This window comes from Clostridium sartagoforme, assembly GCF_004794105.1.
Taxonomy (GTDB): Bacteria; Bacillota; Clostridia; order Clostridiales; family Clostridiaceae; genus Clostridium; species Clostridium sartagoforme_B.
In genome coordinates this window covers 230,685-288,355 of record NZ_SRYR01000002.1, presented here as the reverse complement: position 1 = coordinate 288,355, position 57,671 = coordinate 230,685, and the positions used below count along the sequence as shown (strand labels likewise).

Annotated in this window: 52 protein-coding genes, 1 pseudogene and 1 other annotated feature (2 of these 54 cut by a window edge); of the genes and pseudogenes, 9 read left to right on the top strand and 44 right to left on the bottom strand. The window is 28.3% G+C overall.

What is annotated here, in order from left to right; genetic code table 11:
* Together E5347_RS08305 and E5347_RS08300 are read right to left on the bottom strand one after the other, a co-directional pair.
* Nucleotides 1–634 carry the start of a HAMP domain-containing sensor histidine kinase gene (locus E5347_RS08305; RefSeq protein ID WP_136006307.1) on the bottom strand. It extends 923 nt beyond the left edge of the window, so the window shows 634 of its 1,557 coding nt (coding positions 1–634); its start codon is at nt 632–634; the stop codon falls past the left edge of the window.
* A complete protein-coding gene (locus tag E5347_RS08300) occupies nt 634–1,302 on the bottom strand; it encodes a response regulator transcription factor (protein ID WP_136006306.1) in 669 nt (222 codons plus the stop codon). The genes E5347_RS08305 and E5347_RS08300 overlap by 1 nt, the downstream gene beginning before the upstream one ends.
* 400 nt (nt 1,303–1,702) lie before the next feature.
* On the opposite strand from E5347_RS08300, the gene E5347_RS16860 reads away from it, so the two are divergent.
* On the top strand, nt 1,703–1,858 hold the full coding sequence (locus tag E5347_RS16860; RefSeq protein WP_168354933.1) for a hypothetical protein: 156 nt from the start codon (nt 1,703–1,705) through the stop codon (nt 1,856–1,858).
* A gap of 205 nt (nt 1,859–2,063) precedes the next feature.
* Here E5347_RS16860 and E5347_RS08295 read toward each other — a convergent pair whose 3' ends face one another.
* From E5347_RS08295 to E5347_RS08205, 21 genes are all read right to left on the bottom strand, one after another.
* Complete coding sequence (locus E5347_RS08295; RefSeq protein ID WP_136006304.1) at nt 2,064–2,696, bottom strand: DUF4230 domain-containing protein; 633 nt, start codon at nt 2,694–2,696, stop codon at nt 2,064–2,066.
* Between the two features lie 308 nt (nt 2,697–3,004).
* Nucleotides 3,005–4,345, bottom strand: a complete 1,341-nt coding sequence (locus E5347_RS08290; RefSeq protein ID WP_136006303.1) for an MATE family efflux transporter — start codon at nt 4,343–4,345, stop codon at nt 3,005–3,007.
* 323 nt (nt 4,346–4,668) lie between these two features.
* Entirely contained in the window at nt 4,669–5,412 is a 744-nt protein-coding gene (locus tag E5347_RS08285) for a hypothetical protein (RefSeq protein ID WP_136006302.1), read from the bottom strand.
* 77 nt (nt 5,413–5,489) lie between these two features.
* Nucleotides 5,490–7,166: an FUSC family protein gene (locus tag E5347_RS08280; RefSeq protein ID WP_168354932.1), complete on the bottom strand. Its 1,677-nt coding sequence runs from the start codon at nt 7,164–7,166 to the stop codon at nt 5,490–5,492.
* Between the two features lie 184 nt (nt 7,167–7,350).
* The gene (locus E5347_RS08275) at nt 7,351–7,701 is read right to left on the bottom strand and encodes an arsenate reductase family protein (RefSeq protein ID WP_136006298.1); all 351 of its coding nucleotides are present in this window, start codon (nt 7,699–7,701) and stop codon (nt 7,351–7,353) included.
* Nucleotides 7,702–7,884: 183 nt separating this feature from the next.
* On the bottom strand, nt 7,885–10,746 hold the full coding sequence (locus tag E5347_RS08270) for a VWA domain-containing protein (protein ID WP_136006296.1): 2,862 nt from the start codon (nt 10,744–10,746) through the stop codon (nt 7,885–7,887).
* Nucleotides 10,747–10,760: 14 nt separating this feature from the next.
* The gene (locus tag E5347_RS08265; protein ID WP_136006294.1) at nt 10,761–12,548 is read right to left on the bottom strand and encodes a vWA domain-containing protein; all 1,788 of its coding nucleotides are present in this window, start codon (nt 12,546–12,548) and stop codon (nt 10,761–10,763) included.
* A gap of 12 nt (nt 12,549–12,560) precedes the next feature.
* Nucleotides 12,561–13,445 (bottom strand): DUF58 domain-containing protein, encoded by an 885-nt coding sequence (locus tag E5347_RS08260; RefSeq protein ID WP_136006292.1) that lies wholly within the window; start codon nt 13,443–13,445, stop codon nt 12,561–12,563.
* A 3-nt stretch (nt 13,446–13,448) separates the two neighbouring features.
* Complete coding sequence (locus tag E5347_RS08255) at nt 13,449–14,432, bottom strand: AAA family ATPase (RefSeq protein WP_136006289.1); 984 nt, start codon at nt 14,430–14,432, stop codon at nt 13,449–13,451.
* Nucleotides 14,433–14,444: 12 nt separating this feature from the next.
* The gene (locus E5347_RS16855) at nt 14,445–16,013 is read right to left on the bottom strand and encodes a pectinesterase (protein ID WP_168354931.1); all 1,569 of its coding nucleotides are present in this window, start codon (nt 16,011–16,013) and stop codon (nt 14,445–14,447) included.
* A gap of 4 nt (nt 16,014–16,017) precedes the next feature.
* Nucleotides 16,018–16,905 (bottom strand): ABC transporter permease, encoded by an 888-nt coding sequence (locus E5347_RS08250; protein ID WP_136006287.1) that lies wholly within the window; start codon nt 16,903–16,905, stop codon nt 16,018–16,020.
* 16 nt (nt 16,906–16,921) lie between these two features.
* Entirely contained in the window at nt 16,922–17,845 is a 924-nt protein-coding gene (locus E5347_RS08245) for an ABC transporter ATP-binding protein (RefSeq protein WP_136006285.1), read from the bottom strand.
* The gene (locus E5347_RS08240) at nt 17,845–20,241 is read right to left on the bottom strand and encodes a hypothetical protein (protein WP_136006283.1); all 2,397 of its coding nucleotides are present in this window, start codon (nt 20,239–20,241) and stop codon (nt 17,845–17,847) included. Before E5347_RS08240 ends, E5347_RS08245 begins: the two co-directional genes overlap by 1 nt.
* Nucleotides 20,242–20,647: 406 nt before the next feature.
* Nucleotides 20,648–20,842, bottom strand: a complete 195-nt coding sequence (locus tag E5347_RS08235; protein WP_136006281.1) for a hypothetical protein — start codon at nt 20,840–20,842, stop codon at nt 20,648–20,650.
* Nucleotides 20,843–21,078: 236 nt separating this feature from the next.
* Nucleotides 21,079–21,168: a cysteine peptidase family C39 domain-containing protein gene (locus tag E5347_RS17210; protein ID WP_341472509.1), complete on the bottom strand. Its 90-nt coding sequence runs from the start codon at nt 21,166–21,168 to the stop codon at nt 21,079–21,081.
* Between the two features lie 100 nt (nt 21,169–21,268).
* Nucleotides 21,269–22,186: a DUF2935 domain-containing protein gene (locus E5347_RS08230; RefSeq protein WP_136006279.1), complete on the bottom strand. Its 918-nt coding sequence runs from the start codon at nt 22,184–22,186 to the stop codon at nt 21,269–21,271.
* 201 nt (nt 22,187–22,387) lie between these two features.
* On the bottom strand, nt 22,388–23,113 hold the full coding sequence (locus E5347_RS08225) for a glycerophosphodiester phosphodiesterase (RefSeq protein ID WP_136006277.1): 726 nt from the start codon (nt 23,111–23,113) through the stop codon (nt 22,388–22,390).
* Nucleotides 23,114–23,317: 204 nt separating this feature from the next.
* Complete coding sequence (locus tag E5347_RS08220) at nt 23,318–23,935, bottom strand: superoxide dismutase (RefSeq protein ID WP_136006276.1); 618 nt, start codon at nt 23,933–23,935, stop codon at nt 23,318–23,320.
* Between the two features lie 130 nt (nt 23,936–24,065).
* The gene (locus tag E5347_RS08215) at nt 24,066–24,683 is read right to left on the bottom strand and encodes a superoxide dismutase (protein ID WP_136006274.1); all 618 of its coding nucleotides are present in this window, start codon (nt 24,681–24,683) and stop codon (nt 24,066–24,068) included.
* A 289-nt stretch (nt 24,684–24,972) separates the two neighbouring features.
* On the bottom strand, nt 24,973–25,146 hold the full coding sequence (locus E5347_RS08210; protein WP_136006273.1) for a (2Fe-2S)-binding protein: 174 nt from the start codon (nt 25,144–25,146) through the stop codon (nt 24,973–24,975).
* Nucleotides 25,147–25,254: 108 nt separating this feature from the next.
* Nucleotides 25,255–26,163, bottom strand: coding sequence for an AEC family transporter (locus E5347_RS08205; RefSeq protein WP_136006271.1), 909 nt, complete (start codon nt 26,161–26,163; stop codon nt 25,255–25,257).
* Between the two features lie 416 nt (nt 26,164–26,579).
* On the opposite strand from E5347_RS08205, the gene E5347_RS08200 reads away from it, so the two are divergent.
* The gene (locus E5347_RS08200) at nt 26,580–27,170 is read left to right on the top strand and encodes a manganese efflux pump MntP family protein (RefSeq protein ID WP_136006270.1); all 591 of its coding nucleotides are present in this window, start codon (nt 26,580–26,582) and stop codon (nt 27,168–27,170) included.
* 181 nt (nt 27,171–27,351) lie between these two features.
* On the opposite strand, the pseudogene E5347_RS08195 reads toward E5347_RS08200, so the two are convergent.
* Nucleotides 27,352–27,468 (bottom strand): annotated as a pseudogene (locus tag E5347_RS08195) (DUF2087 domain-containing protein); the annotation flags it as partial.
* An 89-nt stretch (nt 27,469–27,557) separates the two neighbouring features.
* On the opposite strand from E5347_RS08195, the gene E5347_RS08190 reads away from it, so the two are divergent.
* Nucleotides 27,558–28,907, top strand: a complete 1,350-nt coding sequence (locus E5347_RS08190) for a [Fe-Fe] hydrogenase large subunit C-terminal domain-containing protein (protein WP_136006268.1) — start codon at nt 27,558–27,560, stop codon at nt 28,905–28,907.
* A 240-nt stretch (nt 28,908–29,147) separates the two neighbouring features.
* Here E5347_RS08190 and E5347_RS08185 read toward each other — a convergent pair whose 3' ends face one another.
* Nucleotides 29,148–31,067 (bottom strand): glycosyltransferase family 2 protein, encoded by a 1,920-nt coding sequence (locus E5347_RS08185; RefSeq protein ID WP_243109758.1) that lies wholly within the window; start codon nt 31,065–31,067, stop codon nt 29,148–29,150.
* 177 nt (nt 31,068–31,244) lie between these two features.
* Here E5347_RS08185 and E5347_RS08180 point away from each other — a divergent pair, with 177 nt between their 5' ends.
* Nucleotides 31,245–32,249 carry a tetratricopeptide repeat-containing glycosyltransferase gene (locus E5347_RS08180; RefSeq protein ID WP_136006267.1) on the top strand — a complete coding sequence of 335 codons (1,005 nt, stop codon included), beginning with the start codon at nt 31,245–31,247 and terminating at the stop codon, nt 32,247–32,249.
* 144 nt (nt 32,250–32,393) lie between these two features.
* On the opposite strand, the gene E5347_RS08175 is transcribed toward E5347_RS08180, so the two are convergent.
* A complete protein-coding gene (locus E5347_RS08175; protein WP_136006266.1) occupies nt 32,394–32,642 on the bottom strand; it encodes a TIGR04540 family protein in 249 nt (82 codons plus the stop codon).
* Between the two features lie 269 nt (nt 32,643–32,911).
* On the opposite strand from E5347_RS08175, the gene ahpC reads away from it, so the two are divergent.
* A complete protein-coding gene (gene ahpC / locus E5347_RS08170; RefSeq protein WP_136006264.1) occupies nt 32,912–33,475 on the top strand; it encodes an alkyl hydroperoxide reductase subunit C in 564 nt (187 codons plus the stop codon).
* Between the two features lie 271 nt (nt 33,476–33,746).
* A complete protein-coding gene (locus tag E5347_RS08165; RefSeq protein WP_136006263.1) occupies nt 33,747–35,405 on the top strand; it encodes an FAD-dependent oxidoreductase in 1,659 nt (552 codons plus the stop codon).
* 672 nt (nt 35,406–36,077) lie between these two features.
* Here the strand turns inward: E5347_RS08165 and E5347_RS08160 are convergent.
* From E5347_RS08160 to E5347_RS08125, 9 genes are all read right to left on the bottom strand, one after another.
* Nucleotides 36,078–37,382 (bottom strand): dicarboxylate/amino acid:cation symporter, encoded by a 1,305-nt coding sequence (locus tag E5347_RS08160; protein WP_136006261.1) that lies wholly within the window; start codon nt 37,380–37,382, stop codon nt 36,078–36,080.
* Between the two features lie 278 nt (nt 37,383–37,660).
* Nucleotides 37,661–37,890, bottom strand: a binding site (T-box leader).
* Nucleotides 37,891–38,078: 188 nt separating this feature from the next.
* Nucleotides 38,079–39,119, bottom strand: a complete 1,041-nt coding sequence (locus tag E5347_RS08155; protein WP_136006260.1) for a galactose ABC transporter substrate-binding protein — start codon at nt 39,117–39,119, stop codon at nt 38,079–38,081.
* Nucleotides 39,120–39,141: 22 nt separating this feature from the next.
* Entirely contained in the window at nt 39,142–40,116 is a 975-nt protein-coding gene (locus E5347_RS08150) for a substrate-binding domain-containing protein (protein ID WP_136006258.1), read from the bottom strand.
* Complete coding sequence (locus E5347_RS08145) at nt 40,116–41,909, bottom strand: sensor histidine kinase (protein ID WP_136006257.1); 1,794 nt, start codon at nt 41,907–41,909, stop codon at nt 40,116–40,118. Before E5347_RS08145 ends, E5347_RS08150 begins: the two co-directional genes overlap by 1 nt.
* Nucleotides 41,910–41,917: 8 nt before the next feature.
* Nucleotides 41,918–43,504: a response regulator gene (locus E5347_RS08140; protein WP_136006255.1), complete on the bottom strand. Its 1,587-nt coding sequence runs from the start codon at nt 43,502–43,504 to the stop codon at nt 41,918–41,920.
* Between the two features lie 185 nt (nt 43,505–43,689).
* Nucleotides 43,690–43,854 (bottom strand): hypothetical protein, encoded by a 165-nt coding sequence (locus tag E5347_RS16850; protein WP_168354930.1) that lies wholly within the window; start codon nt 43,852–43,854, stop codon nt 43,690–43,692.
* A gap of 17 nt (nt 43,855–43,871) precedes the next feature.
* Entirely contained in the window at nt 43,872–44,897 is a 1,026-nt protein-coding gene (mglC, locus tag E5347_RS08135) for a galactose/methyl galactoside ABC transporter permease MglC (protein ID WP_136006254.1), read from the bottom strand.
* A gap of 16 nt (nt 44,898–44,913) precedes the next feature.
* On the bottom strand, nt 44,914–46,413 hold the full coding sequence (gene mglA, locus E5347_RS08130) for a galactose/methyl galactoside ABC transporter ATP-binding protein MglA (RefSeq protein ID WP_136006252.1): 1,500 nt from the start codon (nt 46,411–46,413) through the stop codon (nt 44,914–44,916).
* A 194-nt stretch (nt 46,414–46,607) separates the two neighbouring features.
* Nucleotides 46,608–47,627 carry a galactose ABC transporter substrate-binding protein gene (locus E5347_RS08125; RefSeq protein WP_136006251.1) on the bottom strand — a complete coding sequence of 340 codons (1,020 nt, stop codon included), beginning with the start codon at nt 47,625–47,627 and terminating at the stop codon, nt 46,608–46,610.
* 223 nt (nt 47,628–47,850) lie between these two features.
* Here E5347_RS08125 and E5347_RS08120 point away from each other — a divergent pair, with 223 nt between their 5' ends.
* From E5347_RS08120 to E5347_RS08110, 3 genes are all read left to right on the top strand, one after another.
* Complete coding sequence (locus E5347_RS08120; RefSeq protein ID WP_136006250.1) at nt 47,851–48,753, top strand: prenyltransferase; 903 nt, start codon at nt 47,851–47,853, stop codon at nt 48,751–48,753.
* A 61-nt stretch (nt 48,754–48,814) separates the two neighbouring features.
* Nucleotides 48,815–49,384 (top strand): LemA family protein, encoded by a 570-nt coding sequence (locus tag E5347_RS08115; protein ID WP_136006248.1) that lies wholly within the window; start codon nt 48,815–48,817, stop codon nt 49,382–49,384.
* 2 nt (nt 49,385–49,386) lie between these two features.
* On the top strand, nt 49,387–50,196 hold the full coding sequence (locus E5347_RS08110) for a TPM domain-containing protein (RefSeq protein WP_136006247.1): 810 nt from the start codon (nt 49,387–49,389) through the stop codon (nt 50,194–50,196).
* 114 nt (nt 50,197–50,310) lie between these two features.
* Here the strand turns inward: E5347_RS08110 and E5347_RS08105 are convergent, their stop codons facing one another.
* From E5347_RS08105 to E5347_RS08065, 9 genes are all read right to left on the bottom strand, one after another.
* Nucleotides 50,311–51,477, bottom strand: coding sequence for an AI-2E family transporter (locus E5347_RS08105; RefSeq protein ID WP_136006246.1), 1,167 nt, complete (start codon nt 51,475–51,477; stop codon nt 50,311–50,313).
* 133 nt (nt 51,478–51,610) lie between these two features.
* Nucleotides 51,611–52,408 (bottom strand): zinc transporter ZupT, encoded by a 798-nt coding sequence (gene zupT / locus E5347_RS08100; protein ID WP_136006244.1) that lies wholly within the window; start codon nt 52,406–52,408, stop codon nt 51,611–51,613.
* A gap of 174 nt (nt 52,409–52,582) precedes the next feature.
* Nucleotides 52,583–53,320 carry a hypothetical protein gene (locus E5347_RS08095; protein ID WP_136006241.1) on the bottom strand — a complete coding sequence of 246 codons (738 nt, stop codon included), beginning with the start codon at nt 53,318–53,320 and terminating at the stop codon, nt 52,583–52,585.
* A gap of 74 nt (nt 53,321–53,394) precedes the next feature.
* A complete protein-coding gene (locus tag E5347_RS08090) occupies nt 53,395–53,625 on the bottom strand; it encodes a hypothetical protein (protein WP_136006239.1) in 231 nt (76 codons plus the stop codon).
* A gap of 256 nt (nt 53,626–53,881) precedes the next feature.
* Nucleotides 53,882–54,118 carry a DUF1292 domain-containing protein gene (locus E5347_RS08085; RefSeq protein ID WP_136006237.1) on the bottom strand — a complete coding sequence of 79 codons (237 nt, stop codon included), beginning with the start codon at nt 54,116–54,118 and terminating at the stop codon, nt 53,882–53,884.
* 38 nt (nt 54,119–54,156) lie between these two features.
* Nucleotides 54,157–54,600 (bottom strand): DUF2383 domain-containing protein, encoded by a 444-nt coding sequence (locus E5347_RS08080; RefSeq protein WP_136006235.1) that lies wholly within the window; start codon nt 54,598–54,600, stop codon nt 54,157–54,159.
* A gap of 66 nt (nt 54,601–54,666) precedes the next feature.
* The gene (locus E5347_RS08075; RefSeq protein ID WP_136006234.1) at nt 54,667–55,998 is read right to left on the bottom strand and encodes a hemolysin family protein; all 1,332 of its coding nucleotides are present in this window, start codon (nt 55,996–55,998) and stop codon (nt 54,667–54,669) included.
* Nucleotides 55,999–56,341: 343 nt separating this feature from the next.
* A complete protein-coding gene (sufU, locus tag E5347_RS08070) occupies nt 56,342–56,767 on the bottom strand; it encodes a Fe-S cluster assembly sulfur transfer protein SufU (RefSeq protein WP_136006232.1) in 426 nt (141 codons plus the stop codon).
* Between the two features lie 4 nt (nt 56,768–56,771).
* Nucleotides 56,772–57,671, bottom strand: partial view of a cysteine desulfurase gene (locus tag E5347_RS08065; protein WP_136006231.1) — the 3' portion only. It continues 327 nt past the right edge of the window; only the last 900 of its 1,227 coding nucleotides appear in the window; the start codon falls outside the window, past its right edge; its stop codon occupies nt 56,772–56,774.

Genomic DNA, 57,671 nt, shown 5'->3' with positions numbered 1-57,671 from the left:
TTTTAGGTGTCATTACAGATAATAAAGATACAATTATCTCGCCCTTATCAATTGTAGTAGCAAAGTATGCTGTAAAATAATTTATTCCATCAAAACTATTAAACTCATAAATTACAGTATCATCTGAAACAATATTCATCTTACTTGTGCCTTCATTAAATACATTCTTATTATCACTCTCAATAAACTCAAAATTCACTGGTAAATCCTTAAGAAATACTTCCTGATTAAAACTTTTCTTTAAAGTATCAAAAAGTCTTTCAAAGTAATCATCATTATCTTTTAATTCCTCTATATTCTCTGAGTAATATCTAAGGTCATCTAATAAACTATTTAACTCATTATCTTTAATAGTAATTTTAGCTGTACCAAAAATATTAGATGCATATATATCACTTCCACTGGAGGGTACTCTAACACTAAGGGTTCCCGTTGGATTAGGAGAATGTATAGTATCATAATTTTTATTCCTTATATATTCTTCATGAATTCCCTTTATAGCTTGATAATTACTTTTTCCTTGATAATCAATATATAAGGAAGGTAACATTATAATAAAATAAACTAGTATAAGGGAAAGAATAATTCCTGAAAGTATTGAACTATAGATAAATGTCTTTTTAGACAAGTTCATCAAATTCCCTCCTTATTAAACTGATATCCAACTCCAATAACTGTTTTTATATAATTATGAGGTAATTTTTTTCTTAAATTTTTAACATGAGCATCAATAATTCTATCACTAGAAATATAGTCCTCATTAAATATCTTCATTATTAATTGCTCTCTATTAAATACTCTATTAGGTTCCTTCATTAGAGTTTGTAATAATAAAAATTCACTTAAGGTTAAGTTTAAGCTTCGTCCCATATAATAACCTTGATATGTTTTATCATCTATATAGAACTCATTATTATCATTATCAATGTTTTTCTCAGTGAGACTTCTTCTTAAAACAGCTTCTATCCTCTTTAATAGCAATAAGGGGGAAAAAGGTTTGATTACATAATCATCAGTTTTTAAATTAAAAGCCTTAAGCTGAGTTTGCTCATCTCCAAGAGCTGTAAGCATAATAGTTGCCATATCTTTTTTATTTTCATTTATATATTCTAAAACCTCTAATCCAGTAACTTTAGGAACCATTATATCTAAAATGGCTAAATTAAAATTATCCTTTTTTAACATCTCAATAGCATCTTCTCCATTAGATACACAAGTCACATCATATCCTTGCATCTTCATATACTCATTTGTAACTTCAAGAATATTTGGTTCATCCTCTAAAAATAAAATCTTAATCATAATTTCCCAATCCCCTTATATTAATTTATAAAATAATTATACATTAATTGGAATATTTCTCATAATTTAATATTGTCCACTTTATAGCTTTGTAATCATAACTTAATTATAATTTTTCTCTATGAATTTAGTATGAAGATAGTATGTAAGTTTTAAATGCAAAGCATTTAAAATGAAAAAATTAAGGAATGAAAGAATGAAGGAATGAGGTTTTGCTATGCAAAACCTACTTTATTTTAAAGGTACTCTTATAAAAAAATCTGCAAGAATTTTTTAATTTTTTCATTCTTTAATTCATAAAATGTTGTGCATTTTATGACAACTTATATAATAATTCCTTATAATATTATTCTTAATTCTTCTAATACTATATATGAGTATATTTTAGGAGGTACTAATTATGAAAAGTCAAAATAAAAAAGTCCATTCTAAAGATAATTATCTAAAGAATGGATCTAAATCTCAAAATCAATATGCTAAAAATCATTATAATTTTACTACTGAAGAACCTGCACTTAATGAAAGTGGAATTGAAGCTAAGAAAAAAGGATTTTAGAAAAAGCTGCGTCTAAGCAGCTTTTTCTAGTTAATTATTCTAACTTTATAATTATATGTTTTAACTAAATATCATTAAATTATTGAATTGCTTATTTGATATATTCTTATGCTGTAAGAAATAATACAAAGTAAAACAAGAATATAATAGTCCCTACACCAATGCCTAAGAAGATTAAACGCTTTTTCATAATTATTCCTCCTAATTATTTATCTTTAAAAACTATTTCATACTTGTCCAAATCATATTCCTTAGCAAAAAATTCTATTAAGACTGTTTCAGCATTACTTCGAGCATTTTTTAATAACCCATTTGCAATAGCATCTTCTTCTGCTTTTTCTTTTAAACCTCTCAATGATTCATTATTTTCTGACATAGTAATTTTATTAAAGACACTTTCTTTCTCATGATAAACTTTAAAAGAATCTAAATCTATTTCACTACTCAATACTTTTCCCTCTGGTAACTTAACTTCAATGATGTTATCATTCTTATTCCATTCAATTTCACCAAAATCAAAACCGGCTTTAATAATTACATCATAACTATATATATACTTACTTTGTGTGAAGGGTATTGAAACTCCAAACAAATCTCTTGAATTATCTATAATACTTAGTTCTGTGCAATAGGCATCTTGTGTAGCAAACTCTCCAATATCTTCAAACCCAATTTTTGTAGTCTTATTATCAAAATAAATAACTGTTCTTACTCCAATTAATGCAGCTAAAATAACTACTAAAATTAGAACACCCCATTTCCCTTTTTTAATAATATACTTCTTGAAAAGATTTGATTTCTTAGTTTCCTTTTCTACTATTTCACTTTGTAAACTCATAAAAGCTTTCTCCCCTTAAATTTAAATTTTTATTTCACAATATACCATGTAATTTTTGCGAAATATCATAACTATCTAATTTAAAATTCATTTAATAAGTATCTATAAATTATACTTTTTATTAATCAAAATATTCCAGTTACTAATTTGCTTATATTATCTCTAACTCTAAAATAAAAAATAGATGATTATAAAGTATTAACTATTCTACCTTTATAATCATCTACTATTAAAATATTTAATTTTCTATAATACTAAAAATTAATTTATAATAACTATTTTCTTTGCTCTACAATCCTTGTACACTATTAACTTGCTATATTTTTCATTTTTTTATGATAATAAAGTCCTAATGGAATTGCTGCTGCAAGCCAAGCTATAGGATCAGATAAGCATATTCCTGTATAACCTATAAAGCTAGGTAATGTAAAAGCAACTATTGCCCTTGCTATAAGTTCGAAAGCTCCTGCCATCATAGGAACAAAAGATTCTCCCATTCCTTGAAGGGCATTTCTATATATAAATATTAATCCTAAAGGAATAAAGAATATCGCTGCATAGTTTAAACATTCTTGTGCATAAGCTAATATAGTTGAATCTGGATTATTTATAAATAGCCCTACAAAGAACTTTGCACCGAAAACTAGTATAAGTCCTGCAATAATACTAGTTACTATAGATATTTGAGTACATTTCTTTACTCCTTCTTTTATACGTTCATAGTTTCTTGCACCTAAATTTTGTCCACAATAAGTTGCCATTGTAACTCCAAAAGTAATAGCTGGTTGCATTACTATTTGTAATACTTTAGAAGCTGCTGTATATGCTGCAATTACAGTAGATCCAAATATATTTAAGGCACTTTGTACTGTCATTATACCAAGAGCAGTTATAGAAAATTGTAGTGCCATTGGAATACCTATTTTTAAATGCTTTATATAAACTCTCTTCTTAACTTTGAAATCTTCTTTTTTAAGTCTTAATATCTTATACTTTTTATATGTATATATTAAACATAAAATACTCGAAACTGCCTGAGATATAATAGTTGCATATGCTGCTCCTGCTACTCCCATATTAAAGTTAACTATAAATACTATATCTAAAATTATATTTAAAATAGATGCTATTATTAAAAAGTATAATGGAGTTTTACTATCTCCTAAAGCCCTTAATATACTTGCTAAAATGTTATAGGCAACAGTTGCAATAGTACCTGCATAAATAATTATAATATATGTATAAGCATCATTTATTATATTATCTGGAGTATTCATTAAATTAAGCAATGGTCTAGCTGAAACCACGCTTATTATTGTAACTATAATAGCTGCCATTAAAGATAATACTAGAGCACTTGATGTAGCTTTTTTAAGCCCTTCTTCATCCTTAGCTCCAAATCTTTGAGATACTAAAACACAAAATCCACTAGATAGCCCAACAACAAAGCCATTTATTAAAAATCCCATAGAGCCAGTAGAACCAACAGCCGCTAAGGCATCTACACCTACAAATCTACCTACTATTATTGTATCTACCATACTATAAAACTGCTGAAAGATATTCCCTATAAGTAATGGTATTGAAAATAATAATATAAGTTTCACAGGATTCCCAGTTGTCATATCTTTTGTTAAATTTTTATCCATACTCTGCATTCTCCTCTATATATTTTATAAATATATTTTATCTTTTGTTTTTAGACTTTTATCCTCGATTATATAGAATACCATTTCTTAAGAAAATAATAAAGTATTTTTATTTATGATTTTTTAAATATAATTTCAATTTATATACTTTACTTTTTAAAGAGATTTTCACTTAAAATATTATAAAGTCTTAAAGTATAAATTATTTATTAAACTATTATGTTAAGTAAATATGTTATGTTAAGTAAAATATAGCTGCCCAAAGGCAGCCACATTAATGTAAATAATAATTTTTAATTCTTAATCGTGCGCTAGCACACCTTTTATCTTCTTCTATGATGTCTTGAAGATCTTCTTCCATCATTATTGCCTTGATTACTATTCATTTGACTATTATTATTTCCCATTCCACCATTCATGGAATTTAGTAACATTGAAAGTGGATCCATTTGTTGACCAGCATTACCATCATTGCTATTCATATTACCATTATTACTATTATTGTTATTCATATTACTTGGCATACCTTGATTTCCACCCATAAGCATACCTATTAGCTGGTTCATATCCATACTGTTATTTCTGTTAGTCCCTTGCTGGCCTTGAGATCCCATATTACCTTGAGGACCTTGCTGAGGATTAAGACCGTTCATAAGCATTGACAATGGATTGTTCATATTACTATTCATACCACCATTCATATTACCATTCATGTTACTATTCATATTTCCATTCATATTATTTTGCCCTGGCATTCCGCCACCCATAAGCATACTTAATAATTGATTCATTCCATTGCCTTGATTGCCTGCATTGCCTTGGCCTGCTCCATTTCCCATTCCACCCATTCCGCCCATACCATTCATAAGCATGGATAATGGATTATTTCCTTGGTTTTGTCCTGGCCTTTGTCCTCCCATTCCGCCCATCATTGAACCTAAAAGCATATTCATAAGAGGATTTCCACCTGAGCCGCCCATTGGATTTTGCATGCCACCCATATTAGGCATTCCACCACCCATTTGACCTCCCATAAGTCCTCTAAAAAGCATATCCATCATTTGCATATGGTTTTTCTCCCTATTTTATCGCTATTACTATATAAATATTTATATTCATGTACTTTTGCTACAAAATAGTAATTTTAATTTTTAATCTCAACTAAGGATTTATAAATATCATTCACTCTTATTCTATTGTTTTTTATAAAGTTGTTTTTTTCTTCCTCAGCTGACTCCATTGATAATTTCATCTTATCATCTATAAATCCAGTAATTAGATAAAGATTTCTTACACTATAATCATTATGATCTTCTTTAATATCATACTTCATTTGTTTTATTAAAGAATTATATGTTTCAATAAGATACTTCTTCATATCATCAATCTTATATGGGAAAATAAACTTGTTAGCAAGTAATGTTAAACTTGCACCTATTAGTACAAATAATATTCTTTTACCTACTAACTCAATAGTTCCACCAGCCATTGCTGCTGAGGCCACTGCTGATACTGTTACACATATCATCTTTTCTCTATAATTTCTTGAATATGAATCTGAATATCCTGCCAATAAAATAATAGCAGATCTTGCAGCTTGATTTCTAATAACTGAAAATGATAGTAAAACTATTATTCCACCAATTATAGTTGCAATAACTCTATCCTTTACCCTATTATTTGATACTTCAGAATATGGCTGAATTAAAGAGAAAATTGTAAAGCACATCCATCTTCCTTCAGATAAATTGAATAACTTTGCTATAAATACAGTGAATGATCCTACTATTGCTAATCTTATAGCATATCTTACTTTTGCTGAATCAATTTTCAAATTTCTTTTATGAACAAATATCTTGTTAAAATGGTGTGGAATTTCACATTCTTTTCTTATATTATTTCTTTCCTTATTATCAATAATATCTATACTTTCAACTTTATTATAAAGAATGGTCATTATGTCAACAAACTCATTAACATATTCATCCCTTACTTTTTCATTATTTATATGAGACCTTATTTTATCTATATCTTCTAAACTTAAATTTCTATCTTTTATTATTTCAACTTCACTATATACATCATTTAATAAGTCACTATAGTCATCTCTATTTTCTAATTCACTAATGTTATCCAAAAGTAAATTTATCCTCTCAAGTGCCCATAAAATATCCGTTGTTAATATTCCATCCTTTGTTAGATAATAGTTGTCCACTCTTTTATCATAAATAACTCTCTTTAAGTAATTTATTGATTCTGTAATTGCAAAATTTTCTTTCCCAAAGCTTTCATTTTTCTGTATTGCTATTATCTTATTTAATATATTGTTACTTATATTGTTTATTACCTTGGCTCCAGTTTTTATTACTTTATCTTTATTTACAATAAATTGAGTTATCATTATGAATATAGTTCCAGCTATTAATGCTAAAAACCTATTTATTAAGTCCCTTCCCTCAACAGGATAAAAAATCATAAAGAAATACTGTAAACCAAAGGGTATTACCATAGATTTTTTTAAGTTTCCACTAAGAAAATATCCTATTATAAATAGTCCAATAAAGTTTAATATAATTCCAATCCATACATTTTGAATTGATAAAACAGAAAAAACTAAACTAAATAAATTTAAAAATAATATCTTTAAAAAATTATCAACTGGCATTATAGTTAAATCTACTTCCATAAGAACTAATGCCATAGTAATTATAGTTACACCTATTAGAACATTTCCTGGTCCAAAAATTGTTTTAAATAAATTCACAAATAAAATTATAAAAATGAATATTAGTGTGTTTGTTATTATTTTATTTTTCACCATTACCGCTCCCTTTCTACATCCAAGGAGAAATACTATCATATTAATTTTTATAATTCAATAACGCTATAATTGTTAACTTTCTTTTAAGTTTTAGTCAGTATTCTAAAAAGGCTATATAAAAATACATCTCCTAACCATATGAAAATTATCGTATTTAAATATTATTTTAATTTTATATACAGGTCTATTTACCTTCATTAATCCATTCTTCCCAAACTTCCACCTTAAAACCTACAGTTGCTTTTCTTCCATTTCTAACAAGTGGTGTATTAATTAAAGTTTGATCCTTTAATAATATCTCTTCTTTAATCTCAGCACTTCTTACATTTCCTAAATTAGATCTTATATAATTCTTTGCCTTAGTATTTATAAGTTCATTTATACCAACAGCAGTTTTAACTGATGATAACTCCCCCTTACTCATACCCTTTTCCTTCATATCTATAAATTGATACTTTATTCTTCTTTCTTTGAAAAATCTTTCAGCCTTTTTCGTATCAAAACACTTTTTAGTTCCAAATATCTGTATATTCATAATTGTGTCTGTCGCACAAACAGCCAAATAAAAAATTTTTCATTTTTCATTCTACATTGTGCGTCAGCACTACACCTCACTTTCACCTTTAAATTATATAGTAAAATAATACTTTAATTATATAAAAAATAAAGTAGGCTGTACACCTAAGTGATTAAAAATCACTTAGGAGACAGCCGCCAATTATATTTTCTTTCTATCACTTTTCTTTTTAAGTAAAGCACTAGTATCTATTGAAGAAGATTTTTTCTCTTCATTCTTAGAAGTTTTATTTGATTTCTTATTACTCTTTTCTTTTTTAGCTTCCTTCTTTATCTCTTCACTTAATTCAGCTTTAGCCTTATCTCTTATTGCTTGTTTTTCTTCTAAAATAACATTAGACGTTGGAACTTCATTGGATTTTGAAGTTTTTTCAGTAATGCTATTCTTACTATCCTTTAGTACTTCCTTTTCCTTTATCTTTTTATCCTTCTTAATCTTAAGCTTTTTCTTATTTAAGAAAGATACTAAGTTAAAGTTTAATCTTCTATATGCAATATCTAACATAAGTAATAAAATTGCTATTAATAGAAGTGGTGTAGTTAAGTTAATCTTCTTATAATCTCTTTCAAGCTTACCTTCAAAGACCTCTTCTGGCTTATTTATAAAGCTACCCTTAGTTTCCTTTACTATTACATCTAACTTTTCTGCATTAGTGTTAAACTTATATTCATCAGAATATTGAAGGGCAAAGGCTCCCTTATAGGTATTCTTTACTTCTCCACTTTCTTCTTCTCTTACACTAAAGTTATAGAATCCTAATGATGATAATGGAACTTTTGCTTCAAATTTTCCAGGTTCAACTTGTGATAATTCAAAACTTCCTTCTTCTCCATTTTCTCCATTAAATACTCCATTAACTGTTGCATCCTTAGATATCTTATCATTATAAAACTCTATTTTAGCTTCATTTCCTTCTTGAATAATATTTAAATATCCATCTTCTCCATACTTAGGAATAGTAAAGTAAACCATATTTTTAATAAGCTGAGGTCCATATTCCCAAGTTAAATAATTCTTACTCCACTGTCCATTTATATCTGAAGTGAAACTAACTGTTCTACCTATTCCATATTGCATAGCAGCTAATATTGGTTCATCATGACTAGAACTTAATATTTCAACTGCATTTTCCTTAATAGAAGTTCCTATATATCCTAAAAGACTTGGAATACCATCTGAAGTCTTAACACCTGATAATATTTCATGGTTACTTAATATTTTAGGTGTAAATTCTTCATTAATTATATAGGTTCCAGCTGATAATAATACTTCCTTTGCAAATATTCTTGGAATATCAGTATATATATCAGTATAATAACTTCTTCCTCTTCCTATTGATGCTAATTGTGCTAAAAGATCACTATTAGCACCTTCCCCTACAGCTACTGTAGATAAAGTAACATTATTATCATTAAATCCTTGAAGTAAGCTTGCATAATTATCAAAACTATATCCATCTTGCCCATCAGTTAATAATATAGTGTGCTTTATCTTTGCAGAACTTTCTACCTGCATTTCATATCCCTTTTGTAGAGCTGGGAATATTGAAGTTCCGCCTCTTATTTCTATTCCAGAAATAAGTTCTTTGATTTCATCCTTATTTCCAACCTTTTGAAGTGGTACAACTACATCATAAGTATCATCAAAGGCAATTACTGAAATTTCATCTACTTCTCTTAAGTTTTCTAATGCCTTCATAGCAGCTTCTTTTGCTAAGGTAAGTTTACTTACTCCTCCACCTTCGGCACTCATACTTCCTGATTTATCTATAATTAAATTTATACTTATAGCAGGAACTTCATTTTTACCTCTCTTATCCATATATACAGGTAATACTTTTTCTAGTGAAGTATCTTTATATCCTCCAAGAGCATAAGAATCTTCACCACCAAAGGTAATAAGTCCACCGCCATAATCCTTAACATAGGCCTCTATATTATTCATAAATCCATTAGTTAAATCATCTCTATGAACATCATTTAATACTATTGTCTTATATTCTAATAATTCATTTAATGTACTTGGAGAAGAACTCGCAGTTATCTTCTTTATATTAGCCCCAGAATTTGATAATATTCCTTCAAGAGCTGTTGAGTCTCCCTTAATACCGTTAATTATTAAAATATTCGGTTTATCCATTACATTAGTAAAGGTGCTATATTCATTATTTGCCTTATTGGTATCATCTGCTGCTTCTATTAATACTCTATATCCTTTAAATCCCCCTGAAGCTTGCTTATCTTTAAATACAAAGGTGTTTTTACCCTTTTGTATCTTTACTTCTTGCTCTCCTACCTTATTTCTACCAGAAAATAGAGTAAGTTTTGCATCTGTAGCATAGTTAGATCTTATATCTATTGAAACTGAAAATTCTTCACCAACAGCTATATTATCTGGAACTTTAACACTATCTACATAAACTTCATTTCCCTTTTCACCACTTACCTTATAAACCTTAAAATCTATTTTTTGCTCATTTATTAAAGGTATAGATTTTAATATATCGCCTTGATTTTCTTCACCATCAGTAATTAAAACTATCCTTTTTGAGCCACCTCTTTCAAATAGACTTAATGCACTTTCTACAGCTTCTTGAATATTAGTTGCTGTAGTTACAGGATTTTCATTTAATGTCTTATAAGTCTTCTTCTTATTTAGTACCTTATCTATTTTTGAATTATCACCAAATAAAACTACTGCTGCCTTATTCCCTGAAGGTATATTTTCAATAGCAGTATTAATAAAATCCTTACCTGACTCTTCAAAATCTCCAATACTATCAGAGACATCTAAAAGAAATACAGTTGATATATTTCTACCCTTTAAATTAATAGTTATATTTCCAAAGGCTAATATTAATAAAGTAAAAATAACTATCCTACTTATAAAGATAAATATTTCATTTCTACTCCATGGCTTATATTTCTTATAGCTATAGTACATAAAGGCAAAAATTACTGGGATTAATATTAAAAAATATAGGTTTCCTATTTCAATCTTCATATTCCTTGCCTCCTCTAGTTTCCTCTCTTATACATTATCCATTCAAAAGCTACTATTCCCATTGCAAGTAGTATTAAAAGTGGTGAAATATTTAAGCCTCTCTTTAAATCAGCTTTAGCTTTTACTATATTTTCACTTTCACTTATATTACTTATAGAAGTATTGCTTTCCTTTTCTGATGGGAAGTTTACTGAAAATGATTCCTTCTCTTCTAGTACATTTAGCTTATATACTCCAAGCTGATTATCTTCTTTAACTTCATCCCCAGATTTTAACTCTAAGGTCTCACCATTTGGATATGTTAATAAAATATTATTTTCTGAAGACAGACCTCTAGCTATAATCTTATCTCCAGCCTTAAAGTTACTCTTATACACCATTCCACTAGAAATCATATTTTCTCCAAGGTCATATACTAATATAGGGAATTCCTTCTTTAATGGGAAATCACTATCATGAAGATCAAAGGATAATGCTGCAATCTTTCTTCCATCTACTTCACCTTTAAATCCTATATAATCCTCATCTATATTTAAAAAACCTCTTCCATAGTAAGGTATTTCTATAGAATTATACTTAGCTGCAGTAAAGGTTGTATCTTCTAAATATTTAGATACTTCTCCTATAACTGCTTTAGCTTCTCCACCTTCTCCACCAGAAATAACATTAAAGTATTCATTTGAAGATGGATTTATAAATAGTAAACTTCCTTCACTAGGTATAACATCTGGAGTTACATTATCAAAAACGTATAAATCATACTTATCTGCACTAGTTAAATTTGAAGTGCTATTAGTTTTATATACCTCTGTATTTTCTATGCTACTAAAGGCTTTTTCTAAGAATAAGTTTTGCTCAGTAACTATTAAAACCTTGTTCACTTTTTTCTTTCCAACTACATGATTATAAGTATTATCTTCTAGAATCATATCTTTTCTAGAAAGCTCTCCCTTTAGAACTTCTGATTTAATAGTAGGTAAATCAAACGTTAAGGTTCTACTTTCACTTTCTTTAAGTTCTAAAGAAGTTACTGAAAGCAATTCCTCACCATCATAAAGGGAGAAGTCTCCTGCATAATCTCCTGAACCTCTATTAGTAACAGTAGCTATTACCCTTACCTTATCTTCTAAAAACTTATGTGAAACATTATCTATAGAAGCATTAACTCCAGAGTTTGCTAAAGAAACTATTTTTCCATTAACATCGCCTAAAGAAAAGTCTTTATCTGTAAATGCTATAACTTCATATTCTTCTTCTATTCCTTCTCCTATAGCCTTAATAAAGGATAAGCTTTCACTTATATCACCAGTATTATAGCTTTGGGAAATATCTGAAATTATCTCATTTGAAATCTCTTTATTAAACTCTCCATTTTGAAGTAATTTGCTATCACCATCATAAGAAATAATATAGGTATTAGTATCATCCTTAGTTGAAGCTAAAAACTCCTTAGCAAGTTTTTTACCTTCTTCAAGTCTTGTACCATCTCCATATTCTGCACTCATACTAGCTGTATTATCTATTAATAAAATAATATTTTTATAGCTTTTACCTCCAAAATTTAAAAATGGTTTCATTAAACTAAAAATAAGTAATAATAGTATTATTATTTGAAGTAATAACATTATATTTTTTCTAAGCTTTTCCCAAGGTGTATTAGCTCTAGTATTTTTATATACTTCATTCCATAAAAGGGTTGAAGATATAACCTCTTCTCTATACTTTCTCTTCAATATATAAAGTAGTACTAAAAGAGGAATAGTTATTAATAAAAATAATGGCCATAAATTAGTAAATCCCATAACATCATCCCCCTAGTACAATACTCTTTTCTTACTAAACTCACCTAAAATAATATCTTCTATTTCCATTGATGAGCTTACACTAATAAATTTCCCACCATACTTTCTAGCTAAAGATTCAATAGATTTGTTATATGACTTTAACATAGACTTATACTCTTTAATAATATTAGGTGTAATACTCATCTTTACATTTTCACCAGTTTCAGAATCTATAAAAGTGATTTCATTATTAAAATCCGGGTTAATTTCTTCTTCAGATAATATTTGAAGTAAAATAATATCTTGCTTCTTAAAAGCTAAGTATTTTAAAGCATCTTCAAGATTAGATGTACCTTGATTATTTAGGAAATCTGATATTACTATAGATACACCTCTTGGAGATAACGGTCTTCTTTTTATACTCTTTGTTAAATCAGTACTTCCATTAAACTCAATATCTTCAAGTTCCTTTAATATTCTTCTAAAGGCTTTATTACCTGCTGCTGATTTCATACTATCTATTTCTCCACTATCCATAGTTGAAATATTTACTCTATCTAAGTTATTTAAAGCAATATAACTTAAAGCTGCAGCTGCTTTTAAGGCAGTATCTTTCTTACTTGATTCACCATAATCCATAGATTTACTCTTATCTATAAAGAAATTAAATACACCTTCTCTTTCTTCCATAAAAACTTTAATAAAAAACTTATCAAATCTTCCATAAGCATTCCAATCTATTCTTCTAAAGTCATCTCCTGGGGCATATTCTCTATAATCAGAAAACTCAACAGATACTCCCTTAGCCTTAGACTTTCTTCCCCCCTGAGTTCCAGAGGAAAGCTTTAAATTAATATGCATATTGATCTTATTTAGCTTTTTAAAGAAGTCCTCATTAAATAATCTTTCCCCCATTATCTACACAACCTTTAAATCTTCTAGTATCTTATCTATAATACTTTCCTCTGTTAAACCTTCTGTAATAGCATCAAAGTTAAGAATTATTCTATGTCTTAAAATAGGGTAAGCTAAAGCTTTAATATCTTCAAAGGAAACATTTAATCTACCTTCCATAACAGCTCTAACCTTAGCTCCACTTATAATACCTTGAGCTGCTCTTGGACTTGCACCAGCTTCAACATATCTTTTAGTAATTTCTGCACCCTCTTCTATTTCTGGATGAGTTGCAAGTATAAGCTTTAATGCATATTCCTTAACTGCATCAGCAAGCTTTATTTCCTTAATAATATCTCTTATTCTTATTATTTCATCACCTTCAAGAACTGAAGTTAAATTAACCTTATCGTTAGTTAATGTTAAATCCATAATTTCCTTTAACTCTTGAAGATTTGGAAAATCTACATTAAGTTTAAATAAAAATCTATCTAATTGAGCTTCTGGTAATGGATAAGTTCCTTCTTGCTCAATAGGGTTTTGTGTTGCAAGAACCATAAAAGGCTTTGACATCTCATATGTTGTTTTACCAACAGTAACTGTCTTTTCTCCCATGGCTTCAAGTAAAGCAGATTGAGTCTTTGGTGTTGCTCTATTTATTTCATCTGCTAATAGAAGGTTTGTAAATACTGGACCTTTTTCAAACTTAAATAATGTATTATCCCCTTCCTTAACTACTATATTAGTACCTACTACATCAGCAGGCATTAAGTCTGGTGTAAATTGTATTCTTGAGAATTTTAAATTTAAAACCTTCCCAATTGTCTTAACAAGCTGAGTTTTCCCCATACCTGGCATACCTTCAAGTAGTACATTACCATCAGCAAAGATTGCTATTAACACATTTCTTATTATATCTTTTTGGCCTATTATCCCTTTTGAAATTTCTTCTTCACATCTTTTAATTTTCTCAGAAACTTCTAATATATCTTTTTCATTTACTTCCATTTTCTTCACCCCTTAGTTTAATCCTTGGAAATATTCTTTTATAAGATCTTTTAAGCTTTCAGGAAGATTACTATTATTTGCACCTTCTAATGCACTATTAGTATAATCTCCAATTACCTTATCATAATCTATTTTACTTCCATCTAAGTTAAATCCATTTTGCGAATCTATACTTTGAGAGTCACCATCTTCATTTTTATTTCCAGTTAAATTTCCATCATTACCAGTATCTCTTCCTGGAATATAAACTTGCTCTCCCCTTTTATTATCTATATCATTTTCTTCGCCTTCACTACTTCCTGTGTTCCAGCCTTGGCCTGTTCCATTTCCTTGACCTTGACCATTCCCTTGGCCCTGACCTTGACCATTTCCTTCTCCTTGGCCTTCGCCCTCTCCAGATCCGTCTCCTTCTCCAGAACCTTCTCCTTCGCCAGAACCTTCTCCTTTATTAGTTCCTTCGCCTTTTTTACCTTCACCATTCTTTTGAGCATTTTCTAGTGCTTCCTTCAAGGCTTCGGCATCAAGCTTACCATCTAAAACTGAATCTGAAGCTGATTCTAAAGCTTCTTTTAAGCCTTCATCATCCATACCTTCAGCTGCACTTGCTAAGGCTTTAGATAAATTATTTAATTCACTTGAACTCATATTCCCTAAGGATTTCTTTAAGTTTCCTAAAGCTTTTTCTAGCTCCTTACTATCCTTTGATAATATAGCTTCAGCTAAATCTTTAGATTCCTTCTTCTTCAATAATTCATTAGTTAATTTATTTAAATCCTTCTTAGCATTTTCTTCTTTATCTTTATTAAACTTATCTAGTAAATTCTTCTGCATATTTTCCATAGCTTCTTTACTTTTCTCGTCTTTTGCTTGATTCTTAGCTTCTTCAAGCTTCTTTTCCATTCTTTCTAATGTCTTATTAACATCAAGCTTTTTATCCGCTTCTTTTAATTCCTTCTTTGCATCTTCAAGTATCTTTTTGATAGCTTCCTTTTCTTCTTCTGATAAATCTTCTAATTTATCTACTTTTTTCTTTTCTTCTTCAACTTTTTTAATATATTCTTGTTGATATTTATTAAATTCTCTTATATTATTAGCTTCTTTTTTAGCTGAAGTATCAATAAAAGCTGTTAATATACACATTGCTAATAAAGCTATCACTACAAGAACTTGCTTTTTTTCTGCCTTTATCCTTAAATTTTCTTTTAAATTATAGTTTTTAATATAATTTACTGTATCTTTTTTCTGAGCTATCGTTATTTCATCATTATGATTTATAAGCTCTAATGAAGTAGTAACTCTTTCTTTTAATCCCTTTGAATCTACTATTAAAGCAACCTCTTTATCCTTAGGTGCTTTAAAGGCTCCATAAATAATTATTGCTATTATACCTACTAATAATATTCCTATAGTAACTTCCTCTACATATGGAATAGTAATAAATAATGATATCAATAAAATTAAGAAATTTAAGCATAGTAGGTACTTAATACCTACTACACTTAAATTAAGTATAAAGTTTGCTTTAATTCTTTTTGATGCCTTTTTAATAAAGGTAATTATTTCATTGTTTAAAGAATTCATAGCTCTACTCCTTTACTTTCTTGTTAGCCTTTACCTTTTTCTTTCTAGACATTTTCTTTTCATTTAATGGATTAAGCTTTCTAGCTGCTAAAAGTATAAATACTGTACTTAGGACTAATTGAATTACTACTGATATATATTCAGAATGATGATATATTCCTGATTGACTTGACATATACATCATATCTCCAAAGCCAACTTGATTTGATAGTAATGTAAAGAAACCAACTGCTGGGCTTAAATATATTATTGGTGAAAACTGTATAGTATTCCCCATATATCCCCCTCTAAAGGTTTTTAAAAATAGTAATACATAAGCAATAATTAATGTACCAATAAATATAAATAAAACTAATCCATAAGTTAATGCTGTAGCTGCCTTAGATGTTTTAGAATAACTAGATACTAACACACCTAAAGATCCAACAAAAATAGTACAAACTATAAAATATCCTACTAAGGCTAAAATATTACTAAGCTTAACTCCTCCAATTAAACCACAAATAGCATATAGAGGTATTGTGCAAACTACTAACATTATTACCTTTAAGGAAGATGCTGATAGCTTCCCTAAAATAATTTGAAGGGGACTTAATCTAGTAGATAAAAGTATATCTAAAGTTTGCTTTTCCCTTTCAGAACAAATTGAAGTTGCTGTTAATGATGGAACTATAAACATTAATAATACTGCTTGAATAACAGCCATAATTATATATAGCGTAATCGATCCTTGCATATTTATTCCTGAAGCATATATTTCACTACTATAAGAGTTATAGAATATTAGTGCTCCAACAGATAAAACAGCTACATATATTAATAGCATTACTGTAAATCTAGGTGTTCTTACAGTAAGCTTACTTTCATTTCTTAAAACTGGATTTATTTTCATATTACTTCCCCCCTCTTTATTTATTTTCCTCAGTAATTTGAATAAATACTTCTTCTAAATTACCTGCTGCTCTACTAAAGCTTATAACAGGAATATCCTTAGAAACTAAAGTCTTTAATAAGTCTCTAGCTTCCTTATCTCCTCCAACTATAGATGCAGTAATCTTATTTTCATCTACAGACATTTCCTTTACTTCTGGTATCTCCCTTAAGATTGAAATAGCCTTATCTGCATCTTCCATTACAGTTATATTAATAGGGGCAGTACCTGATGCCATCAGTGTTACTTCTTCTACAGTTCCTTCACAAACTATAGAACCATTTTTTATTATTCCTATTCTAGTACAGATTTCACCAAGCTCAGATAATATATGAGAAGATACTATTATAGTCTTCCCCATTTCCCTTAAATTCTTTAATATACCCTTCATTTCATATCTAGCTCTTGGATCCATACCTGAAGCAGGTTCATCTAATATTAAAAGCTCTGGATTATGAACTAAACATCTAGCAAGACAAAGTCTTTGCTTCATCCCTCTTGATAATCCATCTACATTTGCATCCCATTTGTCCTTAAGATTTACTAATTCTAATAAATCCATAGCTAATTCTCTAGCTTCATCTCCAAGTATTCCATATATTGAAGCATAAAACTCTAAGTATTCAATAGCCTTTAAGTTATCATAAACTCCAAAGAAGTCTGGCATATAACCTATTTTATCTTTTAAAGCTTTATTATCTTTAATTGCATCTATTCCATCTACATAAACTTCTCCACTATCAGCTGAAAGAAGTCCAGAAATTATCTTCATAGTAGTACTTTTACCAGCACCATTTGGTCCTATAAATCCAAAAATCTCACCTTTTTTTATTTCTAGATTTACTCCATTTAATGCTTTGAAGTTACCATAAGATTTCTCAAGGTTCTTTATAACTAGCATTATTTTTCCCTCCCCTTAACAGAAATTCTTGGTAAAGTTTCTTGACCTTTTAAATCATCTACAACGTACTTAATTTTAATTGAGTTATTTTCAACATAGTCAGAAACATTCTTCAATTTTTCATAACCTTGGCCCAAGTATATTCTTTCATAACTGTCAGTACTATAATTGTAAATATATTTTTCAGATGTATTTGAAGATCCAATACCATTCCTATCTACACCTTGTTTTATTTTTAAATCTACTATTTCAATATTAGTAGGTATATCAAATCTAAAAACTATTTCCCCACTACCATAAATATATCCATTGTATTCATCTACACCAACATTAGTTGAAGTACCATCTAATTCTGGATTAAAATATCCCTCTGGGAAGTTATAATTACCATCCTTATCTTTAAAGTCAATTTCAGCATCTTGAATTATTACTGTAGTGTCAAACTTACTAATTGATTTACCTTCAAAGTCAACATTATAATCCATTGGCATATTAGTAATTGCAATTAACTTAACATCCTTATCTGAAGATAATTCTTCTGCAGCAACTCCTATCATAGTTGCATTTCTTAAAATATTCTTATACTCTTTACTCTTTAAGCTATCTTTGTTATTCCATCTAGCATTATAGTAATTTTGACTTAAGGTATCTGAATAAGGTTGTAGTCCATAAGAGCTTGCTATAGCTTTGCTACTTATATCTTTTTCTTCATCTTTTTCTATATTTCCAAGATCCCAGACACTAGTACCTGTAACAAGTAATAGCTTTTCTATATCATATCCTATGGTGTTTTTTACTTTACCCACTAAATTACCTTCATTAATATTAAAAGAAGATTCTATAGTCGGAAGTACTTGTTCCTTTCCTATAATCTCAAAACTCTTCATATCTAAAGCATCACTGTCTTCAAAAGTAAAATATGAATTATTACCATTATAAGTTGTCTTAACTCTTAATTTGTTACTTATCTTTTCCTCTTGACCACCATAATAATAATTATCATTAATTAAATAATTCATAGTTAAATCTTCAGGTTTTTCTATTTTTACATCATCTTTATATTTTGTTCCAATACCTAGATATCCCTTTGCAGTCCCCTTACCATTCTTATCAACTTTAATAATACTATTTTGATTTAAGATAATATCATTAACTCTTGTTGAAGAACCCATAAAGTAAATAACTATTGCAAATATTATTGATATTGCAGGTACCATAATCCAAGTTAAGTCTCTTTTATTTAACTTTTTCAATATAATATATAAAGCTATTCCAATTACTATTGCATATATGGCAAGTACTACTATTAATGGAGTTGTTCCTACTATATTATTTATTGGAATATTACTAGAAATCTCTTGAATTCTATATGTGTTTTGATAAAAGCCACCAAAATAATTTTTATTATAAAGCTCACTAATTTTACTTACTAATAGAGTACTTAAAAACTTACTTGCATCTTTAGATGATATTAATGGTTCTATACCTAAATCAAAAGCTGATACTATTATTTCACCTTTACCTCTACTAAAAGAATAAGCTAATGGATTTTCCTTTGATCCAAATTTAACTTTTCCTTCACTAGCTGATAATGATGATGTAATTAAATTTAAGTTATCATCTACTACTTTAATATTTTGCTCTTTAACTCCTGATGATTTTATATTTAGGAAGTCCTTATTAATATTATTTATAGTCTTACCTTCATTTGCTCCAGCACCTATAATTAATAATCCACCTCTATTAATCCAGGAATTTAAGGTAGTGTAATGTTCATCCTTTAAATTAGCCATATTGTAATTATTTATAATTATTACATCTAAGCCATCTATATTAAGGTTATTTTCTCCAATTATGTTTTCATCTAACTTAACCTTTTCAATTCCACCCTTTTGGTCAGGATTTAGTTCAAAACTAGTGCTACCAATATAAGATAAACCTGTTTGGTCATCTGTTAATACTCCTAATAGCAAATTAGCTTCACTAACTCTTCCGCTAGAAACTAAGCCCTTCTTTTCATATAATACTTTGCCATTTTCCACAAAGTTAACTGATATCTTACTGCTTCCTTCTGACATTTTAATAGGTATAACTACCTTGTTAGCTTCTCCTTGAGTAGCTGAAACTTCTTTACTGTAAGCATCATAGCTTCCATTAGCATTTCCAGTAACTCTTATTTCTACTTCTCCTTTAAAATCCTTTTCATTACTTGTAAATTCAACAGTTATAGGAATATATTTTAAAGCTCTAAACTTCCCTTCTATCCCTGAACTGATCCTTACATCAAAACTTTCTTTCTTGTCTTCTGCTCTAGCCTTCACATCCATTAACGGCAATGTCATAAAAAATAATACTGCCATAAAAGATACGAAAAACTTCTTTAAAAATGACTTCATGATTTACCCCCTTAATTTGCAGTTCTTTATATTTTAATTCTAGACGAAACAATATAACTTTATCTTAACAAAATCTTAAAATTTCCTTATTTTATTAAAGTCCGCTAAATTGATTTTATTAAAATGTTATTTTATAAAAAACTCTTCTCTTTTCTCATTTTAATATATAATGGTAATATTTTCTATATAAGTGTGATTTTTTAATATTTCCTTAATATAATAGTATTTTGCAAAGCAAAATACTGAAAGAATTAACAAATGATGAAATCAAAGAATGAAAAAAATTGTTATATTTTAAAAAAGGTTTTGCACTGCAAAACCTCCTTCATTCTTTCATTTTTTCATTCCTTAATTTTTAATAATCTATATCTTCTCAAGCCTATTCATTAATATAATTTTATAATTTCTAATTGTTTTTAAGTTTGTTTTCAATATATCTTTTTCTTTGTACAACAATAGCTGATATTATACATACTGCCATTGCTCCTGTAAGTATGCTAAAGATTAAATCTGATACGGGTTTTCCTAACGCTGCTAATAATAGAATAATTATTAGCACAGCAAATCCTAAAAATAAACTTCCCCACATTACCCTTTTCATTTTCGTCCTCCTAATTTAAAATACACTATATTTTAATATAAAAAAATACTATTATTTTATTTTATTTTATTTAAATTTACCTTATATATATTTATTTTAAAATAACTTTACCTATTTGTAAATATTTAACAATAAATTAGCTGATACTCCTACTTTTTATCGAAGCCTAACTTTTATCTCTCTTCTAATCCCAATAATGTTATCCCCTTAATATAAGTTCCAAAATTATCCCTTAATTATGTTATAGTAATATCTTTTTTATAATACCTACATAATTTTGTTAAACAAGCTGTTGCGCAATCTGTAATATCATGTTGTTTAACTATTTAATAAAACTTAAATACTAAAATGCATATTAAAGGCAAATTATAAAAGGCTATTACATCGTTATTCTGTAATAGCCTTTTATAATTTAAAATTTGAAATCTATTTACCCTCTTTATGTTCCTTTAATATTCTAACATAATGGTTAGCTTCTCTTAATACATGGTCAGCTAGAAGTGGTAGAATTATAGATTTTATTTTACATTCTTCTATTCCTATTGTACCTGCCTTCTTAAAATCTCTTAACTTTATAGTTTCAGTTAATGTATCACTAGTAACGTTTGAAAATGTAGCATCAGTCATAGTCTTTGCTTTTTCAATTAACTCTTTATATTCTTTTGCAAACTTATCTGAAGTATCTATTAATTGCTCTTCACTAGGATCTAATAATCCTCTAATAAATAAAGCATGCTCCATCATAATTTGGTTCCAAAACAGTTCCTGTTCTTTAATATTTTTTTCATCAATATCCTCGTTATTTTCAATATCATATACATATGAACGGTATAGTTTAGCTTCACGTATAATATGTTCAATAAGTAATGGATAATTCCCAGTAAATAGCTTACAAGATAATACTTCATTTAAAATTCTAGTTTTTAAATCTATAAGTCCATCTAGCAATTTTATAGCTTTATTATTAAGTTTCTTTATAGAGCTCATCATCTTAGAATCGAACTCAATCTCATTCTTACAATCTAACATAGATTCCAAAACAGTAATTTTTGAGTTTATTTCTATACCTGTATAATACTCAGTCTTCCTTTCAGTACTTAAAGTATAGTCCGTAACTATTTCACCTGATTCTAATACTCGCCTTCTAATATTACCTTCACTTAATTTAACAGCTTCTAATAATATCTTTTCAAATTGTACCTTATAATTATCTGCTTCCTTAGAAAGTTTAGTATTTTTAGGTGTAAATCCTGCTTCCAAGAACAAAGAATGTTCTTTCATTATTCGTGCAAAAAATAAGTGTAGTTCTAGAGATAAGGAAATGTATCTTTTACGGCTTATCATAGCTTTCCTCCATAAAATTTCTATTATATTATATTAAAAATTTTTCTTTATATTCATAATTGAAACTTATTTAATTAAAAGATTACACCTTACTGTAATCTTTATATATTTTTACTATACTTACTCCCTTACTTATAATTAGAATAATTTATTGAATACAATATCAAATTCTATGATAAAAGCATAGTTATAATAGAAAATTTATAATAAACTCTCCACTAAAACTTCTTTCAATAATTCCGGATAATCTGTAAAAGCACCATCCACCTTATTTGCTATAAGCATTCTCATAAAAAAAGGATTATTTACTGTAAAAATATTTACCTTTATATTGTTTTTATGAGCTTCTTTTATTAACTCCTCAGAAACTAATCTTAAATCTGGATGAATAGCATAAGCGCCTAAATTTTTAGCATAGCCAACTATATTCTCTATAGGGTTTTCATATAAAACTCCAATTCTTATATTGCTTATTTTCTTAACCTTCTTTAAGGAATCATGATTAAAGCTAGATAATATAATTTTATCTCCTATTCCATATTTATTAATTAAATTTACAACATCTTCTTCAATATTTTCATAATGAATAACATCTGTTTTTAACTCTATATTAAGTACTATATCCTTATCTTTAACTAATTCTAATACTTCTTCTAAAGTTGGAATATGACATTCTTCATTATCTCTAAATAACTTTTTTCTATTTCTAAAGGATTTTAATTCTTCTAAAGTATAGTCCTTTACTAATCCTTTACCTAAAAAAGTTCTCTCTATATCCTCATCATGAATTACTACTAATTTATTATCCTTACTTTTGTGTACATCTATTTCTAACCCTTTTGCTCCTGCATTTATTCCTTCTTTTAATGAAAGGATTGTATTTTCTGGATAATCTGAACTTGCTCCCCTATGTGCAAAATTAATCATTTATTTATTCTCCTTATTAAATAAGTCTTTTATCTAATTATACTATAATCATGAAAATGCAACACAAAGAATCCATATAAAATTAATATGGATATTCTTAAAGTATCCTTTTTGTAGCATTAAATCAGAACTTAATCTAACATGGCCAAATTAATAAAAAAACAGCAAAGACTTTCCTAAGAAAGAATTCACTGTATATATTTATTAAATGTTATGGCAATCTTCATATAGACCTTGTACCTTGCCCCAGTCTATAACATTCCAAATATTTTTGACATAATCTGCTCTTAAGTTCTTATACTTTAAATAGTATGCATGCTCCCATACATCTATAGTTAAAATCGGTATTAAATCATCCATTACAGGTGAATTTTGATTGACCCTTTTTACTATTGATAATTTGCTATCTTTATCCTTAACTAAAAAAGCATATCCTGAACCAAACTGACTAATAGCAGCATTAGTTAATTCTTCTTTTAAATTCTCTAAACTTCCAAAGGTTTTATTAATTTCTTCTAAAAATTTACCTTCTGGAGATTTCTTTGCATTTGGAGATAATATAGAGAAGTATAGATTATGGTTAGATACTCCCCCTCCATTATTTACAACAGCTGTCCTAATTTCTTCTGGTAAGTCAGCAAGATTCTTAATAAGTTGATCTAAGGTTTTCCCCTTAGTATATTCTTCATATCCTTCTAAAGCCTTATTTAAATTAGTCTCGTAAGTTTGTAGATGCTTTCCATAATGAGTCTTTACTGTCTCTTCATCAATATATGGTTCTAAAGCATTATATTCAAATGGTAATTCAATCTTGTTATACATATTTTCTCCTTTCACTAATACAATGTTATTTATATTTTTCCCATATATTGATTATTTATTCTTTATTATTAAAAACAACAAAAAGTGTATTATTAATACACTTTTTGCTTTATTTTATATTTATTTTTTTCTATATGTTGTAATCTTCTTCGTAAAGTTCTTCTACTTTACCCCAATCAATTACATTCCATATATTCTTAACATAATCAGCTCTTAAATTTTTATAATTTAAGTAATAAGCATGTTCCCATACATCAACAGCGATAACTGGTACTAAACCATCCATAGCTGGTGAGTTTTGATTTGGTCTTTTAACTATTGATAAGTTTCCTTCCTTATCTTTAACTAAAAATGCAAATCCTGAACCAAAAATTGATATAGATGCATTATTTAATTCTTCTTTTAAGTTATCTACACTACCAAAAGTTTTATTAATAGCTTCTAATAATTTACCTTCTGGAGTCTTCTTCGCATTTGGAGAAAGTATTGAAAAATACAAGTTATGATTTGAAACTCCTCCACCATTATTAACAACTGCTGTTTTTATTCCTTCTGGTAATTCATCAATGTTCTTTAATAATTGTTCTAATGTTTTTCCTTTTGTATATTCCTCATTATTTTCTAATGCTTTATTTAAATTAGTCTCATAAGCTAGATGATGCTTTCCATAGTGTGTTCTCATAGTTGCTTCATCTATATAAGGTTCTAGTGAATTAAAGTCATATGGTAATTCTATTCTTTTATACATAAAGTTCCCTCCCTTTTTTTCTTTATTATATCATACAAAAAATAAAAAAGCTATCTAATTTATAATTATTTTTATTTAATAATAATTATTAATTAAATACATGTTCAATATTCTATGATTTTAAAGCATTAATATTATTAAAAAAACCTTCTAAACATAAGTTCACTATAGGATATTCAATAATTAAAAAGTTAAAATTCTTTATATACTTAACGCAGTAAATTATATAGATAATTTTTATTTCTAAATAAAAATAGGCTTTGGAATAAATCCAAAGCCTATTTATATATTATTTATTATCTTCGATTAAAGCTTCTATTCTAGCTCTACATCTGCTAGCACCACAAAATCCTGTGCCTGCTCCAGTAGCTTCTCTTACTTTTTCAAAAGTATCTGCTCCATCTTTTATTGCATTAATTATAGTATCTTTTTCCACGCCTTTACAAAGACAAATTAAATCCATTAGTGCACCTCATTACATTTTCTTAAATTGATTATCTTAAATTCAAATATATTATATAACATTTTTGTAAAGAATAAAAGTTATTATAAAAAAATTATTATCTTTATTTTACGCGCCTAATATTCTAGATATAATTGGTATAGTTACTATTGATAATAAGGTAGTTACAAATACAAGCATAGCAGAATATTCCTTTTCTTTATTAAAATCAGCCGCAAAAATTGATGTCATAGCTGCTGCTGGCATAGCTTGAATAATTATTATAGTATTCATAACCATTGAGTTATCTTTTAAAACATACCTAGTGATTGTACATAATACCAATGGAATAATTATTAACTTTATTAATGCACCATAATATATAGTTTTTTCTTTTAATATATCTTTCATCCTTACTTTAGAAAGTATATTCCCAACAATAATCATTGAAATAGGTGCTGTCATTTCACCTACTATTTTGCTTGTATCAATAATAGCTGTAGGAAGCTTAATATTAAATATCATAATTACAATTCCAATATATACAGCAATAATTGCGGGATTAATTAAAACCTTCTTTATATTTTCCTTAGATGTAGATCCAGTAAATATTATAATTCCATAAGTCCAAAGGGCTATTGTAAATACCATATTAAATATTGAAGTATAAACTACTCCTTCTGCTCCATAGATACTATTTATAATTGGAAAACCTATGAATCCGCAATTAGAAAATGCATTACCAAACTGTAATATCTTCCTCTTCTCTCCCTTTAATGGCTTTAATAATATATATGAAATTATCCCTCCTACTATAAAAAATATAGTACTATATATAAAGGCTTTAATTATATCTCCCTTAATTTCTTCACTAAAGGTAAAGCTAAAGGAATTTATAACTAATAAAGGTAAGGTTATTTGTAATAATATCTTTCTTAATCCCTTATTCACTTCTTCATTTATTATTTCTTTTTTTGCCCCATAGACACCTATTAATATAATTAAAAATAATGCTATTATCTTATTTAATACAACCATCTTTTCTCCCAAAATCTGTATTATCGCTATTTAATAATATTATATATATGTTTAAATTAATATTCTGCTTCTACAGTCTTATAACATTATAGATATAAATCTTTTTAGTAAATTCTCTAAATTGAAAGGATTGATTATATAATTTATTTCTAACCATATATATTATATTTTTTCCATTGAAATTTTTAAATTCTTTTGATATTATATATATCATGATATTTATTGTATAAGGGAGTAGTTAGCTCTAGATTAGTAGGAGTTACTAAGTCAACATATTGAACTTTGTTCTGGCTTAGTATTAAATAGCGAGACTTATGCGTAGTTATACTACGCATAAGTCTTTTTTGTTTTTATTAGCTTAAATCTTAGTTTTTCTAAGTTTGAAATAAATTCATAATAAAAGGAGTACTAATTAAATGGGATTATTATCAATTTTTATGACAGGCATAGGGCTATCCATGGATGCATTTGCTGTTTCTCTAGCTAAAGGTCTATGCTTAAAGGATGATGAAGTTAAATATTCTTTTAGAGTTGCATTATTCTTTGGTGGCTTTCAAGCCATAATGCCATTACTTGGATGGTGGGTTGGTACATATTTTGAAATCTATATAAGATCCTTTGATCACTGGATAGCTTTTGCTTTACTAGGAGTTATAGGTGGAAAAATGCTCTTTGAATCAATTAAGGGTATAAGAAGTGGTGGAGACGCTGATATCCCTACAGAATGTGAAAGAGATGAATTTTCCTATAAAAAGCTTACTATATTAGGAATAGCAACTAGTATAGATGCTTTAGCTGTAGGAGTTAGTTTAGCATTTTTAAATGTTAGTATAATTCCTTCAATAATAATCATAGGAATAACTACATTTATATTAAGTTTTTTAGCTATGTTCCTTGGTAAAAAACTTGGTCAGTTTATGCAAAATTATGCTGAATTAATAGGTGGCGTTATATTAATATTTATAGGAATTAAGATTTTAATTGAACACTTATCTGGGCTAGCATAAAGATGCTATCGCACAATGAAAAATTAAGAATGAAAAATTAACGAAAAAACTCCCTAAGGAGTTTTGAAAAGAAATTAATTTTAGTAATTCTGTAAGAAATACATTAATAATTCTTCATTTTTAATTTTTAATTCTTAATTTGGGCTGTTTGTGCAACAGCCCTTTTTATAACTCTTAATCATTATTCCCTCATCCAATATTCCCTACAATCTCTTGATCTATCTAGAAATCCATATTGAATTAAAGCTCTTCTTACTGTCACATAATCTTCTAATATTCTTTTTAACACCTTATTGATTTATTGTTTAAATTTCTCAAAAGAGTATAATATTAATTAATGGGATAGGGTATTACTAAAAAGAAATAATTTATTGGGTGGTGTAAAAAGTGCATAACAAGTACAACGATCTTTTCGACACTTTAGTAAAGTCTTATTACAATGGAAATTTTGAAGAAACTCTTTCAACCATAATGGTCTGTCATGAAATCTCTCCTCAGGAAACATTTAAAATTATAACCTCCTTATGTGGAGTATCTCTAGAATTTGATAATAACTATATCTACAACATTAAAAAAGCAATTACCAATTATTCAGTAAACAAAAGATTAATAGAAAAACTTGATAGCTGTAGCCTAAGCTGTAAAAAAGAAGGTGAAGAAAAGTATAAGTGTCAATTAAGTTGTCCATTTGATGCAATAATGTATGATAATGACAATAAAACTACTTATATCAATTACGATCTTTGTGTAGGTTGCGGATTATGCGTAGATTCATGTAAAGAAGGAAAAATTCTTGATAAAGTAGATTTCCTACCTATTTTAGATTTAGTAAAAAATAATAAAACAGTTATTGCTGCTGTGGCTCCCGCAATTATTGGGCAGTTTGGTGAAAATGTAACCTTAGATCAATTAAGGGCAGCCTTTATAAAAATTGGCTTTAGCGACATGGTTGAAGTTGCCTTTGCTGCTGATATGATTACTATTAAAGAAGCAGTTGAATTTAACAATCATGTAAATTCTCCTAAGGATCTAATGATTACATCTTGCTGTTGCCCTATGTGGGTAGGAATGCTAAAAAAAGTTTATAAAGAATTAGTACCAGACCTTTCCCCTTCTGTTTCTCCAATGATAGGAACTGGTAGGGTTATAAAAAAGCTTAATCCAGATGCTAAAGTAGTTTTTATTGGACCTTGTATAGCAAAAAAAGCAGAAGCTAAAGAAAAGGATTTACTTGGTGATATAGACTTTGTACTAACATTTCAAGAGCTAGATAATATATTTAAAGCTTTTGATGTAAATCCTGAAGAATTAGAAGGAATACCTACTAAAGACTATGCTTCAAGAGGAGGTAGGTTATACGCTCGTACTGGTGGTGTATCTATTGCTGTTGGCGAAGCCGTTGAAGAATTATATCCGCATAAAGCTAAGCTGTTTAAATCTATAAAAGCTGAAGGGGTAAGAGAATGTAAGGATATATTAAATAAAGCTTTAACTGGTGAAATAGAAGCTAATTTTATTGAAGGAATGGGTTGTGTTGGTGGATGTGTTGGTGGCCCTAAAGCTATTATTCCTAAGGAACAAGGTAAAGTTTCTGTAGATAATTTAGCCTATAACTCTCCAATAAAAATAGCTACCCACAGTTCAACTATGGACAGCGTATTAGAAAAATTAAACATAACTTCACTAAAAGACTTTGAAGATCATAATAAAACAAAAGTTTTCCACAGAAACTTCTAAATAACCCCTAATTATTAACAATAACTGTTAATAATTAATAATTTTGGTGGAAATTAAAACAAAAATCAGTTTTCCCTTTAAACCTAAGGATAACATATAATACTTTGCTGAATTATATACACCGACTTAAGCAAGAAAAACACTATATCTAAATTCAGCTCATCAAAATCTATTCCTTTAGTGCCTGAGAATAGCATGTGATATTTCTGTAAATTAAATCTTCTACTTAAGCAAAAAGTATTACATGTTATTCTCTTCCCAAAGGGTTAAGCTTGGATTCTTATCTAATATAGATTTATATTGCTCCAAACTTCCAAACTCTCCTTTTGGATCTAGTTTCATATATCTATTATACTTTTCAATTCTATCTTGAACTCTGGCCCAACCATAATGCTTTAACCTTAAAGTAGTAATAAAATAAGGTAGGTTTATACAATTATATGGTATTCTCCCACAATGCTGTGCAGTTTCCTTAAATAAATAATTATAGTTTTCTTGATACCTTATTAAAAACAATCTATAAGTATTATGTGCACACCATAGACTATCATCTCTATAATGATTTTCATCCCAAAAATCATAAAGCCTAAATAAATATCCATCTACCTCTGTATTCTCCATAAGAACTCTTATATAGTCTTTAAATTTATCCTCAAATATCTCGTCTGCATCTAAGAAAACTATCCAATCAGGATTTATTTTTATAGTCTCATCCCATTGTTGTCTCCTTAAAGATACCTCATTACTAAATTTAGATTCCTCATTTTTAATCAATCTATATGGTATATCTTTAAGTATATCTTCTATTATATCCACTGTATTATCTGTACTTCCATCATCAATAATAACTGCATTATCTATATATTCCTTAGCTGAAATAAGAACTTCCTTTAAAAACCTATTCTCTTCGTTCTTAACTACCATTGATAATGTAAGTTTATTTCCTTTATCTTTAGCTTTTCTTATTAATGGTGTGACTATTGGTTCCCTTTCTACCTTGTTATCCCAACTAACAATCTTATACTCATTCTTAAGTATTTTTACTATAAACTCGCTAAAAAACTCCTTATAGTAACTATAATCATTGCTATATCCTCTATCTGAATAAATAACTTTAATTTTTACTTCATCTATATTATTCATTTCTATAATCTTATAGCTTATTATCTCTCTTTTATTTTTAACTCTATCTTTAATAATAGTTCCATTATAATTAAAAAGAATACTACTTACTAAATCCTCTTCAAAAAAATTTAAGTATTGTCTATTTATAGGCTTATTATATCCACAATCCCCTATTCCCTCTAAAGCTACTTTTAATGTATTATAGGCATTTAATCTGTTAATTTTAAAATCTAAATTTATATTACCCTTTTTATATTCATCTACTCCTTCTAAATCTTCCTCCCTATAAATATGGTAAGCCGGATAATAAGTATCTACATATAATTGAATTCCTAATGCTGCTGCCCTTATGCAAAAATGCCTATCCTCTCCAATATATGAAATATTATAAAGCCTACTGAAATTAACTCCCTTATTTAACGAAGATTTATCTATTAATGTACATGCTCCTAATCCCCCTACTTTATATGTCCCTGGTTTTTTTAACATTTCTATAAAAGATAACTTTCTCTTTTCTTCTTCATCCTTGCTTATTTCTTCTCCATAGTCATTATCATAAAGTGTATAATTATCCTTAAGCCAAACTTGAGGTTCCGCCATGGAGCTTGGATACCATTTAGTCCAAAATACAGTTGATACTATTTCTTTATTTAAAGACAATAACCTTTTTAAAGTCTTTGGATGTAATATTAAATCAGAATCTATGAAAAACAAATAATCAAAGTCCTCTTTCTTAGCTATTTCTATAATAAAATTCTTAAAATCTATAACCTTATTTACTATATCCTTAGACCATCTATGAGTAAAGCTGTCACATATATAATTGCTCTCAACATTATTTAGCTTATATATATCAACATTTTCTTCACTCCTTCTAAAGCTCAATAAACTATCTGAGGATTCCTTTTTATCATTATCATCAATAAATATATATTTAATTTCTAAATCATCCTTCTCTAATTCTTTTAAAGAAGTTAGAAACTTTTCTAAAACATTAGTTTTCTGTTTTATAGGACTACCTACTAATACTTTCATTCATATCTCCTTTACAGTTAAATACTACTTATCATATTATGCTTAAAACTATTAAAATCACCTTAAATAAGTAATTTAAAGTAGAATTTAATAAAAATATGAATTTTTCTATTATTAGCAGATTTATTTATTTATCATATTTTATAATGTACAACTTTTACTGGAGGAAATTTTATTTTGAATACCTTAAGTGTTTGTATTATAAGTGATAACGAAGAATCTAACTTAACTAGATGCTTAAAAAGCTTAGAAGAAATTGCAGACGAGATAATTTTAATAGATATTGGATTTACAGACTATACATCAAGAATTGCAGAAAGATTTAATGCTAAGGTAATAAAATTTCCTTGGAATAATAATTATAGTTCTGCAAGAAATAAGGCCCTAGAGGTTGCAAAAATGGATTGGATACTTTCAATAAATTCTAATGAATCTCTAGATACTTCTCAAATTAATAATTTAAAGAAGATTCTAAGTAAATCATCTTATCTTGGATATAAATTAAAAGTAATTAACATTATAGATAATAAAAATTTTGATGGAGGTTATTTTTTAAGAATCATAAGAAATAAATCAGGTTTCTACTATAAAGGTAGGATAAATGAAGTTCTTTATAATAAAAATGATTACCTAAATAAAATTAAAAATACAGATTACTATATATATAATTTTTCTCTTAATGATGATAATAGTAATGTTTTAGAAAATTCTAATAGCCGCATATCAATATATGAAAAATATGAAACTAAAGAAAAAGATATTATATACTATTACAATTTAGGAAATGAATACTATATTATAAGAAATTATAACTCTGCTATAGAAAACTATCTTATTTCTATAAGCTTAAGTACTAACTTCTATATTAATTCATATTTAAATCTACTTATTATAAAATCCTACTATAATATGAAGGAATATAAAAAAGCTATAGAATTTTATAACAAAAATGATTATAGATATTTTAGAGAAACTTATCTTCTTATTAGTTTTTGCTTTAAAATAGAAAATGATATAGATAAATATAAAGAATATATGAAAAGCTATTTAATTAAAGCTGAAACCAATATTCTCATAGGATTTAGTTTAGAATATCTTAATTCTAATAACATATTATTGGAGTCTTTCGGTTTTAATATTAGTAATTTATTAGAATACTTTAGTGCTAACTATAAAATTTAATTCTATATAATAAATAAAGGAAGAGCAAAAACTCTTCCTTTACTAAATGTATCTATAATTTTAGTAGTTCAATCTTAGTGGAACTTTATAGTTCTATAAAATGAATTCTATATTATTTAATCTTTTGTTATTCTAAATTTTTATCTAATTCTTTTTCTCTAGAATTTGTTCTAAAACATTTAATCTAGTTTTTCCTAGGATTTGTTTAGGCTTTTTAGCTATCTCTCCATCTTTGTAAAACTTGTTCTTATTTGCTTGAATTACTGAAAATATCTTCTCTTCTAAATCTTCATCTTCAATATTTCCTTCAAAATAATTATCTATGTAGTTTCTCAAAGCATAGCTTAGTTCCTCTTGATTTTTATAATATAGTCTAATTCCACCCTTATTCAAGAATATTATCCTCCCTAAAAAATCTACTTTTAAATATATTTTATACCAAATATATCTAGTTTACAACCTGATTTAGAATTCTTAATTTTTATTTAATTATTATTTGCATTTATAAGTCACATTTAAGAAATAATACTTAATGAATACGTCATTTTAGCTGAATAATAAAAATTATCAATTATTTTACCAAAAACTGTTGACAAATTATTAAATAATAATTATTATTAATACATAGAGAATATTAAAAAAGATTTTAGGAGGAAAAATTTATGTCATTAATAGGAAAAAAAATTGAGGATTTTAAGGTTCAAGCTTATCATAATGGAAAGTTTGTAGAAGTATCAAATGAAGATGTTTTAGGAAAGTGGGGAGTTTTCTTCTTCTATCCAGCAGACTTCACATTTGTTTGCCCAACTGAATTAGGAGATTTAGCTGATCACTACAATAGCTTTAAAGAAATTGGAGCTGAAATTTATTCAGTATCAGAAGATTCACACTTTGTTCACAAAGCATGGGCTGATACAACTGAAACTATTGGAAAGATTAAATATCCAATGTTAGCTGACCCAACTGGAAAGTTAGCAAGATTCTTTGAAGTTCTTATCGAAGAAGAAGGTATGGCTTTAAGAGGAACATTTATAGTTGATCCAGATGGTGTTATCCAAGCTTATGAAGTTCACCAAAACGGAATCGGTAGAAATGCTGAGGAGTTATTAAGAAAAGTTCAAGCTGCTCAATTCGTAAGAGAACATGGTGATGAAGTTTGTCCAGCAAACTGGACTCCAGGCGCTGATACTTTAGTACCAAGCTTAGATTTAGTAGGAAAACTTTAATATATAACATATGGGGAGTTTACTCCCCTTATAAAGTGATTCTTATCTTTAGGTGGAGTTTTCTTAATAGGAATACCCTACTCCATCTGAAGGTTAGAAGAACTAATCCAGGCGCGTAGCAGTGCTTAGCTCCAACTTATAGAAGGTGGGAGTGTTAGCAATGGTAGCGATCAGATAAAAACTTAGCGAGGTAAACTCGCTATTTTTTTAACAAATAACGGATAATAATTATTAGCTAATAATGGCGTAATTAGAATATAGGAGGATTATTATGAATAATATATATGATTTACTTATAATTGGTGGTGGGCCTGCTGGGTTATCTGCTGGATTATATGCTGGAAGGGCTAGACTTAAAACTCTAATCATAGAAAAAGAACATACAGGTGGTCAAATAGCAAGTACTGCTGAGGTTGTGAACTACCCTGGAATTGTTAAGACTACTGGTCCAGATTTAACTAATCAAATGAGAATGCAAGCTGAAAACTTCGGAGTTAAGTTCCAAACAGCTGATGTAATAGGTGTTGACTTTGAAGGAGAAATTAAGACAGTTAAAACTAGCTCTGTTGATATTCAAGGAAGAGCTGTAATAATCGCTACTGGTGCTTCACCTAGAAAACTAGGTTTCCCTGGTGAAATAGAGTACGGTGGTAGAGGTGTTGCTTACTGCTCCACTTGTGATGGTGAGTTCTTTAAAGGTCTAGAAGTTTTAGTTATAGGCGCAGGTTTTGCTGCTGCTGAAGAAGCTATATACCTAACTAGGTTTGCTAAAAAGGTTATTATTATAGCAAGAGAACCTGAATTTACTTGTGCTAAATCTATAGGTGATAAGGTAAAGGCTAATAAGAATATTGAAATAAGATTTAATACTGAAGTAGTTGAAGCCGTTGGTGACGATGTTTTAAGATCTGTAAAACTTATAAATAATGTTACTAACGAAAGATCTGAATACTTTCCACCAAAAGAAGATGGAACATTTGGTATATTCGTTTTCGTAGGATATCAACCACAAACAGATGTATTTAAAGGTAAAATAGATATGGATAGATGGGGTTATATTCTTACAGATGAGAATATGCAAACTAACATTAAAGGTGTTTATGCCGCTGGTGATTTAAGACCTAAGATGTTAAGACAAGTAGTTACAGCCGTTGCTGATGGTGCTATCGCTGCAACAGATGCTGAAAGATACGTAGCTTCTGAAAAAGAAAGACTTGGAATAGTTGAAGAAGAAGTTATTGAAGAAAAAGTTGAAACAAAAGAAGAATCTCCAAAGCTTAGCTCAAAACCTGGTAAAAGTTCACTTCTAAACGATAATTTAAGAACTCAATTAAAGGGTGTATTATCTAAATTTGAAAATAATATTTCACTTGTTTCGATTGTAGATGAAAGTAATGCTAAGTCTATAGAATTAAGAGATTTAGTTCTAGATATTGCTGACTTAGGTGATAAAGTTGAAGCTATCATCTATAAAAAAGGTGAAAACCCAGAAATTGAAGAAAAAGTTCATGCTGATAAATACCCAATAGTTGCTATACTAAATAAAGATGGTGATTATGCTGGTGTTAAATTCCATGGTGTTCCAGGAGGTCATGAATTAAATTCCTTTATATTAGCTATGTATAATGTAGCTGGACCTGGTCAAGCACTAGAAGAATCAATACTTAATGAAATAAAGTCAATTGATAGAAAAGTTAATATTAAGGTTGGAGTATCACTTTCTTGTCATGTATGCCCAGATGTTGTTGTAGCTGCTCAAAAAATTGCTATTGAAAATCCAAATATAGAAACTGAAATGTTGGATTTATCAAACTTCCCAGAACTTAAGAGTAAACACAAAATAATGAGTGTACCAGCTATAATAGTTGATGACTCAAAGGTTTACTTCGGTGGCAAAAAGCTACAAGATATTTTAAACTTAATTAAATAAATTAATATTAATTATAACTACAAAAAGGGGCTGTTAAACAAACATCCCCTTTTACATAATCCTTTAAAATTATATTCTAATCATTTAGTGCTAATTTTTTAGTGCTAATTATTAGCTATAAAAAACAAATCTATATCATATTGAATATTACGTTCAATATGATATAGCTTTTTTTATATTAATGTACTCTGCCTCTCCTCTGCTTGCACATCTTATGCTGTTTTAACTTCTCTTTTTTCATATTATCCTCTTTCATATGTATGCAATTTTCGTCTTTATCAGTTTTAGAAAAGCTATTTCTAGCTTAACATCTCTTACAATATTTTTCTATGAAGATACTTAAATATATGCCTTCTATATATACATATATTAATATCTTATATAAAGTTTTATGTATAAAATTTCATCTATGATTGAATGTTTTCTACTATTAGCATACTACGCTTTATAATTCTCTGTATAATCTAACTCATCTGTAATATTATAATAAATCTTACTGAATCATTATTAGGTATAATATATTCATTACAATTGGGGAAACCTATTTGATGAATAGATATAATTTTGTTTTTCATGATTTTATTATGCTCAAAAAAGAGGATTCAAAATACGAATCCTCTTTTCATTTATGCCAGTATCAAAATTTAATTTCGTATAGACCCTTTTCTATACTTATACTACTTGCTTTTCAGCCTTATCTAACTTTCTCTTCTCTGTTTCATCTACTACTACTGCTGCTACTGCTGATCCAGTTACGTTAGTTAATGTTCTCATCATATCTATTACTGCATCTACTGCCATTACCATTGCCATACCTTCTACTGGTAACCCTGCTGTTGATAGTACAACTGTTGTTGACATAGTTGCTGCTCCAGGTACCCCTGCTATACCTATTGAAGATATTATAGTCGTTAGTATTATTAAGAAGTAATGATATGCACTTAAATCTACATTAAATACATTTGCTACAAATACCGCTACTATTGCTGGATATAAACCACCACATGCATTCATTCCAATTGTTGATCCAAGTGGAGCTACAAAGCTTGCTATATTTTCTGATACCTTAGCATTTTCAACTAAGCTTTTTATAGTTACTGGTAATGTTCCATAACTACTTTGGCTAGTAAATGCTACAACTTGTGCTGGGAAAATATCTTTAAAGAATTTAATTGGATTCTTCCTAGCCACAAATGCTACTAATGGTGTGTGTACTAATATTATTTGTAATAAACAAGCTATATAAACTGCTGCAATAACTGCTATTAATGATTTCAAAGTATCTATTCCATTTTTTGCTGCTGCTGTTGCTATTAATGCAAATACACCATAAGGTATAAATTTTAGTACAATTCTTGTTATTCCTAATACTAGTTCATAAGCTGATAATATAACATCTTTGAAAGCTTTAATTTTTTCAGGATTTTTATTATCTTCTATAACTAAAGCTATTGCTACGAATAATGAGAAAATAACTACTGGTATTATTTGATTATTAACGATTGAAGCTATTGGGTTTGAAGGTAGAAAATCTAAAATAACCTTTGAGAAAGATGGTATTTCTCTAGCTGTAAAGCCTTCAACACCTACATAAGATAATCCTTGTCCAAGATTAAATAATTTTCCTATAACTAACCCTATTGCTGCTGCTATTCCTGTTGTTCCAAGTAATATACCTAATGTTTTAAAACCAATTGCTTTTAATGTATCTAGATTTTTTAATCTAAGAATACTTGTTATTATTGATACCATAACTAATGGTACAACTATCATTTTAATTAAAGATATATATCCCTTACCTACTACCTCTAAATAAGAAGCACTATCCTTGAAAAATACACCTATAGCTAGTCCTAAAGCTAATGCTGTTAAAGTTGCAAATGAAAACTTATTTGTTTTAGCTTTTACTAAATAAATTAAATAAAATGCTGCTAATGATAAAACTATTGATACAATTAAATTAATATTGATATTCATATTATTCCTCCTATTATAAATTGATACTTTAAATATTTATTTGTTTACGAATCTCCGCATATTGACTCTTTAGCTAATTACGTTTTTTAATTAGTTAATAATTTTCTTTCCTTTAGAATAAAATAATGAACCTAACAGGTTTACTTGTTCTTTCCTTTTTCTCCAAAGTATTCTTAATTTATATATGCTAAGTGAAAATAGTTCTGAAGCTATGATAACCCCTTTATAAAAAATTATTCATACCTCCATAAAAAACAAAAAATCCCCTGCCCTGTAATTACAGAGGCAGAAGATCATCTTCCACGGTTCCACTCTGATTAGATATAAAATCCATCTCATCTTAGGTACAAAATACCCTATCTCTATAATGGGAGAACCCATAACCCCCTACTCTTTTCAAGGATTAAACTCAAAGGTGCACTTCATTAACAATATTATAGGTTATCTCAGCAAATTAACCCTCTCTTTAATAATACTTATTAACTACTCTCCTCATCTTAGTTTTATTCATATCGGAATACTATGATTTAATTATAATCATTTTTATTTTCCTTGTCAATAGAATAGTATATATTAAATATGTATTTGAAAGAATATTTAATATATAAATTTTATTTATATTTAATCACACAAAAAAGACATTATAACACTATTTAATATACAGTGTTATAACATCCCTCTCAATATTTTTCTTTATTATTTTAAATATTCATCTACATTATCTATAGTTACTTTAGTATGTGGTAACTTTTTATATTTACCATTTTCCATATCACCTATATTTTCTAAAGAACCACCTTGTGCTACATCTATTGCTATGTCAAAAATAGCTTCTGCTTGAGCATTTGCATCACTTATAACAGTTCCTGTCATCTCTCCAGCTTTTATTGATTCCATAGATTCTTTAATTCCATCTATACCAACAACTATAGGCTTTTTAATTAAGTCGCTATTGGAATTTATCGCATACATAGCTCCTAAAGCCATAACATCATTATTACTAAAGACTACTTCTATATTATTCCCGAACTCTTTAATCCATTGGGTCATTTTACTATTTGCCTGATCACTTTGCCAATTAGCGCTATCATCTGCTAACTTTTCTAATTGTATTCCCTTTTCATTCAGAGATTTAATACAATACTCTGTCCTTATAAGTGCATCCTGGTGACCAGGTTCCCCCTCTAGCATAACATATTGAATTATTCCATCTTTATTCTTATCATATAATTCCTTATTAGAAATCCATTGTTCAGATACAATATCTGCTTGTAATCTAGCAGATTGTTCTGCTTGTGCTCCTACATAATAAACCTTATTCCATCTATTCATATCCTCTTCTACAGGTTCTCTATTAAAAAAAATTAATGGAATATCTGCAGACTTCGCTTTATCTATTATTGTAGCTGCTGCTGTTCTATCAACTAAATTAACACATATTGCATCATAATCTTGATTTATAAACTTATCAATTTGATTTCCTTGATTTAATGTACTTCCTTTTGCATCTACGAACTCAAGGAAAATCTTAAAATCATAATTACTTTCATTTTCCTTAACTATTTCTTCTAAGTTATCCGAAATTGTAGATATAAAAACATCATCTTCCCTATATAATGTTACTCCAATCCTAATTTCTTTCTTAGACTTAAGGCTCCCACTATTCCCACATCCCACTATCAAGGTAGATATAATTATTAAGCTAAGTATATTTAAAATTTTCTTACCTTTTATCACAATACCCTCCTATTAAAAATACTTATCTAGCAATAGGAAATAACATTTTTTGATTTTCCTTAGAATACATATTATCGCTATTTATTAAGGTTGATACAATATTAATTTTACTGTCAAGCTTCTTATTTTCTATCCTAGAAACAGCTGTTTTTATACTTAAATATCCAACATTAAAATCATTCTGCATTGCAGTTGCGTCTACTATATTTTCTTCTATCAAAGAAATTATAGTACTAGTTCTCCCTGTTCCATATATCTCGATGTCTGCTTCTATATTAGTATTATTAATTATATATTTCTTTGCCCTACCTAAAGCTTCTAATACACTTGGCTCAAAGGCTACTAATACCTGCCCCTCTTTCTCTTCAATTATACTTCTGACTTTACTATATAATTTTGAATCATCTGTAGGTAAATCTACTACATCATAAGTATTCTTACTATTACTTATTTCATCTATAAACCCATCATACCTATCACTAATACTACTACAACTTAAATCACTTTTTGCAATAATTATTCTATTTCTTGTATTTCCATTTCTCAATATCTCTTCTGCTAAGCTTTGTCCTAGTTCGTAATTATCACAAGAAATATAAGGTATATCTTGTTTTGTATCTATAGTAGATTCAAATAATACTATTGGTGTTTTTTTATTTATATTTTCTATAGTGGTTGATAGCTCTGTATAATCTGCTGGAGATATAATAATAGCATCTGCTCCTGAACTTATTTCCCTCTGAAGATAATCCTGTTGTTCCTCAACACTGTTTTCTTCAAGTAAAGTTATAAATCTAAGATTCACATTCATTTCTAAAGAAGCTTGTTCCATACCAGCCTTCATAATGCTCCACTCTTCACTATTCCTCCCCCTAATTATTACTGCTACATCATATATAACAACTTCTTTTTTGCCACCTTCTCTAATTAAAAGTAATGAGGATGATAATACCATTAAAAATAAGATGATAAATACTGTTTTCTTCTTTATTCTCATTACTTTGCCTCCCTTATACTCTCAAACTCTATTGATGGCATATGAATTCTAATTGTAGTCCCTTCATCAGGCTCACTATAAACCTCTAATCCATATTCTTCTCCAAAGTATAACTTAATTCTTTCGTGTACATTTTTTAAACCTATTCCTGAACCTTTTCTTTGCTGATTATTTACTTCTTCAGTTAAAAGCTTGTCCGCTACTTCTTGCAACATACCTAATCCATTGTCAATAATATCTATATATAAATCTTCATTTTTTTTATAAGATTTTACTAATATATCGCCTTCACCACTCATATATTCCATACCATGATAAATAGCATTTTCTATAAGTGGTTGTATTATCAGTTTAATGCTTGTTAAATCTAATGTTTCTTCGTCAGCCTCGATACTATAACTAAATTTATTTTTATATCTTATATTTTGTATAGTTAAGTAATTTCTTGCATGTTCTAATTCATCTCTTACTGTAATTACATTTTTTCCTTTACTTAAACTAATCCTAAAGAATCTAGCTAATGCAGTAACCATTATTATTGCACCATCATAATTTTCATTTTCAATCATCCAAATTATAGAGTCTAGAGTGTTATATAAAAAATGTGGATTAATCTGAGCTTGAAGTGCATTTAACTCACTTTTTCTTTTTGCTTCTTGCTCTATCATTATATTTTCCATAAGTAAATTCATCTGATTAACCATAGATTTTATTGCCTTTGCTAAATGTTGTATTTCATAAGATCCATTTTCAGGTATATTTAAGCTTACTACCCCACTTTCAAACTCTTTAACAGCTTTCTCTAAAGCTCTTATAGGATTTGCTATCCTAGATGATACAAACATATTAATTGATATTAAAATAAATATTGCAAAAATCATAATAAATATTGCGAAAACTCTAAATTCATAGTAGCCTGCTGTAACATCTGACATTGGTGATATTGCAACTAATTTCCATCCAGTATACCCAACAGTCTTTACAGTAACTAACCTTTTATTCCCTTCAAAATTTTCAATATGATTACCATCTTCAAATTTAGCTGCTTCATAATTATTTTCAGTAATTAAGTTAGAGTAAATAAGTTGCTGCCTAGGATGATAAATTATTTCTCCATCAGTATCTATAAGATATACATATCCATTTTTGCTTACTTCAACATTTTTGCATATCTGCTCTATTCCACTAAAATTCATATCTACTAAAAGTACTCCACTACTAGTTTTTCCGCTTTTAGTTATTTCTACAGCCCTACTTAAAGATACTACCCATGTGTATTTATAGTTAGGATCATAAAACAAATTCTGAACATGAGGGGTTGAGAAATGTAAGTTTTCTTTTTTATTTTTTGCATTTTGAAACCAATCATTATTTCTAGGATCTATATTGCTTTTTAACTGTTGAAGTGGATATGAATCTATTATTTCACCATATTCAGAAAATAAAGTAATACTTATTAAATTATCTTTGTTGGCTTCGTAAATTAAATCCATTTCCTTTTTTATATTTTCAACTGCCATATCTGTCTTTTTAATAGCCCGGTAATAAATAGTATCAGAAATTTTCATCATATTTCTTAAGTAGCTATCTAAATTCAAATTTACTTGTTCTATAATTGCTTGATTGTTCTTAGAAACTACTTCTTCAGTAGAATTTAAAAACCTTAAATATAATGCTCCTCCAACTACTATCATTCCTGCAACAGCCACAATAGTAAATGAAATTGAAATTATATATTGAATACTAGCCTTTTTATAATATTCTTTTAATTTATCCTTTATAAAATTTAGCATATTATTTCTCAATTCTTCCTATATCTAGATGGTGATATTCCAAACTTTTTCTTAAATACGTAACTAAAATAATTTGCTTCTTGATATCCAACCCTTGTAGCTATAATATATGTTTTGTCATCTGTAGTATTTAGTAACTTCACAGCTTCATCAAGTCTCACATCTGTAAGATAATTGACAAAACTCATATCAGTTTCCTTCTTAAAAATTGTAGAAAAATAAGTTGGACTAACATGCAAATTTGAACATAGCTTTTCTACGGATATCTCATAATCACTGTAATTAATCTTTATATATTCTTTAGCTTTTTCTACTAATATCTTTGATGAATTAACTCTTTCCTTCTTAATTATTTCATTTAACATTATTGCTTTTAATATAAACCATTCTTTAATTTCTTCAATAGAATTAAATTCATCTAAGTATGTATAGAAATTAAATTCATCTCCAAAAATATTGTTAACTTCTATATTATGGCTTTGAGTCAATTTAAGCATAGATGTAAGAACTTCCATCAAATAAATTCTATACTTTTCTATTTGAACAAGTGATTCCTCTATCTTTTTAAATATACTCCCAACTGTTTTTCTTATATTATCTTCACCTGAAAGTTTAATAGAATTTAAAAATCTAATTTCATCTTGATCTTCAAATTTAAGTTGAATAGAATTATCTGGTTCTAGATCATCTATATATATTGTTTTCCCATTACCTAGTATTTGCCTATATCCTAAGGCACTTTGTGCTGATCTATAAGAAAACCTTATTTCATTAATATCTTTATATATCCTACCTATTCCTATAGATATTGTACTTCCAAAGACACATTCAAAAATTTTACATACTTCATTTAATCCTTTTATAACTTTCATAATGTTATCCTTTTCATAAAGAGATAACAAAACTACCATTTTATCTAAATAAGGAAAGCTTATAAACTTACAATAATTCTGCATAGTCTCATCTACCATATTTTTAATTGATACTGAAACTAATCCACTATCTTGTTCTTTAGAAATACCATCAATATTTATTATTGCTACGCATAAGTATTGATTTATAAAATCTAATCCCAGCTTTTTCTCATTTTCTTTCCACTGCTCTTTATTAATTCTACCTTCTAAGGCTCCTACTAAAAATTGTTCTCGTATCACTGGTATGCTTTCTAAATAATGTTTTTTTAGAATGTCAGTATTCCTTTTTTCATCATATTCCTTGTCCAATTTTTCTTTTAATCTTTTTAAAACCTCTACAAGTTCAAGAGAATTAATAGGTTTTAATACATATTCAACAACATTTATTTTAATAGCTTGATGAGCATAGTCTAAATCATCTGAACCTGAAAAAATAATTATTTTTGTAGATGGCATTAAATCTATTACTTTTTTCCCAAGCTCCAGGCCATCCATAAAGGGCATTTTAATATCTGTCATTATCACATCTGGATGAAGTCTTTCTGCTAATTCTAAGGCTTCTTGTCCATTTTCTGCATCTCCAACAACTATAAATCCATTTTCTTCCCAATTTATTTTTTTAATAACTCCAAGCCTGATTTCTTCTTCATCATCTACAATAATTAATTTATATAATCCCATAAATAACCTCCAAGTTAATAAAATGAAAATTTAATTTATCAATGCTAAAGTAAAAATTTTCTTAATTTTCAAATTAATTATACCATACTTTATTAAACATTTTCATAAATATTTAAATGCATAAAAATAAGGCGGGTTATAATTAACCCCACCCTATTATATGAACAAAATTTTTCTTTTATACTTTATACCAATACTCCTATTATTAATGATAAAATAAGTAAAGTAATTAATACTACTAAAACCTTATCCATTGTTTTTACTGATACATTCAGATTTCCATAAAGGGTATCCCTCATAGATTTCTTCGGAACTTCTTCTACTTTTTCTTTAATAGCTTCATTTTCCATTATCATCATTCCCTTTATTATTTTTTAGCTATATATTTTCTCACATCTAATGAAACTGCAACTATAATTATTAAGCCTCTAATTATATATTGCCAATATGCATTTACTCCTATGAAGTTTAATCCATAGTTTATTACTTGAAGTAATACTGTACCAATTAATACTCCTGGAATTGTACCAATCCCTCCTGTAAATGATACACCACCAACTACACAAGCAGATATTGCATCTAGTTCATAGTTAAATCCAGTACTAGTAGTAGTTGACCCTGCTCTAGCAGCTTCTAAGAAACCTGCAAGTCCATAAAGTACACCTGAAATTATAAATATAAACATTATGTTCTTTACCAAGTTAACACCTGAAACTGCGGCTGCTTCTGGGTTACCCCCAATAGCAAACATATTTTTACCAAGCTTTGTTTTATTCCATACAAACCACATTATTGCTGCAACAATTGCAAGATAAAATACTAAGTAAGGTATTTCTACACTACCTAATTTTAAATAACCATTAACAAAAGAAGTGTATCTTTCATCTAAGTTAGCAACTGGTTGAGCTCCTAGTGGTGGCCTATCAATATATAGACAAGATGCCCCATAGGCTATAAGTTGCGTACCTAAAGTTATAATAAATGCATGAACTTTCAGTTTTGCAACTCCGAATCCATTAATAGCTCCAAATATTCCACCTATTACTATCGCAATAAACATTGGTAATATTAATGGTAGTTCCTCTGTTAGGTTAGGATACATTTTAGCAGCATATGTTGTTGATTGTAATAATGATGCTGATACAATTGCCGTAAAGCCTAAAATACGTCCAGCAGAAAGGTCCGTACCTTGAAGTACTATTAATCCTGCAACACCAAGTGCAAGGATACCACGTGTTGATGCTTGACTTAAAATATTAGTAAAATTCTTTAATGAAAGGAAACCTGGCTCCTTTATTACAAAGAACACTATCATTATAAACAGAACTATATATAGTGCATAATTAAGCAAGAAATTTTGTAAAGATTCTTTATCAAATTTAACTTTATTCATAGGTTCCACCTCTATTCTAAATATATTTAGCAGCCATAGTCATAATATCTTCTTGTGATAATTTATCTGCATCACCTATTCCAGCTACTTTTCCATTTGACATTACAAGTATTCTATCGCAAATTCCTAATAATTCTGGCATTTCGGAAGAAACAACTATAACGCCCTTACCCTTATTTGCTAAATCTATAATAAGTTGATAAATTTCATATTTAGCTCCAACATCTATCCCCCTTGTTGGCTCGTCTAACAATAGTATTTCAGGATTAGTTAAAAGCCATCTTCCTATAATTACTTTTTGTTGATTTCCTCCTGATAAACTTCTAATTAGTGTCTTCTGACTTGGAGTCTTAACCTTCATGCTATCTATTGTCCACTTAGTATCTTCAGTCATTTTCTTATTGTCTAATACTCCATACTTACTATATCCATCTATATTAGCAATCATAGTATTAAACTTAATGTCAAGTTGTCCAAATATCCCATTAGCTCTACGTTCTTCTGTTAATAGAGCAAATCCATTTTTTATTGCTCTACGAGAATCAGTATTATCTACTTTCTTTCCATGAAGCATTATCTCTCCATCATTATGTTTAGCTATTCCAAATATTGTTTCTAATAACTCCGTTCTTTTAGATCCAACTAAGCCTGCAACGCCTAGTATTTCTCCCTTTTTTAATTCAAAGGATACTTCTCTAATTGAAGGCTGATAAGTACCAGTTAAATTTTTAACTTTTAATATAACATCCTCAGGTTTATTGGTCTTTGGTGGAAATCTATGAGTTAAATCACGTCCAACCATTAGCTTTATTATCTTATCTGTTGTAAGATCTTTAGCTGGATTTGTAGCTATCCACTTACCATCACGCATAATTGTCACATCATCAGAAATTTGAAGGATTTCCTCCATCTTATGAGAAATATATATAATACCGCAGCCCTTATCTCTTAATTTATTTATAATTTTAAATAAGTGATTAACTTCTTCATTGGTTAAAGATGATGTAGGCTCGTCCAAAACTAATATTTTAGCATTATATGAAACTGCCTTTGCTATCTCAATCATTTGTCTTTGCGAAACAGAAAGCTTAGCCATCTTTGCTCTTGGATCAACTTCTATTTCTAATTCATCTAATATTTTTTTTGTTTCATCATACATGTCTTTTTCATTAACTACTCCAGCTTTCCCTGGATATCTACCAAGCCAAATATTATCCATAACATTTCTTTGCAAAACTTGGTTTAGCTCTTGGTGAACCATAGCAACACCATTATCCATAGCTTGCTTTGGATTGGAGAATTTACTCTTTACACCATTTATAAATATATCTCCACTATCTTCAATATAAACACCAAACAAGCATTTCATTAAAGTAGATTTTCCTGCTCCATTTTCTCCCATCAAAGCATGTACAGTTCCTGGCCTTACTTTTAACTGAACCTTATCTAATGCTTTAACACCTGGAAACTCTTTGCAAATATCTATCATCTCAAGAACATACTTTGTATCTGCCATAACCTTTTCACCACTTTTCTATTATTTATTAAACTGCATAGTGAAGACTCACTATGCAGTTTATATGAAGATTATTTTTATTCTTTAAGAAACTATTTTTACTATAGTTTCTATAAATAAGTTTTAATTATGAAATATCATATCTAAGAAATTCAATCTTATTTCGATATAAAAATATAACATTTAATTTTTTCTTATTTAGTATATTCTTGATATGGAATACGTACTGAAACTCCAGTATCATCGAATTTATATGAAGTTCCATCTATAGCACCCTTACCATCTGCTAAGTTCATTCCAGTTTCATATAATGCTTTAGCCATACCTTCCGCATCTTGAAGAACTGATCCTAACATAAATCCTTTACCTATTAAGTCTTGAGCTGCTGATGTAGCATCAACACCTACAACTGGAATAGTCTTTGCATCATCGCCATTATTATATCCTTGAGCTTGTAATGCAGCTATAGCACCTTGAGCCATACCATCATTATTAGCTATAACAGCTTCAATCTTATCACCAAATCTTGATAACCATGCTTCTGTAGCATTTTGAGCTAGATCATTTTGCCAGTTACAAACTTGAAGTGCTAATTCTTCAGTTTTAATTCCATTATCATTTAAAGTTGAAACTGAATATTCAGTTCTTGCAACTGCTTCTGGATTATCAGGTTCACCCTTTAACATAACATATTGTAAAACTCCATCCCCATTTTTATCTATAGCCTTTGAATCCTTATTCCAGAAATCTGTAAGTATCTTACCTTGCATAACTCCAGCTTCCTTAGCATTAGTTCCAACAAATATAGCTTTATCATATGCCTTTATTGAATCTGTAGCTGGTTCTCTATTAAATAAAACTACTGGCTTTTCAGCTGCTTTAATCTTATCTATTACAGTCGGTGCAGCTCCTGTGTCAACTAAGTTAACTAATAATAAATCCACATCTTTTTGTATTAATGTATCTATACTATCGTTTTGTGTAGCTTGGTCACCTTTTCCATCATAGAAAGTAAATTCAACCTTATCTGGATTTTCACTTTGAATCTTTTCTAAACTTTGACGAACAGTTGAAATATAAGTATCATCAAATTTGTATAATAATACCCCAACCTTCACTTTATCACCTGCTGAGGAATTCCCACAGCCTACTAATGAAGCTGTTACCATAATAGTAGCCATTGCCATTGTAAGTAACTTTTTAATCTTTTTCATATTAACCCTCCACCTCTCATAAATCATTATCACCGATATTGTTTTCGTTTACATTTACTATTATAGAAATATATTCTATTAATTTCCATGCAAAAAACTACACAAATATATCGAAATTCTTAACTGTCATCAATGTTTCAATTAATAATTTTTAAGTTTCTATTTGAAAGAAGTTTTCATTTATGATAAAATTTTAACTTGCAAAAGAATATGAGGTGATTTTTTGAATAAAGACTATGTAATAAAATTTATTAAAGATTCTTGGAAGGCTTTTCGTCCATTTTCCTTGACTCTTGCAATAGGATCTACAACTTTAGGTATAGTTGCTGCTTATAAAATGGGAGCTATCAATTTTTCCAGTTCTAGGGATTTATTATTAGTTATTCTAGTAACAATAGCTGGTCTATTAGCTCAATCTGGAGCTAATTTAGTTAATGATTACTTTGAAGGTAGTTTTAGATATTATAGGCCTAGCGGAAGAAAAGTAAAATTCTTAGGTGTAGATAGAACTTACTTTGATATTTATGTTTTTCTTTGGGCAATGGCCTGTTTTGGACTATCGTCATTAATTGGATTATATTTAATTTACATAACTGATTATAAAATGCTTATAATAGGTTTAATTGGCATATTTGGAGCTTATGCTTATACTGGTGAACCTTTTGTATTTAAAAGAAAAGGCTTAGGAGTTCCAATATCCTTTATAACAATGGGACCATTAATGGTACTTGGTGCTTCTTATCCCTTTACTAAAGAGTTAAGCTTGTATCCAATTCTATTATCATTACCAGCTTCATTTATAATACCAGCTTTAATGATAAGTAATGAAATGAGAGATTTCCAAAGAGATGCTAATTTAAGTCTTGGAACTTTAAGTGTTAGAATAGGTAGTAAGCTTAGCACTTATATTTATAGATTTTTAGTTTTTGGTGCTTATATTTTAACTGCTATATATGTAATGTTAGATTTTTATCCAATTACAACCTTATTAGTATTTATCACTCTACCTATAGCTTTAAAGGCTCATAGAGCAGTATGTAAATTTGAAAAGCTAGGTATTCCATATACTAATAATCTTCATTGGACTTTTACATTACTATTAATAGCTACATTACTAATAGGATAATTTTTAATAACACACTCCTCTTCTACATATACTAATATATATGGAAAGGAGTGTGTTTTTTATGAAAAATGGAGTTAAGATATTGATAGCTGTGATTGTTGTTATAGCTATAATAGCTTTCCCTATAATCTCTAGTTACAATGGCTTAGTAGGTCTTGAACAACAAGTTAATAAGTCAGCTTCTGATATAGATACTCAACTTCAAAGAAGGTCTGACTTAATACCTAATTTAGTTAATACAGTTAAGGGATATGCTACTCAAGAAAAAGATATCTTTACTGATATTGCTAATGCAAGAAGTAAATTATCAGGCGCTACTAATATTTCTGATCAAGCAACTGCAGATAGTGAACTATCAAATGCTTTATCTAGATTACTAGTAGTAGTTGAAAGATATCCTGATTTAAAATCAAATGAAAACTTTAAAGACTTAAGTATTCAATTAGAAGGCACTGAAAATAGAATCGCTGTAGCAAGACAAGACTATAATACTGCAACAACTAATTATAATACTAAATTGAGAAGATTCCCTACTAACATTGTAGCTTCTATCTTTGGATTTGAAGAAAAAGCACTTTACAAAGCAAGTGATAATGCTAGTGAAGTGCCATCAGTAGATTTTACTAGATAACTATGAAGATATTATCTAAGATAAAAGTTCTTTTGTTATCTTCTCTTTTACTATTATTTTTTACTCAAATTGCTTCAGCTGAAATTAACTTCCCTAATCCGACTAATTATAAGTATGTAAATGATTATGCAGGCATATTAACGGAAGATGAAAAAGAAAAAATTATTTCTATCGGTAAAGAATTAGAAGATAAAACTGGTGCTCAAGCCGTTACAGTAATAATAAATAGTACTGATGGTAAACCAATTGAAAGCTATGCTTTAAACCTCTTTAGAACCTGGGGAATTGGAGAAAAGAATAAAGACAATGGTTTATTAATCTTAATTGCTATTGAAGATAGAAATTGGAGAGTTGAAGTAGGCAGAGGATTAGAAGGTGCAATTCCAGATGCCTTAAGTAATAGAGTCATGGACTCTTTAGCTAAAGAGAAATTTAGGACTGAGGAATATGGAACTGGAATAGTTAATAGTTATAGTGCCTTTAGTGATTTAATTGCTGAGGAATATGGAATAACCCTAGATAAATCTTTAAATATATCAATGGAAAATAATAAATATAACTATAATAACATTCCTATTTTCAGTGGTATGGGGATATTTCTAGTACTAATTTTACTTGATTTTATTTTTAATGGAGGTTCCATTACATTACTATTATTAAAAATACTTTTCTTTACTGGTGGTAATAGAAGAGGTGGCAGAGGCGGTCATGGAGGCTTTGGAGGCTTCGGTGGGGGATCTTCTGGTGGTGGAGGCTTCGGTGGCTTCGGAGGTGGTTCTTCCGGTGGTGGAGGCTCCTCAGGTAGTTGGTAAAAAAATAAGAATACATATTATTTATTAGCACTTTAAATTAAAGTATTTAATAGATGATATGTATTCTATAACTTTTCATTCTTAATTTTTCATTGTGCAGCAGCACCAAACTATTTATTTTATATAATCTTTAGTTTCTGTTTTTAGTCCTTTTTTCTTTAATTTATTTTCTATAAAGGTCTTAACTATGGAGTAGAATACTGCAAATAATGGAACTCCAATTATCATACCCACTATTCCTAGTATTTTTCCTGCAACTAAAATAGAAAATAGTACCCAAAATGCAGATATTCCGATTGTATCCCCTAATATCTTAGGTCCAATTACATTTCCATCTAATTGTTGTATAAATAGAATTATTAGTAAGAACCATAAAGCTTGTATTGGCGATACAAATAAAATAATAATAAAGGATGGAATAGCTCCAATAAAAGGTCCAAAGAATGGTATTACATTGGTAATTCCAACTATTACTGAAACTAGAACTGTATAAGGCATTCTAAAGATAGTTAAAATTATAAATGTTAATACTCCAATTATTAAAGAATCAATTATTTTTCCTATTAAAAATCTACCAAATGTATAATTACTTTTATGAACTAATGCTATTATTGATTCAGCTTTACTTTCTGAAAACAAAGCATATGTTATCTTCTTACTTAATGCACATAACTTTTCCTTATCTATTAATAAATAGACTGATACTATAATTCCTAATATTAAATTCCAAATACTTGATGCAGTTCTCGCTAAAAAGGCTCCTATTGCAGGTATTAAATCTGTTACAAAAGATATTACATAGTTAACAAAGCTATTATAATTATCCATTAAAACTTTAGAATACTGCTCTTCAATATTTAAGTTCTTAATTAAATCATTAACAAAACTAGTAGTATTAGAAATATACGTCGGTATATCATTCATTAAACCTATAATAGATTCTGTAACCTGTGGTAGTAAAAACTTAATTACCATACTAATTATAAAAAATGCAGAAATATAAGCTAAAAGTATTGATATTCCTCTTTTAGATTTTAATTTTATTCTCTTTATGTACTTATTTTCAAAAACTTTATTCTCATAAAAATCTAGCAAGAAATTAATTATATATGCTATTGTAAAACCTATTATAAAAGGTTGAAATATAATTAATATTGAATCTAACTTATCTGTAAATATTGAAACTTGAGATATCGCTAAATAAAATAAGATAATGGAAATTGAAACTATAAATGAATATACAGCTATGGTTGTATATTTATTATTCCAATTAATTTTCATAATCTACCTCTCTTTACTGTACTTATTCTATCATTATAATTATAGTCTATTATAACCTATTATTTTATTAATTTTATAAAATTCATAATTTATTAATCTAATTTAACCTAAAAAGGACACTTAGGTGCCCCTTCTAAATAAATAATAAAAGACTTACTGCCATCACTATCATTCCAAGCACTAATCCATAAATAGATAAATGATGCTCACCATACTTTTCAGCTGCTGGTAAAAGTTCATCTAGTGAAATAAAGACCATTATGCCTGCTACCATAGCAAAAATAATTCCAAAAGATAGATCACTAAATATACTTCTTAAAAAGAAATAACCAACTAAAGCCCCAACTGGTTCAGCCATTCCTGAAAGAAAAGAATATAAAAATGCTTTCTTCTTACTTCCAGTTGCATAGTAAATAGGTACAGATACAGATATCCCCTCTGGAATATTATGTATTGCTATTGCTATTGGAATTGCTATTCTCATATCAGTTAAAGCTGAAACAAAGGTAGCAAGTCCCTCTGGAAAGTTGTGTATTGCTATTGCTAATGCTGTAAACTTACCCATCCTAAGAAGTCCAGCATTCTTTTTTGCTTCTTCGTCTGCCTCAGATAGTATCTCCTTAAACTCATGAGGATTTTCCCCACTAGGTACAAACTTGTCTATTATTGCAATTAAAAAAATTCCTAGAAAAAAAGAAATAACTGTTAAATAATTCCCCTGCTTTTCTCCAAGTGCCAATATTAGTGAATCTTTTGCCTTTACAAATATTTCTACCATGGATACATATATCATAACTCCTGCTGAGAATCCTAAACTTACTGATAAAAATTTTCTATTTGTGCTTTTGGCCAAAAATGCTATTAAACTACCAATCCCAGTGGCAAGTCCAGCAAATAAAGTAATTAAAAAAGCTATTGTTACATTATTCATGCATTACCTCCTAATCTATATATACCTTATTTTACACTGGCATATTTTATTTTTCAATTACTATAAATAAAAGAGAGCCCATAATATTATGCTAAATATTATAGTCTCTCTTTTTATTTAATTAAAATATTATAAGATTTAAAGAAAGTAGTTTTCAATTTCATGTTTAAATTTTTATGAACAACTTCTCCAATTTCCATTGTTACCATTACATCTATTATTACAGTCATTATTGGATAAACGTTCATTAATAAATCTTTGCATATCTCTTAAAGCTCTATCATAGCCTTGTCTAAATCCAGCTCTAGATCCTCTTTCAAAACCTTGTCTACATCCATCTTGGAATCCATTTTGATAACCAGCTCTATATCCTCTTCTAAAGCCTTCTCTTAATCCCCTTTGGAAGCTAGCTCTTGCAAGTTCTTCAGCTCTACTTAACCCTCTTTCTAGTCCATCTCTAAATCCATTACGATATCCAACTTTCTTACCATTCTCAAAGCCACAATTATATCCATTAGCAAATCCTTGTGCTAGGCCTTGTCTTAATCCTTTTTCAAACCAACATCTAGTGTCAATAACTCCACATTCATTAGTATTACATCCACATCCTGAATTTCCTCTAGAGAATGCATCAGCTTCACTTGCTGCTAAATCTGCTTCATTTATTCCTAAGCCTGATGGATTTACTCCAAATCCTGCTGAGTTTGCAGTACCAATAGGCTCATTAATAGAGTTAGGATTAAAGTTAAAATTAGTAAAATCATCCGAATCTTCTAATGCTGAAAAATCAAAGTCGTTTTCAAAGTTATTAAAATTAGCATTTTCATCAAAGTTGAAATCCGATCCTCCATCTTGAATTCTATTTAAAATTTCATCAAGATTTCCAGAATTTCTTTCATTATTAGTTCCCATCTTTTTTATCTCCTTGTAATATTGTTATATTACATATTATGCAGATATTACTCTTTTGTTCTTAAATATTAATTCTAATCATTAAGTAAAGATACAACTTCTCTTACTAGTTGTTTAACTCTATCAGGAAGTCTAGAAATAGCTTTTTCTCTCTTTTTTTCATCCTCCATTTGAGCAATTCTTAATACTTCATGTTGAACTCCAGGAATGTTATTAAGTTCTGAAGCTATTCTATTAAATCTGTCAGCAAATCTAGGATCCTGCATCTTGGCTTGGAGCCTCATTATTAAATTATAATTATTCATTATTACTACTCCTAATAATATTTTACTTTATAATATTCATAGTCAATTTTATTTGTGAACTTAAAACATAAATTAGGCGTAAAAGGATGATAGTCTTAAAAAAATAGAGCTGTCACACAAACAGCTCAAATTAACATTAAAAATTAAAAATGAAGAATTATTGATGTAATTCTTACAGAATTACTAAAATTTATTTCTTTTTAAAACCCCTTATGGGGTTTTTTCATTAATTTTTCATTATGCGACAGCACCATTTCTAGAAACTTAATGATGAAACTTCTTTATACATTTTTATTTCAGTTTCCGATTCAACTTCACTTAAAGACTCATTCCAATCCTTATCAAATTTGATTTTATATATTTCTATATTAGACCTTTCATTAACTGGTGCCATAGCTACATATTCATTACCACAAATAAGCTTTTGCTCTAATATAGCATACTCTACTTTATTTCCATTTTCATCGCTAAAAACCATTGTTCTATCTCTCATTTTTCTACTCCTTAACATTATATATTTTTTCTTTAGATTTAGTTAATAGTTATTAAATACTCTTGCATTTCTTTTATATGGCCACTATACATATCAGAGATCTTAATTAAACTTTTTTCAAGATGCTCATGAAAATTAGATTCCTTTATTAACAAATCTAAAATAGCCTTAAATCCCATTTCAGTTCCCTTTATAGCTTTTTCTAATATTTGCTTATCATTATCTATAGCCATTTCTTTAATGCTATTGAATATCTCAACTAACTTTCCAAATATACCTTCTTCTTTTACAGCTTTACCATTTAATTCTTCTATCTCATTTAAGATTACTTTTTTATGTTCTTCTATAGTAAGCAAAGTATTATCAATTAAAACTTTAAGTCTATAATCTTTTACTTTTTCTTTTAATTTTATCATTTCATTTTCTCCCATTATTACACCTTGTAAATGAGAATTTAAGACTTTAATCAAGTTTTCATCCATAAAAAACACACTCCTTTATACTAGTTTTACTAATATAAAGGAGTGCTATACATTATTTATTATTTTTTAACAAAGTGCTGCTTCTGCTTCATTTTCCTTTGTCCTGTAATTAATTATTAACTGAATCTTATCTATTCTCTTTTCATCAAGCTTTAGTAGCTTTAATGTAATATTATCAAAGGTTACTTCACAGTTCTTTGTATTTGTAGGTATTTCACCAAGCTTTTCTATAAATAGTCCAGCTATTGTATCTGCAAACTCAGATTCTAATTCTATATTTAAATAATCACTAACATCTTCTAATGTCATAAGACCACTCACAATAAAATTATCATCATCAATTTTTTCTATATCTAAATTTTCATCATATTCATCAAGGATTTCTCCCATAACTTCTTCTATAATATCTTCCATAGTAACAATACCAGAGAAACCACCATATTCATCCATTAGTATAGCTATATAAGCTTTCTTTTCTTTTAATTCTTTAAATAAATCATCAATATTTTTTGTTTCAATAAAGAAACATGGATCCTTTAATAAATCCTTAATATTGACATTATCTACACCCTTTTCAACTATACTAGCAAATAAATCTTTCATATGAAGTATTCCTATAATATTATCAATATCATCTTCATACACAGGAATTCTTGAAAAGTTTTCATCTAATATATCTTTTATACAATCTCTAATTTTTACATTTACATTTAGTAAAAAGGTTTCAGTTCTAGGTGTCATTATTTTCTTAGCTGTTGTATCATCAAATTCAATAATTCCATCTATCATTTCTCTTTCAGACTGATTAATGGCACCATTTTCTTCACCTATTTCAATTAAACTTCTTATTTCCTCTCTAGATATTTGTTCATCTATGCCGTCAGTTTTTACTCCTAGTAACTTAAGTATTAAGTTTGTTGAAAAAGATAAAAACCATACAAAAGGCTTGGTCACTTTTGATATAAAAATAATAGTCTTAATAGATGACATAGCTAGCTTTTCTGAATTTTGAAGAGCTATTCTTTTAGGAACAAGTTCTCCAAGTACCAATGTAATATATGATATAGCTATAGTTGTAAGCACTAATGCTATACTTTCACTATATGGTATATTTAAATTACTTAATACATTTGCAAAGCCAACTGAAATTGATGTTGCTGCTGAAGCTGATGCAAAGAAACCTGCTAATGTTATACCAACTTGGATTGTTGATAAAAAGTTATTAGGATCTTTTAATATTCCTTTTAACAATATAGCTTTCTTATTTCCTTCATCTGCTAAAATACTTATTTTTGTTTTGTTCAATGATACTATTGCCATTTCTGCTGATGCAAAAAAAGCATTAATAACAACCAAAATTAAAATTAAAATTAAACTACTCCCGGGACTACCTTCCATTTACTCATTCTCCTTATTTTAAAATATAATGAATTTATTCTATCATAATAATTATTACTATTTCAAATTTATATTTATAACTATACTGTCTAAATTATCTTAATTATTCAAATTATTAATATTTATATCAATATAGGCTAGTTTTTCTTAAGAAATCATTAGTTATCTGTACTTCTCTTCTATAAGTAATAATTAAGAGCTAAGAGTGAAAAATTAATAATTAAAAATTAATGAAAAAACTCCTTACGGAGTTTAAAAAAAATAATTTATTGTAGTAATTCTGAAAGAATTACCTCCTTAATTTTTCACTTTTAATTATAAATAAAGCTGTCTTAGGACAGCTTTATTTATTAAATGCTTCTTTTAAAGTATGCCATGCAAGTACTGCACATTTTACTCTAGCTGGCATATTAGAAATATTCTTAAGTACAATAGCATCTTCAAGTACTTCAAGTTCTTCTTCGTCATTAATTTCTCTTTTTATCATTCCAATAAAAGTTTCAACTAATTCTAAAGCTTCTTTCTTATCTTTTCCCTTAATAAGGTCTATCATCATTGAAGTTGATGCTTGAGATATAGCACAACCTTGGCCTGTAAATGCTAAATCTTCAATAATATCTCCATTAATTTTTAATTCTAATTCTATTTCATCTCCACAGCTTGGATTATGACCCTTTTCACATAAATCTGGATTTTCTAATTTTCTTCTATTATGTTTAGAAGAACTATGTTCCATTATTAGGGTTGTGTAAATCTCATTTAAATCCATTGCTCTACCTCCATTTTGAGAACATCTCATATGTTTTTTCTATCGCTTCTACTAACCTATCTACATCCTCTTTATCATTGTATAAATATATACTTGCTCTAGATGTAGCGTTTATTCCCATATATCTCATTAGAGGTTGTGCACAGTGATTTCCAGCTCTTATACATACACCAAAAGTATCAAAAATTGATGCAACATCATGTGGATGAACACCTTCTATTTGGAAGGATATTACTCCACCTCTTTTTTCTACTTCTTTTGGTCCATAGACTTTAACATACTCTAATTTATTCATCTTATCTAAAGCATATGAAACAAGCTCTTTTTCATACTTTTCTATATTTTCCATTCCTATTTCATTTAAATAATCTATTGCTTTAGATAAACCTACTGCAGCCTCAACATTTTGCGTACCTGCTTCAAACTTATATGGTAACACATTAAAGGTAGTTTCTTGCTCATAAACATATTCTACCATATCTCCACCAAACATTAAAGGAGGCATCTTTTCTAATAAATCTTTCTTACCATATAAAACACCTATCCCCATTGGAGCTAGTAATTTATGGCCTGCAATTATTAAGAAGTCTGCATTAATATCTCTTACATCTACCTTCATATGAGGAACACTTTGTGCTCCATCCACAATAACTATTGCACCTTTAGAATGAGCATATTCAGCTATTTCCTTAACTGGATTAATAGTTCCTAATGCATTAGATACTTGAGTAACCGCTACTATCTTAGTTTTATCAGTTATCTTAGATTTTATTTCTTCTTCTGTAAGCTCTCCATTTTCATTTGTGTACATATATTTTAATATTGCACCCTTAGCTCTTGCTACTTGTTGCCATGGAATTAAATTCGAGTGATGCTCAGCTATAGATATAACAATCTCATCACC

What these genes read in the sequence shown, in the direction of transcription:
- E5347_RS08200 (WP_136006270.1), top strand. Translation starts at nt 26,580, where the DNA reads ATGGGATTATTATCAATTTTTATGACAGGCATAGGGCTATCCATGGAT.
- E5347_RS08215 (WP_136006274.1), bottom strand. Translation starts at nt 24,683, where the DNA reads ATGTATAAAAGAATAGAATTACCATATGACTTTAATTCACTAGAACCT.
- E5347_RS08300 (WP_136006306.1), bottom strand. Translation starts at nt 1,302, where the DNA reads ATGATTAAGATTTTATTTTTAGAGGATGAACCAAATATTCTTGAAGTT.
- E5347_RS08255 (WP_136006289.1), bottom strand. Translation starts at nt 14,432, where the DNA reads ATGGAAGTAAATGAAAAAGATATATTAGAAGTTTCTGAGAAAATTAAA.
- E5347_RS08265 (WP_136006294.1), bottom strand. Translation starts at nt 12,548, where the DNA reads ATGGGATTTACTAATTTATGGCCATTATTTTTATTAATAACTATTCCT.
- sufU (WP_136006232.1), bottom strand. Translation starts at nt 56,767, where the DNA reads ATGGATTTAAATGAGATTTACACAACCCTAATAATGGAACATAGTTCT.
- E5347_RS16860 (WP_168354933.1), top strand. Translation starts at nt 1,703, where the DNA reads ATGAAAAGTCAAAATAAAAAAGTCCATTCTAAAGATAATTATCTAAAG.
- E5347_RS08205 (WP_136006271.1), bottom strand. Translation starts at nt 26,163, where the DNA reads ATGGTTGTATTAAATAAGATAATAGCATTATTTTTAATTATATTAATA.
- E5347_RS16850 (WP_168354930.1), bottom strand. Translation starts at nt 43,854, where the DNA reads ATGGAAAATGAAGCTATTAAAGAAAAAGTAGAAGAAGTTCCGAAGAAA.
- E5347_RS16855 (WP_168354931.1), bottom strand. Translation starts at nt 16,013, where the DNA reads ATGAATTCTTTAAACAATGAAATAATTACCTTTATTAAAAAGGCATCA.
- zupT (WP_136006244.1), bottom strand. Translation starts at nt 52,408, where the DNA reads ATGAATAATGTAACAATAGCTTTTTTAATTACTTTATTTGCTGGACTT.
- E5347_RS08145 (WP_136006257.1), bottom strand. Translation starts at nt 41,909, where the DNA reads ATGCTAAATTTTATAAAGGATAAATTAAAAGAATATTATAAAAAGGCT.
- E5347_RS08290 (WP_136006303.1), bottom strand. Translation starts at nt 4,345, where the DNA reads ATGGATAAAAATTTAACAAAAGATATGACAACTGGGAATCCTGTGAAA.
- mglC (WP_136006254.1), bottom strand. Translation starts at nt 44,897, where the DNA reads ATGAATAAAGTTAAATTTGATAAAGAATCTTTACAAAATTTCTTGCTT.
- E5347_RS08260 (WP_136006292.1), bottom strand. Translation starts at nt 13,445, where the DNA reads ATGGGGGAAAGATTATTTAATGAGGACTTCTTTAAAAAGCTAAATAAG.
- E5347_RS08125 (WP_136006251.1), bottom strand. Translation starts at nt 47,627, where the DNA reads ATGAAAAAGATTAAAAAGTTACTTACAATGGCAATGGCTACTATTATG.
- ahpC (WP_136006264.1), top strand. Translation starts at nt 32,912, where the DNA reads ATGTCATTAATAGGAAAAAAAATTGAGGATTTTAAGGTTCAAGCTTAT.
- E5347_RS08090 (WP_136006239.1), bottom strand. Translation starts at nt 53,625, where the DNA reads ATGAATAATTATAATTTAATAATGAGGCTCCAAGCCAAGATGCAGGAT.
- mglA (WP_136006252.1), bottom strand. Translation starts at nt 46,413, where the DNA reads ATGGCAGATACAAAGTATGTTCTTGAGATGATAGATATTTGCAAAGAG.
- E5347_RS08080 (WP_136006235.1), bottom strand. Translation starts at nt 54,600, where the DNA reads ATGGATGAAAACTTGATTAAAGTCTTAAATTCTCATTTACAAGGTGTA.
- E5347_RS08160 (WP_136006261.1), bottom strand. Translation starts at nt 37,382, where the DNA reads ATGAATATCAATATTAATTTAATTGTATCAATAGTTTTATCATTAGCA.
- E5347_RS08230 (WP_136006279.1), bottom strand. Translation starts at nt 22,186, where the DNA reads ATGATAAGCCGTAAAAGATACATTTCCTTATCTCTAGAACTACACTTA.
- E5347_RS08285 (WP_136006302.1), bottom strand. Translation starts at nt 5,412, where the DNA reads ATGCAAATGATGGATATGCTTTTTAGAGGACTTATGGGAGGTCAAATG.
- E5347_RS08150 (WP_136006258.1), bottom strand. Translation starts at nt 40,116, where the DNA reads ATGAGAATAAAGAAGAAAACAGTATTTATCATCTTATTTTTAATGGTA.
- E5347_RS08280 (WP_168354932.1), bottom strand. Translation starts at nt 7,166, where the DNA reads ATGGTGAAAAATAAAATAATAACAAACACACTAATATTCATTTTTATA.
- E5347_RS08115 (WP_136006248.1), top strand. Translation starts at nt 48,815, where the DNA reads ATGAAAAATGGAGTTAAGATATTGATAGCTGTGATTGTTGTTATAGCT.
- E5347_RS08140 (WP_136006255.1), bottom strand. Translation starts at nt 43,504, where the DNA reads ATGGGATTATATAAATTAATTATTGTAGATGATGAAGAAGAAATCAGG.
- E5347_RS08235 (WP_136006281.1), bottom strand. Translation starts at nt 20,842, where the DNA reads ATGAAAAGGGTAATGTGGGGAAGTTTATTTTTAGGATTTGCTGTGCTA.
- E5347_RS08210 (WP_136006273.1), bottom strand. Translation starts at nt 25,146, where the DNA reads ATGGATTTAATTTGTCTTTGTAAAGGCGTGGAAAAAGATACTATAATT.
- E5347_RS08095 (WP_136006241.1), bottom strand. Translation starts at nt 53,320, where the DNA reads ATGGGAACTAATAATGAAAGAAATTCTGGAAATCTTGATGAAATTTTA.
- E5347_RS08270 (WP_136006296.1), bottom strand. Translation starts at nt 10,746, where the DNA reads ATGAAGATTGAAATAGGAAACCTATATTTTTTAATATTAATCCCAGTA.
- E5347_RS08165 (WP_136006263.1), top strand. Translation starts at nt 33,747, where the DNA reads ATGAATAATATATATGATTTACTTATAATTGGTGGTGGGCCTGCTGGG.
- E5347_RS08185 (WP_243109758.1), bottom strand. Translation starts at nt 31,067, where the DNA reads ATGAAAGTATTAGTAGGTAGTCCTATAAAACAGAAAACTAATGTTTTA.
- E5347_RS08220 (WP_136006276.1), bottom strand. Translation starts at nt 23,935, where the DNA reads ATGTATAACAAGATTGAATTACCATTTGAATATAATGCTTTAGAACCA.
- E5347_RS08225 (WP_136006277.1), bottom strand. Translation starts at nt 23,113, where the DNA reads ATGATTAATTTTGCACATAGGGGAGCAAGTTCAGATTATCCAGAAAAT.
- E5347_RS08275 (WP_136006298.1), bottom strand. Translation starts at nt 7,701, where the DNA reads ATGAATATACAGATATTTGGAACTAAAAAGTGTTTTGATACGAAAAAG.
- E5347_RS08075 (WP_136006234.1), bottom strand. Translation starts at nt 55,998, where the DNA reads ATGGAAGGTAGTCCCGGGAGTAGTTTAATTTTAATTTTAATTTTGGTT.
- E5347_RS08110 (WP_136006247.1), top strand. Translation starts at nt 49,387, where the DNA reads ATGAAGATATTATCTAAGATAAAAGTTCTTTTGTTATCTTCTCTTTTA.
- E5347_RS08240 (WP_136006283.1), bottom strand. Translation starts at nt 20,241, where the DNA reads ATGAAGTCATTTTTAAAGAAGTTTTTCGTATCTTTTATGGCAGTATTA.
- E5347_RS08295 (WP_136006304.1), bottom strand. Translation starts at nt 2,696, where the DNA reads ATGAGTTTACAAAGTGAAATAGTAGAAAAGGAAACTAAGAAATCAAAT.
- E5347_RS08245 (WP_136006285.1), bottom strand. Translation starts at nt 17,845, where the DNA reads ATGCTAGTTATAAAGAACCTTGAGAAATCTTATGGTAACTTCAAAGCA.
- E5347_RS08250 (WP_136006287.1), bottom strand. Translation starts at nt 16,905, where the DNA reads ATGAAAATAAATCCAGTTTTAAGAAATGAAAGTAAGCTTACTGTAAGA.
- E5347_RS08105 (WP_136006246.1), bottom strand. Translation starts at nt 51,477, where the DNA reads ATGAAAATTAATTGGAATAATAAATATACAACCATAGCTGTATATTCA.
- E5347_RS08085 (WP_136006237.1), bottom strand. Translation starts at nt 54,118, where the DNA reads ATGAGAGATAGAACAATGGTTTTTAGCGATGAAAATGGAAATAAAGTA.